At 62.4% G+C, this 57,671-nt stretch carries 50 protein-coding genes and 1 riboswitch (1 of these 51 running past the window's edge); of the genes, 16 read left to right on the top strand and 34 right to left on the bottom strand.

Features of this window, described 5'->3' with window-relative positions:
* Window positions 1-833: 833 nt before the first annotated feature.
* Window positions 834-2,471, bottom strand: a complete 1,638-nt coding sequence (locus tag JMA46_RS07145) for an ABC-F family ATP-binding cassette domain-containing protein (protein WP_207344654.1) — start codon at window positions 2,469-2,471, stop codon at window positions 834-836.
* A 139-nt stretch (window positions 2,472-2,610) separates the two neighbouring features.
* Window positions 2,611-2,728, top strand: a riboswitch (SAM riboswitch).
* A 30-nt stretch (window positions 2,729-2,758) separates the two neighbouring features.
* On the opposite strand from JMA46_RS07145, the gene JMA46_RS07150 reads away from it, so the two are divergent.
* Window positions 2,759-3,319, top strand: a complete 561-nt coding sequence (locus JMA46_RS07150) for an OsmC family protein (protein WP_247647124.1) — start codon at window positions 2,759-2,761, stop codon at window positions 3,317-3,319.
* Between the two features lie 18 nt (window positions 3,320-3,337).
* Here the strand turns inward: JMA46_RS07150 and JMA46_RS07155 are convergent, their stop codons facing one another.
* On the bottom strand, window positions 3,338-4,006 hold the full coding sequence (locus tag JMA46_RS07155) for a GntR family transcriptional regulator (protein WP_207344656.1): 669 nt from the start codon (window positions 4,004-4,006) through the stop codon (window positions 3,338-3,340).
* Window positions 4,007-4,278: 272 nt separating this feature from the next.
* Between JMA46_RS07155 and JMA46_RS07160 the strand changes: the two genes are divergently transcribed.
* The 4 genes from JMA46_RS07160 to JMA46_RS07175 all read left to right on the top strand — a co-directional run bounded on the left by JMA46_RS07160 (window position 4,279) and on the right by JMA46_RS07175 (window position 8,654).
* Window positions 4,279-5,286, top strand: coding sequence for a 1-aminocyclopropane-1-carboxylate deaminase (locus JMA46_RS07160; protein WP_207344657.1), 1,008 nt, complete (start codon window positions 4,279-4,281; stop codon window positions 5,284-5,286).
* A 134-nt stretch (window positions 5,287-5,420) separates the two neighbouring features.
* Window positions 5,421-5,564: a hypothetical protein gene (locus tag JMA46_RS07165; protein WP_207344658.1), complete on the top strand. Its 144-nt coding sequence runs from the start codon at window positions 5,421-5,423 to the stop codon at window positions 5,562-5,564.
* Window positions 5,565-5,672: 108 nt separating this feature from the next.
* Window positions 5,673-6,722: an LLM class flavin-dependent oxidoreductase gene (locus JMA46_RS07170; RefSeq protein WP_207344659.1), complete on the top strand. Its 1,050-nt coding sequence runs from the start codon at window positions 5,673-5,675 to the stop codon at window positions 6,720-6,722.
* 258 nt (window positions 6,723-6,980) lie between these two features.
* Window positions 6,981-8,654: a ribonuclease J gene (locus JMA46_RS07175; RefSeq protein ID WP_247647126.1), complete on the top strand. Its 1,674-nt coding sequence runs from the start codon at window positions 6,981-6,983 to the stop codon at window positions 8,652-8,654.
* Between the two features lie 147 nt (window positions 8,655-8,801).
* On the opposite strand, the gene JMA46_RS07180 is transcribed toward JMA46_RS07175, so the two are convergent.
* The 13 genes from JMA46_RS07180 to JMA46_RS07240 all read right to left on the bottom strand — a co-directional run bounded on the left by JMA46_RS07180 (window position 8,802) and on the right by JMA46_RS07240 (window position 23,847).
* Complete coding sequence (locus tag JMA46_RS07180; RefSeq protein ID WP_207344660.1) at window positions 8,802-9,968, bottom strand: DUF3322 and DUF2220 domain-containing protein; 1,167 nt, start codon at window positions 9,966-9,968, stop codon at window positions 8,802-8,804.
* The gene (locus JMA46_RS07185) at window positions 9,958-13,341 is read right to left on the bottom strand and encodes an SbcC/MukB-like Walker B domain-containing protein (protein ID WP_207344661.1); all 3,384 of its coding nucleotides are present in this window, start codon (window positions 13,339-13,341) and stop codon (window positions 9,958-9,960) included. The genes JMA46_RS07180 and JMA46_RS07185 overlap by 11 nt, the downstream gene beginning before the upstream one ends.
* Entirely contained in the window at window positions 13,338-13,988 is a 651-nt protein-coding gene (locus JMA46_RS07190) for a DUF4194 domain-containing protein (RefSeq protein WP_247647128.1), read from the bottom strand. The genes JMA46_RS07185 and JMA46_RS07190 overlap by 4 nt, the downstream gene beginning before the upstream one ends.
* On the bottom strand, window positions 13,985-15,427 hold the full coding sequence (locus JMA46_RS07195; protein WP_207344662.1) for a DUF3375 domain-containing protein: 1,443 nt from the start codon (window positions 15,425-15,427) through the stop codon (window positions 13,985-13,987). The genes JMA46_RS07190 and JMA46_RS07195 overlap by 4 nt, the downstream gene beginning before the upstream one ends.
* A 131-nt stretch (window positions 15,428-15,558) precedes the next feature.
* On the bottom strand, window positions 15,559-15,849 hold the full coding sequence (locus JMA46_RS07200) for a UPF0158 family protein (RefSeq protein ID WP_207344663.1): 291 nt from the start codon (window positions 15,847-15,849) through the stop codon (window positions 15,559-15,561).
* A gap of 323 nt (window positions 15,850-16,172) precedes the next feature.
* Complete coding sequence (locus tag JMA46_RS07205; RefSeq protein ID WP_207344664.1) at window positions 16,173-17,357, bottom strand: acyl-CoA dehydrogenase family protein; 1,185 nt, start codon at window positions 17,355-17,357, stop codon at window positions 16,173-16,175.
* Window positions 17,354-18,031: a M23 family metallopeptidase gene (locus JMA46_RS07210; RefSeq protein ID WP_247647129.1), complete on the bottom strand. Its 678-nt coding sequence runs from the start codon at window positions 18,029-18,031 to the stop codon at window positions 17,354-17,356. Before JMA46_RS07210 ends, JMA46_RS07205 begins: the two co-directional genes overlap by 4 nt.
* Before the next feature lie 51 nt (window positions 18,032-18,082).
* On the bottom strand, window positions 18,083-19,231 hold the full coding sequence (locus tag JMA46_RS07215) for a hypothetical protein (protein WP_207344666.1): 1,149 nt from the start codon (window positions 19,229-19,231) through the stop codon (window positions 18,083-18,085).
* 96 nt (window positions 19,232-19,327) lie between these two features.
* Entirely contained in the window at window positions 19,328-19,711 is a 384-nt protein-coding gene (locus JMA46_RS07220) for an RNA-binding S4 domain-containing protein (protein ID WP_207344667.1), read from the bottom strand.
* Between the two features lie 58 nt (window positions 19,712-19,769).
* Window positions 19,770-20,771: a sugar phosphate isomerase/epimerase family protein gene (locus JMA46_RS07225; RefSeq protein ID WP_207344668.1), complete on the bottom strand. Its 1,002-nt coding sequence runs from the start codon at window positions 20,769-20,771 to the stop codon at window positions 19,770-19,772.
* A 4-nt stretch (window positions 20,772-20,775) separates the two neighbouring features.
* Complete coding sequence (locus JMA46_RS07230; protein WP_207344669.1) at window positions 20,776-21,990, bottom strand: Gfo/Idh/MocA family oxidoreductase; 1,215 nt, start codon at window positions 21,988-21,990, stop codon at window positions 20,776-20,778.
* A 9-nt stretch (window positions 21,991-21,999) separates the two neighbouring features.
* On the bottom strand, window positions 22,000-23,106 hold the full coding sequence (locus JMA46_RS07235) for a Gfo/Idh/MocA family oxidoreductase (protein WP_207344670.1): 1,107 nt from the start codon (window positions 23,104-23,106) through the stop codon (window positions 22,000-22,002).
* A gap of 6 nt (window positions 23,107-23,112) precedes the next feature.
* Window positions 23,113-23,847 (bottom strand): TIM barrel protein, encoded by a 735-nt coding sequence (locus tag JMA46_RS07240; protein WP_207344671.1) that lies wholly within the window; start codon window positions 23,845-23,847, stop codon window positions 23,113-23,115.
* Window positions 23,848-23,987: 140 nt separating this feature from the next.
* Here JMA46_RS07240 and JMA46_RS07245 point away from each other — a divergent pair, with 140 nt between their 5' ends.
* From JMA46_RS07245 to JMA46_RS07265, 5 genes are all read left to right on the top strand, one after another.
* Complete coding sequence (locus tag JMA46_RS07245) at window positions 23,988-25,229, top strand: ROK family protein (protein WP_207344672.1); 1,242 nt, start codon at window positions 23,988-23,990, stop codon at window positions 25,227-25,229.
* Window positions 25,226-26,284 carry a LacI family DNA-binding transcriptional regulator gene (locus JMA46_RS07250; protein ID WP_207344673.1) on the top strand — a complete coding sequence of 353 codons (1,059 nt, stop codon included), beginning with the start codon at window positions 25,226-25,228 and terminating at the stop codon, window positions 26,282-26,284. Before JMA46_RS07245 ends, JMA46_RS07250 begins: the two co-directional genes overlap by 4 nt.
* 319 nt (window positions 26,285-26,603) lie before the next feature.
* Window positions 26,604-27,914 carry a sugar ABC transporter substrate-binding protein gene (locus tag JMA46_RS07255; protein WP_210768626.1) on the top strand — a complete coding sequence of 437 codons (1,311 nt, stop codon included), beginning with the start codon at window positions 26,604-26,606 and terminating at the stop codon, window positions 27,912-27,914.
* Between the two features lie 100 nt (window positions 27,915-28,014).
* A complete protein-coding gene (locus JMA46_RS17625; protein WP_303386991.1) occupies window positions 28,015-28,992 on the top strand; it encodes a sugar ABC transporter permease in 978 nt (325 codons plus the stop codon).
* Window positions 28,985-29,824, top strand: a complete 840-nt coding sequence (locus tag JMA46_RS07265) for an ABC transporter permease subunit (protein ID WP_207344675.1) — start codon at window positions 28,985-28,987, stop codon at window positions 29,822-29,824. The genes JMA46_RS17625 and JMA46_RS07265 overlap by 8 nt, the downstream gene beginning before the upstream one ends.
* A gap of 103 nt (window positions 29,825-29,927) precedes the next feature.
* Here the strand turns inward: JMA46_RS07265 and JMA46_RS17130 are convergent, their stop codons facing one another.
* The 6 genes from JMA46_RS17130 to aceA form a co-directional block, all read right to left on the bottom strand.
* Complete coding sequence (locus JMA46_RS17130; RefSeq protein ID WP_348770088.1) at window positions 29,928-30,095, bottom strand: PDZ domain-containing protein; 168 nt, start codon at window positions 30,093-30,095, stop codon at window positions 29,928-29,930.
* Window positions 30,074-30,361 (bottom strand): trypsin-like peptidase domain-containing protein, encoded by a 288-nt coding sequence (locus JMA46_RS17135; protein WP_348770085.1) that lies wholly within the window; start codon window positions 30,359-30,361, stop codon window positions 30,074-30,076. The genes JMA46_RS17130 and JMA46_RS17135 overlap by 22 nt, the downstream gene beginning before the upstream one ends.
* 168 nt (window positions 30,362-30,529) lie before the next feature.
* Window positions 30,530-30,808, bottom strand: a complete 279-nt coding sequence (locus JMA46_RS17145) for a hypothetical protein (RefSeq protein ID WP_247647133.1) — start codon at window positions 30,806-30,808, stop codon at window positions 30,530-30,532.
* Between the two features lie 74 nt (window positions 30,809-30,882).
* Complete coding sequence (locus tag JMA46_RS07275; RefSeq protein ID WP_207344676.1) at window positions 30,883-31,590, bottom strand: DsbA family oxidoreductase; 708 nt, start codon at window positions 31,588-31,590, stop codon at window positions 30,883-30,885.
* A gap of 242 nt (window positions 31,591-31,832) precedes the next feature.
* Entirely contained in the window at window positions 31,833-33,497 is a 1,665-nt protein-coding gene (gene aceB, locus JMA46_RS07280; RefSeq protein ID WP_207344677.1) for a malate synthase A, read from the bottom strand.
* 80 nt (window positions 33,498-33,577) lie between these two features.
* Window positions 33,578-34,900, bottom strand: coding sequence for an isocitrate lyase (gene aceA, locus JMA46_RS07285; protein ID WP_207344678.1), 1,323 nt, complete (start codon window positions 34,898-34,900; stop codon window positions 33,578-33,580).
* A gap of 141 nt (window positions 34,901-35,041) precedes the next feature.
* Between aceA and JMA46_RS07290 the strand changes: the two genes are divergently transcribed.
* The 5 genes from JMA46_RS07290 (at window position 35,042) to JMA46_RS07310 (ending at window position 40,463) form a co-directional block, all read left to right on the top strand.
* On the top strand, window positions 35,042-36,565 hold the full coding sequence (locus JMA46_RS07290) for a helix-turn-helix transcriptional regulator (RefSeq protein ID WP_207344679.1): 1,524 nt from the start codon (window positions 35,042-35,044) through the stop codon (window positions 36,563-36,565).
* A 56-nt stretch (window positions 36,566-36,621) separates the two neighbouring features.
* Complete coding sequence (locus tag JMA46_RS07295; protein ID WP_207344680.1) at window positions 36,622-37,140, top strand: GIY-YIG nuclease family protein; 519 nt, start codon at window positions 36,622-36,624, stop codon at window positions 37,138-37,140.
* A 111-nt stretch (window positions 37,141-37,251) separates the two neighbouring features.
* A complete protein-coding gene (locus JMA46_RS07300) occupies window positions 37,252-38,058 on the top strand; it encodes an SDR family oxidoreductase (protein WP_207344681.1) in 807 nt (268 codons plus the stop codon).
* Window positions 38,059-38,100: 42 nt separating this feature from the next.
* Entirely contained in the window at window positions 38,101-39,384 is a 1,284-nt protein-coding gene (locus JMA46_RS07305; protein WP_348770086.1) for an acyl-CoA dehydrogenase family protein, read from the top strand.
* A complete protein-coding gene (locus JMA46_RS07310; RefSeq protein WP_207344682.1) occupies window positions 39,384-40,463 on the top strand; it encodes a phosphotransferase family protein in 1,080 nt (359 codons plus the stop codon). Before JMA46_RS07305 ends, JMA46_RS07310 begins: the two co-directional genes overlap by 1 nt.
* Before the next feature lie 35 nt (window positions 40,464-40,498).
* Here JMA46_RS07310 and JMA46_RS07315 read toward each other — a convergent pair whose 3' ends face one another.
* Window positions 40,499-41,308 carry a hypothetical protein gene (locus JMA46_RS07315; RefSeq protein ID WP_247647134.1) on the bottom strand — a complete coding sequence of 270 codons (810 nt, stop codon included), beginning with the start codon at window positions 41,306-41,308 and terminating at the stop codon, window positions 40,499-40,501.
* A gap of 190 nt (window positions 41,309-41,498) precedes the next feature.
* Between JMA46_RS07315 and JMA46_RS07320 the strand changes: the two genes are divergently transcribed.
* Window positions 41,499-43,406: an FAD-dependent monooxygenase gene (locus JMA46_RS07320; RefSeq protein ID WP_207344723.1), complete on the top strand. Its 1,908-nt coding sequence runs from the start codon at window positions 41,499-41,501 to the stop codon at window positions 43,404-43,406.
* Window positions 43,407-43,487: 81 nt separating this feature from the next.
* On the opposite strand, the gene JMA46_RS07325 is transcribed toward JMA46_RS07320, so the two are convergent.
* The 12 genes from JMA46_RS07325 to JMA46_RS07380 all read right to left on the bottom strand — a co-directional run.
* Window positions 43,488-43,778, bottom strand: coding sequence for an antibiotic biosynthesis monooxygenase (locus tag JMA46_RS07325; protein WP_207344683.1), 291 nt, complete (start codon window positions 43,776-43,778; stop codon window positions 43,488-43,490).
* Window positions 43,779-43,910: 132 nt separating this feature from the next.
* Window positions 43,911-45,389, bottom strand: coding sequence for an NAD-dependent succinate-semialdehyde dehydrogenase (locus tag JMA46_RS07330; RefSeq protein ID WP_207344684.1), 1,479 nt, complete (start codon window positions 45,387-45,389; stop codon window positions 43,911-43,913).
* 72 nt (window positions 45,390-45,461) lie between these two features.
* Entirely contained in the window at window positions 45,462-46,271 is an 810-nt protein-coding gene (locus JMA46_RS07335; RefSeq protein WP_207344685.1) for an HpcH/HpaI aldolase/citrate lyase family protein, read from the bottom strand.
* Window positions 46,256-47,041, bottom strand: a complete 786-nt coding sequence (gene hpaH, locus JMA46_RS07340) for a 2-oxo-hept-4-ene-1,7-dioate hydratase (RefSeq protein WP_207344686.1) — start codon at window positions 47,039-47,041, stop codon at window positions 46,256-46,258. Before hpaH ends, JMA46_RS07335 begins: the two co-directional genes overlap by 16 nt.
* Window positions 47,042-47,174: 133 nt before the next feature.
* Window positions 47,175-48,248 (bottom strand): 3,4-dihydroxyphenylacetate 2,3-dioxygenase, encoded by a 1,074-nt coding sequence (hpaD, locus tag JMA46_RS07345; protein WP_207344687.1) that lies wholly within the window; start codon window positions 48,246-48,248, stop codon window positions 47,175-47,177.
* A 54-nt stretch (window positions 48,249-48,302) separates the two neighbouring features.
* Entirely contained in the window at window positions 48,303-49,808 is a 1,506-nt protein-coding gene (hpaE, locus tag JMA46_RS07350) for a 5-carboxymethyl-2-hydroxymuconate semialdehyde dehydrogenase (RefSeq protein ID WP_207344688.1), read from the bottom strand.
* A 17-nt stretch (window positions 49,809-49,825) separates the two neighbouring features.
* Window positions 49,826-50,506 carry a GntR family transcriptional regulator gene (locus JMA46_RS07355; protein ID WP_207344689.1) on the bottom strand — a complete coding sequence of 227 codons (681 nt, stop codon included), beginning with the start codon at window positions 50,504-50,506 and terminating at the stop codon, window positions 49,826-49,828.
* A gap of 2 nt (window positions 50,507-50,508) precedes the next feature.
* Complete coding sequence (locus JMA46_RS07360) at window positions 50,509-51,975, bottom strand: fumarylacetoacetate hydrolase family protein (protein ID WP_207344690.1); 1,467 nt, start codon at window positions 51,973-51,975, stop codon at window positions 50,509-50,511.
* 729 nt (window positions 51,976-52,704) lie between these two features.
* Window positions 52,705-54,171 (bottom strand): zinc-ribbon domain-containing protein, encoded by a 1,467-nt coding sequence (locus JMA46_RS07365; RefSeq protein WP_207344691.1) that lies wholly within the window; start codon window positions 54,169-54,171, stop codon window positions 52,705-52,707.
* 648 nt (window positions 54,172-54,819) lie between these two features.
* Window positions 54,820-55,734, bottom strand: a complete 915-nt coding sequence (locus JMA46_RS07370; RefSeq protein WP_210768628.1) for a DUF308 domain-containing protein — start codon at window positions 55,732-55,734, stop codon at window positions 54,820-54,822.
* Between the two features lie 380 nt (window positions 55,735-56,114).
* Window positions 56,115-56,843 (bottom strand): helix-turn-helix domain-containing protein, encoded by a 729-nt coding sequence (locus tag JMA46_RS07375; RefSeq protein WP_207344692.1) that lies wholly within the window; start codon window positions 56,841-56,843, stop codon window positions 56,115-56,117.
* Window positions 56,844-57,019: 176 nt separating this feature from the next.
* Window positions 57,020-57,671: the final stretch of an MFS transporter gene (locus tag JMA46_RS07380; RefSeq protein WP_207344693.1), read on the bottom strand. Its footprint extends 740 nt past the window's final position; the window shows 652 of its 1,392 coding nt (coding positions 741-1,392); the start codon falls outside the window, past its right edge; its stop codon occupies window positions 57,020-57,022.

Here is a 57,671-nt window from a genome sequence, read left to right on the forward strand (position 1 = left end):
ACACCCCGAAAGATTCCGCCGGCCACCCACCACACCAGCCCCCGCCAAACACGTCGGCATCAACCTACCCAAACCACAAACACCACAAAAACTAGCCAAGTGACTCAACACAGCTTGACAATTTTCGGCTGATTCAAATGCGCGCAACTGTGCCATGCCACTGGGGCCTGCACCAATGATTCCGACTCGCAATGACATGCTGCTCTCCTCATCACTTGGATAAATTGTGCCGACAAATACCGACGCTTCGAATCCATGTCGGGCTTACGATTCCAGTGAGATGGTCGCTGGAAGTTTTTCTTGGCCGGAGATGGCCTGCAGTCCCAGTTGGACTGCCAACGGCCGGAGCAAGCGACGATAGAAGCTTCGTAGAAAACTATATAACCAGTGTTGCCGACATCGACCACCGTCCCTTTGGATGCCTACGCGCGGGCAACCCGCAACCTCGCCAACCGTGGCAATATCAGCCCACGCTCAGAATTTATACCCGATCCATCTCACTGGAATCGTAAGCCCGATCCATGTCCGCCAAAAAGAATCGGAGCGTGTCAAAAGGCGCATCCTCGGCGGAACATCAAGGCGCGGTGTGCGCGCGGGCAGGCGTTGCTGCAGTAAATAACCGGCGGATGGCCGCCGGCGGTTCCAAGGCTCAATCGCCGCTAGTGACGGGCTGGAACCGGTCGTGGTGCAAGCGTGCACCAGGATTCGATAAGCCGTTTGCCGCAGATCCAAGACGCAGCAAACATGTTACCTATTGCAACATTTTAGCTTTCATAAGTCAAAATGTGTGAATTCGTAAGATCTACTAATGTATGAGTTTTGGGCGCTTGACCCTACAGCTCCTGCAGTTGCCCTGCCTTGACCGACCAGCGGGTGTCGAGGCGAACATTTTCCAACAGCCGCCTGTCGTGGGTCACGAGCAACAGGGTTCCCTCATAGCTGTCCAGCGCCTCCTCCAACTGTTCAATGGCAATCAAGTCAAGGTGGTTGGTGGGTTCGTCCAACACCAGCACATTGACGCCGCGTGCTTGTAGCAGGGCCAGGGATGCGCGGGTGCGTTCGCCGGGGGAGAGTGCCCTCATCGCGCTGGTGAACTGGTCCGCCTTGAGTCCAAACTTGGCCAACAGCGTGCGTACCTCGGCTTGATTCATCTCGGGAACCAATGCTTCAAAGGCTGCGCCCAGAGGATCGTGTTCCGGAAACTGGCTGCGAGCCTGGTCAATCTCACCGATGGCAACATTGGCACCCAAGGAGGCGGTTCCGGCGTCGGGCATGGTCCGGCCGAGCAAAAGCCGCAACAGCGTGGACTTGCCAGCGCCGTTGGGGCCGGTGATGCCAATCCGTTCCCCGGCGTTGACCTGGGCCGAGACCGGGCCGAGGGTGAAGCCGCCCTGGCGCACCACTGCGGCGTTCAAGGTGGACACCACCGCGCTGGAGCGCGGCGCAGCACCGATGCTGAACTGCAGCGCCCACTCCTTGCGCGGTTCCTCCACTTCATCCAAGCGGGCGATCCTGGACTCCATCTGGCGAACCTTTTGGGCCTGCTTCTCACTGGATTCGGCGCTGGCGCGGCGACGGATCTTGTCATTGTCCGGATTCTTCTTCATCGCATTGCGCACGCCCTGGGAACTCCATTCGCGCTGCGTCCGGGCACGCCCCACCAAGTCAGCCTTCTTGTCCGCGAACTCGTCGTACGCTTCTCGGGCGTGGCGCTTGGCGATGGCGCGCTCCTCCAGGAAGGAGTCATAGCCGCCGTCGTACACGGCCACCTTTTTTTGCGCCAGGTCCAGTTCCACCACGGAGGTGATGCAGCGGGCCAGGAACTCCCTATCGTGGGAAACCAGCACGACTCCGCCGCGCAGGCCCGTGACGAACTCCTCCAGGCGCGCCAGCCCGGCCAGATCCAAATCATTGGTGGGCTCATCCAGCAGCACGATGTCGAAGCGGCTCAGCAGCAGGGCCGCCAGCGAAACCCTTGCTGCCTGACCGCCGGACAGCCCGGTCATGGCCGCCTCGGGGCCCACCTCCAGCCCCAGTTCGGCCAGCGTGGCGGGGATCCGCTCGTCAAGATCGGCGGCGCCGCACGCCAGCCAGTGGTCAAGGGCGTCGGCATACTTGTCATCGTCGGCGGAATTGCCGGAGCCCAGCGCATCGGCCGCAGCTTCCATGGTTTCGGTGGCCAGTGTGCAGCCCGTCCGGCGGCCAATGTACGCGGCCACGGTTTCACCCTCAAGACGCTCGTGTTCCTGCGGCAGCCAGCCCACAAACGCATCCTGCGGGGCTGTGCTCACTGTGCCGGCCTGCGGCGTCCCTGCCCCGGCGAGCAAGCCAAGCAGCGTTGACTTCCCGGCACCGTTGGCGCCCACTACGCCGATCACATCGCCCGGTGCCACCGTGAAGGAAAGGTTGTTGAACAAGGTGCGGTGTGCGTGGCCCCCGGAGAGGTCCTTCACGACAAGTGTTGCGCTCATGAATCAATCTTAAGTTGCTTCCGGGGCTGACTCTGACGGCAGCGAGGTGAGCTTGCCGCCGTCGTGCATGGAAGAACTGTTGCCCCGTGTGACGCTGGCATTGAAACTGGGAGCCCTGGGCAGGCAGACTGATGGGCAGAATCAAGAGTTTCGACCACAGGCCCTGGCCGGTCGAGCGGCAACCCTCGCCACCATAGTGGGGTGCCCCAGGTGAGGATTCGACGCCCCGGCACCCGCCGCCGGCGTAAGTATGGCGCAGCATGCGCCTTCCCGAACGAAGGAACACCATGACTGAAACAATCATCCGCAGCGAAATCATTGAGACCAGCGACGCTGCAACGCAGCGCTCGGCCCGCTTAGGCGAAGCAGGGACCGCGTGGGCCAAGCGCATTGGCGCCAAAGCCGAGAACGCGAGGCTGAGCTACAAGGTGACAGGGGTTGGCGTGGGCTCGGTGGCCACGCGCATCAGCGCCGGAAACCACCAGTTCACAGTGGATGAGCCCGCCGCGCTGGCTGGTGACGACGTCGCTGCAAGCCCGGTTGAGTATGCGCTGGGCGCCGTCATTGCGTGCCAGGTAGTGGTGTACCGGCTTTACGCCGAGAAATTGGGCATCCAGATCGATGACATCACCATCGACGCCGAGGGTGACTTGGACGTGCGCGGCTTGTTCGGCCTGGACGAGACGGTGCGCCCCGGGTTCAGTGATATCCGGCTGGCCGTGAGCATTTCCGGCCCCGAATCACAGGAACGCTATGAAGAGCTGGGTCGGACAGTTGAAGCCCGCTGCCCCGTGCAGGACCTTTTCAGCAACACCACGCCGCTGAGCGCCGTAGTCACGAAGGTCTAGCTGCCACAGCCGGAAGGACTAGCTGCCGGGAGCTTTTGAATCTGCACTGCGGCCCAGCGACAGCCAGTTCTCCCGGGTGCGCAGGGCCGCACCGTCCGCGTCCCGTGAAGCGGCCAGCGCAATGATCCCGGCATGTGCCGTCACGGAGTGGCGGGCGGCGTGCGAGCTAAAACGCTGGCGCTCCACCCGCCGCACTACCGGCAGCGCAGAGTCCAGCACCGTGGGGATCATGTCATTGCCGCACGCATCAAGGAAGACGGCATGAAATTCGTCATCGGCGGCCAAGGCGGCGTCGACGTCGTCGTTCTTCAAGGCCGCGGCAAACTTGGCATTGGCCGCCGTCATGGACTCCAGCGCAGCATTTTTCAGATCCGGCACAGCAAGGCGCGCAGCGAGTTCGTGCATGGCGGCCACCACCTGCTGCGCGCTGAGCGTCGATTCAGGGTTGAACGGTGCCACGATGGTGGCCCGTCCCGGCTGGGCAATAATCAGGCCGGCCCGTTCCAGCCGCAGCAATGCCTCACGGATAGGGGTGCGGCTGACGCCAAGCCATGCTTCCAGTTCAGGGTCCCGCAACCTTTCACCCGGGGCAAAAGTGCCGTCCACAATGGCGTCGCGAATGGATTCGTACACGTCGTTGCGCAAGAGTGAACGTTTGTGGATCCCTTGGTGCTGGGGTGTGGGCATGCAACATAGGATATATCGCGCGGCGGCGGGTAGGGTCACTTTTGATGGGGTAACGCGTTCATTCTGCAGCTGATGCGGGTTGCTGACCTCGGGGTTCATTCGTACTGCAGCTCAGGCGGGTGCTGCGCCTCGGCACCCGCCTGAGCTGCAGTATGGACGCCGTCTTCTGCCAGTAAACCCTTGACACGCCCTAGGTTTGCGTATCCAATATATTGCATACGCAAAATTAGTATCGGCAGCACAATGCCGACACAACTTGAAAAGGAAATCCCGTGGCAATCTCTGATTTTGAGCGGTACCCGCTGACCTTCGGCCCCAGCCCCATCCACGACCTGCCGCGGCTCAGTGCGCACCTTGGCGGGGCGAATATCTGGGCCAAGCGCGAGGATGTGAACAGTGGTCTGGCTTTTGGCGGGAACAAGACCCGCAAGCTTGAGTACATCGTCCCGGATGCCATTGCGCAGGGAGCCGACACGCTCGTTTCCATCGGCGGTTACCAGTCCAACCACACCCGTCAGGTTGCCGCCGTGGCTGCGAAGATCGGCATGAAGGCCCGCCTCGTGCAGGAAAACTGGGTTGACTGGCCGGACCCCCTTTCGGACCGTGTGGGCAACATCCAGCTGTCACGCATCATGGGTGCAGATGTCCGCCTTGACGCTGCGGGATTCGATATTGGCATCCGCAGCAGCTGGGAACAGGCCATCAAGGACGTTGAAGACGCCGGCGGCAAGCCATACCCTATCCCCGCCGGGGCCTCAGAACACCATTTGGGTGGTTTGGGCTTTGCGAACTGGGCCTACGAGGTGGAGATGCAGGAGAAGGAACTGGGCATCTTCTTCGACACCATTGTGGTCTGCACCGTCACCGGCTCCACCCATGCCGGGATGATCGCCGGATTTGCCGGCCAGGACCGGCCGCGGCGCATCATTGGCATCGACGCGTCCGCCACCATCGAAAAGACCCGCGCACAAGTGAGTCGGATTGCCCGGCATACCGCGCAACTGATCGGTCTGGATCGGAAACTGCGCGATGATGAGATCACCGTCTTGGAAGGCTGGGCCGGAGACTTCTACGGCATCCCCGTTAAATCCACCCTAGACGCCATCCACCTCACCGGCTCGTTGGAAGGGATGATCATCGACCCCGTGTATGAAGGCAAATCGATGGCCGGGCTCATTGACCTTGTTCGCACCAAGGACATCCCCGAAACCAGCAACGTACTCTACGCCCACCTCGGAGGCCAGCTGGCCCTCAACGCCTACAGTGGGCTGTTCCGCTAAGCGAGTTCTGACGGCTAAGCGAGTTCTGATGGCGCCACTGTTGGGCCTGCAACAATCGGCGTAACGTTGATCGAGGGGGCAGTTTGGGCCGCACGACCTGAACCGGTTCTACTGCTGAAGGAGCGTTGGAGAAGATGCCAGACAAACAGCCGCACCATCACGAACACAAGAAGCTGGACAAGGGTCACGCAATCAAGGCAAAGCGTGCGGAAAAGAAAGCCCGCGGCGCAGTTGACGAATCAGCAGATCCGGTGGCCCACATGACCAAAAAACGCTGACAAGCTGCTTCCCCTGGCCCCGCTGCTGGCAGGCATTTTTACCGCTGTGTGATGGTGGTTCATGCGTCTGCATGGAATAACCGGGGCCGGGCAGGCGTTGCAGCAAGCATGAAACGCATCGGATTTCTTTCCTTTGGGCACTATGGCCCAGACCGTGGATCCCAGAGCAATGCGGCTGCTGACGCGCTGCATCAGGCGATCGACCTTTCCATGGCAGCCGAGGAACTGGGCATCGACGGGGCTTTCTTCCGCGTGCACCACTTTGCCCGCCAGCAGGCTGCGCCCTTCCCGCTGCTGGCCGCCATAGCCGCCCGCACCAGCCGGATTGAAATTGGCACGGGCGTCATTGACATGCGTTATGAAAACCCGCTCTACATGGCCGAGCAGGCGGCTGCCACCGACCTCATCAGCGACGGGCGCCTGCAACTGGGTGTCAGCAGGGGATCCCCCGAGCCGGCCGCCCACGGTGCAGCAGACTTTGGCCACCACCCGCTCGACGGCGAATCACAGGCCGACATGGCCAGGCGGCACACTGCTGAGTTCCGGCACGCCATCAGCGGCGCAGACGTTGCCGAAGCTGCCGAACACACCGCGGTGGACCATGGCTCGCTTCAAGATAAACGGTTGCTGCGCATCGAACCCCAGTCACCTGGCCTTTCCCGGCGCATCTGGTGGGGAGCAGGCTCGCGCGGCACCGCGGTGTGGGCGGCGCGGCAGGGCATGAACTTGATGAGTTCGACGCTGCTCACCGAAGATACCGGCATCCCCTTCGACCAGCTGCAGGCCGAGCAAATACAGCTGTTCCGGGATGAGTGGGCCGCGGCAGGCCATGATTTCACACCGCGCGTTTCCGTCAGCCGCAGTGTGATTCCCATCGTTGATGATGTGGACAACATGTACTTCGGTCTGCGTGCCCAGGCTGACAGCAGCGACCAGGTGGGTGTGATCGACGGCTTTCTCTCACGCTTTGGGAAGAGCTATATCGGGGATCCTGCGGACATTGCCCGCGACCTTGCCGCAGATGCTGCCGTCCAGGCAGCCGACACGCTCATGCTCACTGTGCCAAACCAGCTTGGTGTTGCTTACAACACCAAGATGCTGGCCAACATTGCCGAGTACATCGCCCCGGCCATCGGTTGGGAACCGGCCATCGCATAAGGCTCTGCGGGGGTAATCCCGGTAGCAGCCAACCGCGTCGAAACGTTGAGGCAAGTGCTCAACGGGAGTGCCGCCGTCGTGCTTCCCGGGCGGTCTGTGGCACATGGCAGTTACTGCGCGGCGGCGGTGGTAAAATCGGCTGAGGGAAAACCCGAATTTTTTTGCGATACCGGAGCTACACCTGGCCGAATGCATCGCACCAGAAGGCAGTGCACCATCGCCTGCCCGCCACCCACGACACGACAGAGTCTGGAATCCATGAGAAGAACACCACGCCGGACCCCGCCCACCTTGGAAGACGGCGCAATGCGCATCGTCGCCCTTGGCGGACTGGGGGAGATCGGCCGCAATATGACCGTCTTCGAATTCGCAGGAAAATTGCTGATTGTTGACTGCGGGGTGCTTTTCCCCGAAGAGCACCACCCAGGCGTCGATCTGATCCTTCCCGATTTTTCCTATTTGAAGGACAGATGGCAGGACGTTGTCGGCCTGGTCCTGACCCACGGCCACGAGGACCACATTGGCGGTGTGCCGTACCTGCTCAAGGAGCGCGGCGACATTCCGGTCATCTCCGCCAAACTGACCTTGGCCTTCGTGAAGACCAAGCTCGACGAGCACCGGATCAAGGCCAAGATGATCCAAGTCAAGGAAGGCGACCGTCGCAAGTTCGGCCCGTTCGACGTCGAATTCCTGGCAGTGAACCACTCCATCCCGGACGGTCTGGCTGTTGCCATCCGCACACCGGCCGGCCTGGTGTTGGAAACCGGTGACTTCAAGATGGACCAGTTCCCGCTGGACAAGCGCATCACCGACCTGGCTGGCTTTGCCCGCCTGGGCGAGGAAGGCGTGGACCTGTTCCTGCCTGACTCCACCAATGCCGAGGTTCCGGGCTTCCTAGCCGCCGAAGCCGATCTGATTCCAGCCATTGATGCCGTCATGCGCACCGCGCCGCGCCGCGTGGTGGTCTCCAGCTTCGCCAGCCACGTCCACCGCATCCAGCAGATCATCGACTCTGCCCACAAGTACAACCGCAAGATCGCGTTTGTGGGCCGCTCCATGGTGCGCAACATGACCACGGCGCGCGAGCTGGGCTACTTGAAGATCCCGCGCGGCATGCTCGTCGACGCCAAGGAATTGGAGAAGATGGCCCCGAACAAGGCCGTCCTCATCTGCACCGGTTCACAGGGTGAACCGATGGCAGCACTGGCGCGCATGGCAAACGGTGACCACCAGATCAACCTGACCGAGGGCGACACCGTCCTGCTGGCCAGCTCGCTGGTGCCCGGTAACGAGTCCTCGATCTACCGCTTGATCAACGACCTCACCAAGCAGGGCGCCAATGTGATCCACAAGGGCAATGCAAAGGTCCACGTCTCCGGCCACGCCAGTGCCGGCGAACTTGTTTACTGCTACAACTTGGTCCGTCCGCGCAACGTCATGCCGGTGCACGGTGAATATCGCCACCTCAAGGCCAACGCCGAACTTGCCATCCGCACCGGTGTTGACCCCAAGAACGCGTTCATTGTTGAAGACGGCACCACCATTGATCTCAAGGGTGGCGTGGCGAAGGTGACCGGCAGCGTTCCGGCCGCCTACGTGTATGTGGAGAACATGGTTGCCGGTGCGGCAACTGAGGAATCTCTGCAGGACCGCCTCCGTTTGGGTGCAGACGGTGCCGTTACACTGCTGCTGATTGTCAACCCGGACACCGGCAAGATCGAAGAAGACCCGGAATTCTTCCCGGTGGGCTTTAACTTGACGGCCAAGGACCTGGAAAAGGCCACGGGCATCGTGGAAAAGACCATCTCCGGACTTCGCAGCGAGAAGACAGGACCCGTGGCGGAGAAGGCCATTGCCGATGCGCTGCTGCGCTGGTCCGACAGGGCGCTGCGCCGCAAGCCGGTCTACACCGTCATCATCGTGGACGCGTAAACCGCACCATCTCTAAAGGGCCCGGATGGTGCCCATGTCCCTTGCGGATGTGGGCGCTGCCCGGGCCCATTGCTGTAACCGGCCTCATTGCCGGCAAGGAAGCAATGTGGGAGGTTTTCGGTGACTACCGTCAGAAGCTGATTGATGTCACTGGAGCAGGCGCTCCATCACGTGGTCCCAATGCAGCAGTTCCTGTTCCAAGCGAAGCTGCGGAGCGAACGTGCCGGCCTGCAGTGCCGCATACAAGGCACTTTCTGCTGGGCCCAAGTGCGTCAGTGCGGCATGAGTCGGAGTGTCCTCGCGCCCCCAAAAGTCGCGGTGGGCCAGCAGTGTTTGCTGATCCATCAGGATGCTGCGCACGTGCGGGTGGTGGGCACGCAACTGGTCAAGGATGTGGAAGCCATGCGTGTCAATGTCACCCCAATAAAGCACCTCAACATCCTTTAGCCATGCCGCACCCCCGAGCGCAGCAAAGCCATATCCGCCACCAAAAACGGCCAACGCCCGGGTAGTAGTGGGCAGGGCTAAGAAGTTGACCAGATTCTCGGTGGCGATGACACGGTCCATGTCCAGTTGCAGGGCAGCAAATCCCGCAGCCGTCACTTCCACGTCCGCCATGCCGGGTACAGGTATCTGGGTGGGGTCTAAAAACCGGATCCGGACCCTGTCCGGTGCTGCCAAGAAGCCGTGCCGGCGGGCATAATTCTTTCCGGACAGTACCCGTTCCGGTGCCAGGGTTGAAATCATCTCGTCGATGATCCGACGGTGAGTTTCCACGAATTTGGTGTGCACACCCGGAAGTGTCAATTGCCTCAGGTGGATTCCCGGATGCGGGTTGGCCGCCAGCCAGATGGCCACACGGGCCGCAACCAACGCGTCCTCACCCTGCTTGAGTAGTTCAAGCGGTCGGCGTAATGTCCAAGCCGACAACCCGGCGTCGAGATTCATCACGCGCTCCCGAAGTTCCGCAAATCGCGTTGCCTTATGGCTCAGCCCCAGAAACGTGATCTCGTCGGCCGCACTGCCAAATACGGCGGCCGACGGCACTGTGTTTGCCCCGATGGTGTTCGCTCCAACGGAAACGCGCTCCAATGAACCCCCTCTCAACCCCTGTTCCCAAGAGGAGGCCCATGCCGCGGCCAAGGCGTAGTCAGTCCGCAACTGGGTGGCGCTGGGATGCCTGATGGCACGACGGCGAGGATGCAGTCCTGATGGTGCGCTCATCTCGCGCAGCAGCTCACCATTGTTCCAAGACCGAAGCGAAGCGGCCCGGACATCTGCCGGGGTGCTCCACAGGTGGGGGTCAGCTGCCACGTTTGTCCCGCTCCGCCCGGTATTCGTGAATTGTCATGTTGCGCAGCTGGGAATCTTCTCCTGACCCGTTGGCCACGAAGCCCACATTGGCCACAAACGGCTCAATGACATGGATTTTTTGCAGCGGTGTGACAATGAGCAGCTGAAGCTTGAGCCTCTTGAACAGTTCCAACCCGTACTTGGCAGATTCGTCGGAGCCACGGCCAAATGCCTCGTCAATGACAACGAAACGGAAGGAACGCTGGTTGCCCGGACCGGCCGCGATGCCAAACTGGAACGCCAAGGCAGCCGCCAAGATGGTGTAGGCCAGCTTCTCTTTTTGACCACCGGACTTGCCGCCGGAATCCGTGAAGTGTTCGTGTTCCTCACCCGTTTGGGTCCACTTTTCCGAAGCGGAGAACGTAAACCAGTTACGCACATCAGTGACCTTGGCGGTCCAGCGCTCGTCAAGGTTGGTCAGGCCGACCCTGCCGCGAAAGCGCTCCACCAGGGCCTCAACCTGCAGGAATTTCTGTTCAGAGTACTGCTGCTCCAGAGCGCCGATGGAGCCTTCCGAACAGGCCCGCAGGTCAGCACCGAACTCGCGCACCTCGGCGTCGGAGGTTGGTTGTGGTTCCAGCTGGATGTGCCGGCCCGTGTTGTACTCGATCCGTGCCAGAGACTGGTTGATTTCGTCGATGCGGGAGACGATGTCCTGCCGGCGGGAATCGAGGAACGCGTTGAAGGCCACGATCTCATGGATGGTATTTTGCGTGAGGGATTCCTTGAACCTCTCGGCAAAGCGGGGGAGGTCATTGTCCACCAACTGCTCCAGGATTATGTTGAAATCCCCGGCCGCCTCCAGCGACGCATCCAGCTCGGTGGTCTCTGCCGGATACTTGTTCCGGAAATCCACCATGAAACGGATGGTGGTCTCTGCCGCCCGGATCACTTGTTTGTTTACGGCGTCGATGGTCGCCGTCAGTTTATCCCTGACTTTACTTTCCATCCTTGCCGTGTTCTTGTACGTCAGTACCTCAGCCCCGAGTGCCGTCTCGACCAAGGTGTCCAGCTCAGCAAGCAGGCTGGTTCCGGACGTTAGGGGCGCGCTAGCGAGGGAATCCTTGCAGTCGGCGATCTGCTCTGTAATGGCGTTGATCTCTGCCGTGTGGGAACCGATGCGGCGGTCCAATGCACTGAGTTTGTCATTGGCCTTTGCCAGCCGCAGACCCGTTGCGGATTCGCGTTCCGTGAGCTCGCGCAAGATGTCGCTGGAGGACTCCAACGCTGATTTTTCGTGGGCCAAGTCTTCCATGGTCCTAGCCGTGGTGCGCCAGTCCAAGTTGGAAAAGCCAGCGATGGCAGACACCGTGCCGATGAGTTGCTGCTGGCGTCCTAGATTGCCCAGTTGGGAATCGATGCGGCCTAACCCGTCGGTAGCCGTGCGAACTTGTCCCTCGGCTTTGTCCATAGCGGCGCGGAGCCGGGCAATTTTATCGTGGTTGTCCCAGCCCAGGACATAGTTGGAGCGGTCAGTGAGTTCCTTGCGGTCGTCCTTCTCGTGCCGCCCCCCGCCACTCTTAAGCTGGCCGTTGATGGACAGCGCCTTCGGATAGCGGCGGAAGTCTGCCATGGTTTCGCAGCACTGGTGGTCAAAGCGGCGACCCAGTTCGTTGAGCAGAAAATCCCGGAAGCTGGTACCGGGTTTGATGCTGATCTTCCCCGCCAACGTATCCACAGCGGCGGAGGACGAGGCGGGTTTCTCCCCCACTTTCAGGTAGACCAGCCGAGCCCTCAGATTATGGCTGTCAACCCACTCGCTGACGGCCGGGTAGTGCCCATCGGTCACCAACAATGACAGCGCGAAGCCATGCAGGGTGCGTTCGGCCGCACCTTCCCATGCGGACTCGGATTCACGCACGCGCAGCAGTTCCCCGGCAAACGGCAGCTCCGCTTCCGGGATGCCGGTTCCGTCGCACAGTTTCTTGCGCAGCGCGATGAGCCAAGCCGGAAGTAGATTCTGCCGATTCAGCAGGCTCTTCAACTCGGACTTGTGGTCCCCGGCCAGCTCGGAAGCCTCGGCACGCTGACGATCCAGGACGGTTCGCTGTTTCTGCAACTCCGTGTTGGCTTCGAACAGCCGTTTCTCGACCCCGGGCAGGGCCACCGCGTTGGCGTCGAAGACCACTTGGTCCTCGGGCTCGAACAAGCCGAGGACCGTTGCTGCCTCTGAATAGGATGTGTAGCGCTGGCGCTGAGCTGAAGAATCGATGGCCAAGCGGGCCAGCTCGCCTTCGATGGCGGCGATACGGCCGCCGCCGCTGTTGCGGATGTCATCGCGGAGATCGGCCAGTTCACGGTTGAGGCTGCCGACTGTGGCCGTCAGTGTGTTTCGTTCCGAAGTGACCTTGGCTGCAGCGTGTTGCACCTCTTGCAAATGTGCCTCGCTCAACTCCAACCTCTTTGTGGTGAACCACGGTGAGAGCTGTTCGCGTTGCCCGTGGGCGCGGGCATAGTCGGCCGTGAGAGTTTGGTGGCGCTCGGCATTGTGCCGGACGGGCTCCAACATCCGGATCTGGTCCTTGGCCTGCAGGACGGCGTCGTGGGCCTTCTTTAAGTCGTCGAAGTGGTGCAACAGATTCTTGATGCGTGTATCAACATCGTCTTCTTCAAGCATGTTGGTGCGCACAAAGTGGGTGATGTTCTCCACCTGTTTCATGGAGACCGTGCGGTGGAACAAGTCCATGGCCTGGGCTGAACCGATGCCAAAGTGGCGCTTGAAGGCGGCGGCATACTTTTCAAAAACGTCAAAGACCGACGCTCCGCCATCACGCAGCCTTCGCTTGAGCTTGGCCATGTCGGTGCCAAAGTCGGAGAAATCCGCCTTGATGCTTTGCTCGCCTTCGGCAATGGAGTAGAAGCGGGTGGGCTGCCCCGCCTCCTGCGTTGCCCACAGCGTGATGGCCAGGCTGACGGTCTTGTCCAAGGCCGCATTGTGAAAAATGCCCAGCACGACGGTGAAGGTGCCCGGGCCGCGGAGTGCAACCGGGCGTGAGGTGTCGCCAATGCCGCTGCGGGCGCTCTTGTGAAAGCCGCGCACATAGGACATGAGGCTGCGTTCCTTCTTTTGCGCCCCAGCGGCCTTGTTGTATTCGATCCTGTTTGCTGGAAGCAACAGCGTGGTGATGGCGTCGACAATGGTGGACTTGCCGGAGCCGATGTCACCTGTGAGCAGGCTGTTTTCACCACCGAGCCGGAACGTGCGCACATCCTTGTTAAAGGTGCCCCAGTTCAGTAGTTCCAAACGGTGCAGCCGGAATCCTGGACGCGCGCCGGCGTCGTCCTCGGTCAGGTCATCCAGGCTAAACAGACCTGGCTGGGTCTGGGTGCTCATGCGGTGGCCCTTTCGGAATGGTTGCCGGTGAGTGCAGAACGGTAGTCGGCAAGCCGGGCGTCGAATTCTTCCAGCCACTGGGCGTCCACGTAGGCCTTGAGAATGCGCGCCACTTCGAAGGTCTGTTCCTGGCCACGCAGTTTGCGCAGGAAGCCCAGTTCAGTGATCTTTTTGATATTGGTGGCCAGCTGGTCTTGGATGCGGGCTTCATTGCTCGATTCGGGCAGGAAGACAGAGACCATGTCCCCGATTTGTTCCGCAGTCAGAATGAGGCGGGTATCGCTATTTTGCGTATCAAACTCGGCGAGCCGGGCGCGCAACAACGCCAGCAGCAGGCTGACATTGAACGTTAGCTGGCGGCGGGGGATGAGCCGGGGCAGCTCGGGATCGGCGTCGGGACTGGACCGGAGGAAGGCATACCCCTCGGTATCGTCGATCACCAGTTCCAGGCCCAGCACGGCCACATAGTCACGTGCCTGTGCGGAGATTTCCAAGAGACGCTGCCAGAGTTTCTCATCTGACTCGCGATACACCACGCCCTTAAAAAGCTTGGTGATGGCCAGGGGTAGGCCGTCCGGAGCCTTGGCAGCTTCGGGGGAGTGCCCACCTTCGGGCATGGTCTTGTCGTCGTTCAGGGCTGGGTTCATGATGGCCTTACGAAGATGATCTGGTCCACAGTGGCCTCGCGCAGGCTGCCGTCGGGCAAGGTCCAGGACAGTGTTTGGGAACGGTCGGAGTTGATGGTGGCCCACATGGATTCGGAGGCCAACTGGAAGTAGGTGACGAGTTCGGCCAGGCCCTGGCTGAGCGGGTAGGCATCGGTGATGTCCGCCAACGTTGCCTGCCCCGCTTCGGTCACGACGGCGTCGATGTTGCCTGCCAGCCGCTGAGGATCAACATGGAACTGTGTGAAGAGTGCGTTTGCGTCCACGTCCAAGTCCTCGGCGACGCCGACGCCGTCGTGGATGGCAATTTGCCTGCTCGGCTCATAAAGAGGACGCTCGAAGGGGAGTGCAACGGGGACGTCATGGCCGGATAGATCGGCGAAGGTGCCCGATGGCAGGTTGGTCCGGACTGCAACAGAGCTGGACTCGATACTGCGAATCAGAGCCATGATGCGTTTGTTTTCCAAGTAGACCTTGTCATCGAGCAGTCGCCGGATTTGAGCGGAGAGCTGGCGGACAGTGGCCTGGGTTTGCTCGACGGCGGGCAGCCAGTCCTTCTGCATGGACGTGATTGATTGCAGTCCATCCTGGTTGGTGAGAGCCTCGATCCGGGTGGCCCGATCCAGGAGTTCGTGGAGTTCGGAGCGCAGTGCCGGGGACATGAGGTAGTCCCAGAAGCCTTGGAAGGTGCGTCCCTGCAAGGATCCGCTGATGTCCTGCTGGGAGGAGAAGATCGACTCAAGAAGATCGCCCTGGCTTCCTTCCCACATGGAAATTTGTTCGCGGAGATTCCGGTCCAGCTTCCGGAAGTTCGTTTCGACTTCGCGGAAGTCAGCGAGAAGGTCCTTGGCCTGCGTCGTGAGCTGGTGGAAGTGGTCTATCGCTTCCGGGCTGCTCATGACAGGAATGTCGCCGGAGCGGATCTGCTGCATTTGGGCGTCGATGTCATCGCGTTGGCGCTGCAGTTCCGCCAGCCTCTCCTCGGGGTCTGTTTCCGAGCCATGAACCAGGGTCTTGAGCAGGTTGAAGATGCTGGAAAGGCGCGACTGCGTGGGGACGAAATCGCGGCCCCGCAGGGCCTCCACCCAGCGGATTACGTCCTCGGTGGCTGCCGTGAGGTCGTAGACAGGTTCGTCTCGGTTGTCTGTGTAAAACTTCCGCAGCCACGCTTTCCCTGGTTCCGCCCAGTCGTCCAGATACTCGGCGGCGGTGCGCGGGAACCGGTCCTCACCCAGGGAGTCACGCAGACTGAAGAGGATGTCCTCCAGCACGTCGATCAGGTCCTGCCGACCCAAGTTGCGCTGGTTGGGAACGGTGAAGGCAGACATGAAGAACGTCAGTGCCAAAGATGCATTTTGGGCACGCAGCAGCGACCATCCCGCGTTAGCCTCACGCAGGGAATTGATCGAAAAGTAGTCCACGGCGCCGCTCCCAAGCCTCTAACTGGATCCATGAACAATCGTAGGCGCAAGAGGTGACAAACGTTGATTGTTGCCCAGTTGCTATTCGGTGCGTGGACCGATGTGAGGCGCTCGTGACCTGGTTGGCGGTACTAGTTCTCGGCGTCGAGCTTGAGCAAGGCCGCGTCGGCTTCCAAGAAGTCAACCAGGCCGTTGTCCCGAAGCCATTCGATGGATCGAACAGTCATGACTTTGTCATGGAACGTGTACCACTGGGGCAATAAGTCCGGGATTTGGTGGACTGCGTTCTTGAAATGTCGGAACGGTTTGCTGCGCTCGATTGCGTGGGTGAGCTGGTCCCGGTTGCTGCTCTCCGCAACGGTGGCGATGAACCTCTCCATGTCCCTGAATGCCTCGTAGGAATCGATGGTGTCGATGCGCACACCATCACGGCTACCACATCCCAGCCTTCGGTCTCAGCTTCATCGGCCACTCCTTCGGCCCACAGTTCAATGCTGCCATTGGCAGGATCCACCCAAAAGAATGTTTCATAATCCTCGAAGTGGTTTTCCAGCGCCATGGCCAGCTGTTCAAGATCGAATTTCTCCAAAGGCAACATGGCAGGACTCCTTAGGGCGGTACTTGAAATCTTGGGATGCCTAGGACACCAATGTTTCTCCTCGGCGCGGAATAAGGCAAGGGGCGGTTGGCGCGCGAATCACTGGCACCCGAATCGCCGGCACCCGAATGCTGGCGGTTCCTGGTGCTAGTGGAAGGCCCGAATGCCGGTGATGTGGTTGCCCAGGATCAACGTGTGGACTTCATCCGTGCCTTCGTAAGTGCGCACCGACTCAAGATTGTTCGCGTGGCGCAACGGCGAATGATCCAAGGTGATGCCGTTGCCACCCAAAATTGAACGAGCCTCGCGGCAAATGCCGATGGCTTCACGGCAGTTGTTCAACTTGCCCAGCGAGATGGCCTCCGCAGTCAGCGTCCCGGCGTCCTTCATCCGGCCAGTGTGGATGGCAAGCAGGGTCCCCTTCTGGATCTCCATCAGCATATTGACAAGTTTTTGCTGGGTGATTTGGTAGGAAGCCAGCGGTTTGCCGAACTGCAACCGCTCCAAGGAGTACGCCAAGGCGGCCTCGTAGCTGTCGCGGGCAGCACCCATGACACCCCAAACGATCCCGAACCGTGCCTCGTTCAGGCAGGAAAACGGACCACGAAGCCCCCTGGCGCCTGGAAGCAGGGCCTCGTCAGGCAGACGCACATCCTCCAGATGAACATCGCATTGGATGGAGGCCCGCATGGACAGCTTGGCGTCGATCGGAACTGCTGAAAAGCCTGGCGTGTCCGTCGGCACCAGGAAGCCGCGCACGCCGTCGTCCGTTTGCGCCCAAATCACCGCAACGTGGGCAATGGAGGCCATCCCAATCCACCGCTTGGCCCCGTTGATCACCCAGTCCGTGCCGTCGCGCCGGGCAAAGGTGGCCATGGCTGACGGGTCGGAACCTGCTGTGGGCTCCGTCAATCCGAAGCAGCCGATGATGCGGCCCTGCGCCATGCCCGGCAGGTAACGGTTCTTCTGCCCTTCCGTACCCCATTTGTGGATGGCACTCATGGCCAGGGAACCTTGCACACTGACAAACGTACGCAGGCCAGAGTCGCCGGCTTCCAGCTCCATGGCGGCAATTCCATATTCGACGGCGGAGCGTCCCGGGCAGCCGTATCCGGAAAGGTGCATGCCCAGCAAGCCCAGCGCCCCCAGTTCCGCCGCAATCTCCACAGGAAAGACGGCGTCCTCGTACCAGACTGCGATGTTAGGCCGGATCCGTACGTCGACAAAGTCCCGGACCTTCTCGCGAAGGGCCAGCTCATCGGCGGTGAGCAGGGCGTCCAGGTGGAGCACATCGGAGTGGCTGGCGTTCGGGGCAGGAATTGGGGTGTTCATGGTTTGTCTCCGGGGGTTGGCTGAGGCTTCTGGAAGCTGGAACTGGCGAACGGCTCGACAACTGAGCCTTCTGCCGGCATGCCCACAGTGACGTTGCGGGACTCTTTCGCGCCGCGGGGCCATTCGCGGAAGTGGCGAAACCTCATGGGAATGCCGCGGGCTGTGGTGAGGTCCAGGCTGTCCATGAGCTGGATGTGCACGTGTGGCTGAGTGGAGTTTCCCGAGTTGCCGCACTGACCCAGCCGTTGTCCCGTGGCAACCGCATCCCCTGCCGAGACAATCAGAGAACCCTCACGCAGGTGAACCACGGCAAGGTATCCGGCTCTGTCGGGCAGCTCGATAATGACGTGGTTGCCAGCGATGGCGGCAGTGCCTTGGCGAAGACGCCCCGCCTGGCCTAGGGCATATGGCAGCAGGGCGAGCTGCGAACGCCGGGCAGCGTGGTCGGGTTCGCCGTCGTGCACAGCCACGACGACGCCCGCTGCCGGAGCCAGAATGTTCCGGCCAAAACCTAGAAACAGCTCTGGTGGTTCAGTGGCGAAGAACGTGCGCCAATCCCGACGACGGGCTGTCCGCCGCTGCCGGTCCACGGCGACGAAATCGATGGCGTGGCTGGCGCCGAGCAGCTCAGTGCCATGGCTTGGAATGCGACGGGCAGGGCTGTTTTGCGCCAACCATAGACCCTCGAACGGGAGAGCAAGGAGGACCACATCAGCCAACGGACATCACCACTGGCTCCGAGTGGTTCGAGTCAAAGAATTCAGGATGGCGGCGTGACTGGTGGTGCCATAGGACACGATGTCATCCCGGCCCACGATCCGGCGAAGAACGCTGTCCATGGTGGGCACATCATTGTCGAACGCCGTGTGTGTGGTGGCGGCAGTGCGCGAATCCAATGGACCCGACGCGGTCACGGACCACGCAGCCTCCGCAAGGCCGGTATCTGGGAAGGTCTTGAACAGTGCGTCCAGCTCAGGGTCGTTGAACACGGACTGCTGGAGGCCCACAATGGGTGTTCCTGGAACGGGGTCCAAAGCGTTCTGGATCAAATAGAGCAGTGACTTGCGATACAGCCCAAACGTGGTGTCGGTCAATGCCACCTCCTCCTGCATGCCGAACAACGCAAGGGATTTGATGCCCGTGCCCAGTAAAGGTGCCAAGCTGTTTTTGAAGGAGTCAGTGCTCAGGGAAGGGACCAACAGGCTGCACGTTTTGAATGCGGCACCGCCGTCCTGGACTACGTTCGGCACAAAATATCGGTGGAAGTTGGCACCTGCACTGAACCCGGCTGCATGGATGGTGACTGGTTCAGCCGCGAGGTAGGCCCGGAGTGCCTGCGCCACATAGGTTCCACCGCCTTCGGGCTCCGACGCCCGGCGGGCGTTGTCCTTCATCGCCGTCCATACGGCAGGCCCGCCGATGGACCGCAGCAGGTTTTCAATGAGCCGGTCGGTGAAATCGGCGGCGGAGGCAGGGTCGGCAATGGTCCGCTCCTGCTGTGCCAGTTCCCCGAGATGGTCTGCCAGCAGGTCGCCGAGTGTGGCCAGGAAGCCTGAATGCCACACGAAATGGATGGGGTAGACGCCGTTGGCCAGCCACCAGGGAATGTTGCGTTGGGCGTATTTCAGCGCAGAATCTTCACTGACCAAACCACCGTGGGCCCAAAAGACCACCTGAACCGGCCCTGATCCTTGACTCCGTGCGAACGCCGGAAGGTGTGTGGAGAAGATGGCGTCCACATCCGCCTTGGTGGTGTTGAGTTTTGCTGTGGTGGCAAACTTTCCATTCTGAAGTTCCACCACGTGGGGCCGCAGCGCATCGAGTTCATCCGTGTCCAGCCGCGTGGTGACGGCTTTTTCGTCGTCAGGTCCCATGGCGGCCTCCTTATGGCACGGTGCTCTGTTGTTGCCATGTTTGCCGTGCCGCGGTGTGCTGTCAAGGGGATGACGTTGGATGGCGTAACGCTCCCGTCACTGGTCTCCGCGCAGCTTGTCCATGTCGCGGCGGTCCTTTTTGGTGGGCCTTCCGGTGCCGCGGTCACGCTGGGGCAGGCCCAGGGCGGGCAGCACGGGGCGCGGGGGAGTGTGGTCAGTGAAGCAGTGTGAAGCTGCTTCGGCGCCCACACGCTTGTTGATGAGCTGGCGGACTTCCAGGATGCGGTCGTAGCCGGGCTGGCGGACACGGATGGTGTCGCCGGGAACCACGGTGTGGGAGGCCTTGGCGTTGACGTCGTTGAGCTTTACGTGGCCGGCACGGCAGGCCGCCGTGGCCATGGACCGTGTTTTGTAGGCGCGGATCGACCACAACCACGCGTCTATGCGGACCGAGGCCGGTGCGTTCTTTGGAATACTCATGGTGAGTTCCACTCTAGCTTCGAGCGGGAGCAGACAGGCTCGATCACCGACCGCAGTGTCAGTTCTGGTTGCTGAAGGCGGCGTCGAAGGAGAGCTCCGATGGGGAGAAGTTGAACTTTTTCAGTGCGGCCAAGGCTTCCGGTGCGCCCTGCAGCCTGTCCATGCCGGCGTCCTCCCACTCGATGGAGATCGGGCCGTCGTAGCCGATGGCCGTGAGGGCGCGGAACGCAGATTCCCAAGGCACGTCGCCGCGGCCCGCGGAAACAAAGTCCCAACCGCGGCGCGGGTCGCCCCACGGCAGGTGGGATCCCATGACGGTGTTCCGCCCGGTCAGGCGCATCTTCGTGTCCTTGCAGTCCACGTGGTAGATCCTGTCCTTGAAATCCCAGATGAAGGAGACCGGATCAATGCCCTGCCACATGAAGTGCGACGGATCCCAGTTCAGCCCAAACGCCTTTCGATGCCCAATGGCCTCCAGCGACCGAACGGTGGTCCAGTAGTCGTAGGCGATCTCGGAAGGGTGCACCTCGTGGGCGAAGCGCACGCCGCATTCGTCAAAGACGTCCAGGATGGGGTTCCAGCGGTCGGCAAAGTCCTGATAGCCGGCGTCGATGACGGCTTCCGGCACCGGCGGGAACATGGCCACGTACTGCCAGATCGAGGAGCCGGTGAAACCCACCACGGTCTTCACCCCGAGGGCCTTGGCCAGGCGCGCGGTCAATTTCATCTCCTCGGCGGCACGACGGCGTACGCCTTCCGGTTCGCCGTCGCCCCACACCTGGGTGCCGACGATGGCTTGGTGGCGGAAGTCGATCGGGTTATCGCACACGGCCTGGCCCTTGAGATGGTTGGAAATGGCCCACACCTTCAGGTTGTACTTCTCCAGCACGGCCAGCTTGCCCTCGACGTATCCGGGCTCGTCCCAGCGCCAAGCATCCAAATGGTCACCTGAACAGGCGATTTCCAGCCCGTCGTAGCCCCACCCGGAAGCAAGGCGGGCCACTTCCTCGAAGGGGAGGTCGGCCCATTGGCCGGTGAACAGGGTGTAGGGGCGGGGCATGGCGTCAGTCCTTTGCAACGGGAAAAGTGGATGGGGTCTCGGCGGTCTCGGCCACCGGGGCGGGCTCGGCCACCGTGATGGTGGTTCCGCCGGCTGCGGAGGAGGCTTCGATGCCGGCCAGTACGTGCTGGACGCCAAGCCCCTCCTCGAACGACGGCGATGGGTCGGTGCCAGCGTCAATGGCCAGCAGGAAGTCGCGGATCTGGTGGGTGAAACTGTGCTCCCAGCCAAGCACATGCCCCTGTGGCCACCACCCGGAAATATAGGGGTGCTCCGGCTCGGTGACGAGGATCCGGCGAAAACCCTGCACCTCGATGGGCTCCGTGCCGTTGAGGAAGTACAGCTCGTTGGGGCTCTCCAGATTGAAAGTGAGCGAGCCTTCAGTGCCATACACCTCCAGGCGCAGTGCATTCTTCTGCCCCAGGGCCACGCGGGACACCTCCACGCTGGCCACCGCGCCGCCAGTCATGAACAGGGTGGCCCAGGCGGCGTCGTCGACCGTCACCGGCTCCGGTCCGTCCGGTCCGGGACGCTCGTTGACAAAGGTGTGCAACCGGCCGGAAACCTCCGTCACGGTGTCCCCGAGCAGGTGCTGCACTTGGTCGACGGCGTGGGAAGCGATGTCGCCCAGGGCACCGGAGCCTGCGGTTTCCCTGCGCAGCCGCCACGTCATGGGGGCCTCCCCGTCCGCGAGCCAGTCCTGCAGATACGACGCACGGACCTGCCGGATGGTGCCCAGCCGACCGTCCGCGATGAGCTGGCGGGCCAGGGCCAGCGCGGGCAGTCGCCGGTAGTTGAAGCCCACCATGGAGCGGACTCCGGACAAGCGGGCCGCTTGGGCGGCGGCCACCATGGACTCGGACTCGGCCAGGGTGTTGGCCAGCGGCTTTTCCACCAGCACGTGCTTGCCTGCTGCGAGGGCCGCCGTTGCCATTTCAGCGTGCAGCCAGCCCGGAGCGCAAATATCCACGATGTCTATATCGTCCCGTGCGATGACGTCCCGCCAGTCGGTCGCGGACTCGCTCCAACCGTACTTCCGCGCAGCCGCCGCCACGGCTTCCGCGTGCCGGCCTACAAGAACCTTTTGTTCAAAAGCCGGTACGTCGAAGTGGTTGGCGACGGTGCGCCAGGCGTTGGAGTGCGCTTGGCCCATGAATGCATAGCCGATGGCGGCGACGCCGAGCGGACGCTTCGATTCGGAGGGCTGGGGGGAGGTCATCAAGGGGTCCTAGAGGGTTGCTTCGGTGGGGTCCCAGCTGGCTGGCAGCGGTGCCGAGGCCGGGGCTGTGCTGTTGACGGCCACAAATTTGCCGCTTTCCACTGATTCGGAGATTGACACCATGGCGTCCAGCACGTGGTACGCGAGCTCGCCGGGTGCCCGGTGCGGAACGCCGGCACGGATGGCTCGGGCCATGTCCAGCACGCCCATGCCGCGCCCGTTCTCGGCTCCTTCGCAGGGGATCGTAGTCCAGTCTTCCTCGCCGCGCCTGCACAGCCGGATGTCGCCGTCGAAGTTGTTGGGGTCCGGCAGCGAGATGGTGCCCTCGGTACCGGTGATTTCCACAAAACCCATGCGGGCCCGGGGAGACTCGAAGCTGAACACGCTGTGCGAGGAGGCGCCGGAGGCAAACTGCGCGATGGCGCTCACGTGGGTGGGAACTTCGACGTCGAACACCTCGCCTTCCTTGGGGCCGGAGCCGATGGTGCGGGTGGGGAAGGCGGTGTTGCCGACGGCGGCCACTTTGGTGATGGGGCCAAATGTCTGGACCAGGGCGGTTAGGTAGTACGGGGCCATGTCAAAGAGCGGGCCGGCACCTGCCTGGAATAGGAACGCCGGGTTCGGGTGCCAGGATTCGGGGCCGGGGGACTGGAACATGGTCAGTGCCGTCTGCGGTGTACCGATTTCCCCGGCGTCGATCAGGCGGCGGGCGGTTTGCAGGCCGGCACCCAGGAAAGTGTCCGGGGCGCAGCCGAGACGCACGCCGGTGGCCGCTGCTTCCTGCAGCAGACCGAGGCCGCTTTCACGGTCCAGCGAGAAGGGCTTCTCGGTCCACACGTGCTTGCCAGCGCGCACGGCCGCCAAGGCAACCTCCACGTGTGCTGCCGGGATGGTCAGGTTGACGACGATCTCCGCACCGGGGTGCTCGAGTGCCGCATCAACGCCGCCGGAGGCTTCGATGCCGTATTCCGTGGCACGGGCTGCCGCGGCCTCCTCAAAGAGGTCTCCGATGACAAGCACCTTCACGTCGGGGAACGTGGTCAGGTGGTCCAGGTACTGCTTGCTGATGTTCCCAGCTCCAATGACGGCGACGCCGACGGGTCCCTTCGTGGGCATGGCGGTTCAGGCCTTTCCGTTGTTCAGGTAGGCAAGGCTCTCGGCGATGCCCTCAAAGATGTCCCCGGCGTAGTCGTCAAATTCCACGACGCCGGTCTCCAGCGAGCTTGCGGCGTCCAGAACGTCCCAGATGGCGACCCTGCCATGGCCAGCGGGGAGCTGGTCAAGGTTTTCGGTGGTCAGCGGGCCGTCCTTGATGTGGATGAACTTCACCCGGTCCCCGAGACGCCGCAGTAGGGCGGCGGGATCCTGCCCGCCCACGGCCGCCCAGTAGGTGTCCACCTCGAGCACCAACTCAGGATCGAGGAGGGATTCGAAGTACTCCAGGGCAGTGGTGCCGTTGATTTTGGACTCCAACTCCCACGCGTGGTTGTGGTAGCCAACGCGGATGCCGTACCCGGCGCCCTTCCGTGCCGCGGCGTTCAGCCCTGCGGCCGTCTTTTCAATGTTGGCGGCGTCCTGCCACCGCTCGGCCGGGATGAACGGGTCGATGACAGTGGTGATGCCCAACTTCTTGGCGGCGGCGAAGATCTCATCCTGGTCTTCGGCCAGCAGGGGTGCGTGGCCGGAGGGAGCGCTGATTCCGTGGGCGGCAAAGGCCTCGGCAAGGGCGTCGGCGGTGGCCACGAAGTTGTAGGGCTCCACCTGGGTGAAACCAATCTCCGCGATGCGGGCGATGGTTCCGGGCAGGTCCTCCTCGAGGGGCCTGCGCACGGTGTACAGCTGCAGGGAATACGTCACTGTGAATCTCCTGAAAAAGTTGCGGACGGGGTGTTCCATTTCAACTTAGGGGAACTTATGACGAGCGTCAAGCAAAAGTTGCCGGCGAATCAACATTTTTAGGAATTGTCAGAATAGAAGCCGTGTGTTATTTATTGTGAATGCCGAAGACATCAGCCCCGAACCGTTCCGCGCAGGCCACCCCCAGCAGTTCCGTCGGTTCCAACGGGGTGGGTGTCTCGCGTGCGGGGGACGTGTTCCAGCTGTTGCGCGACGGTCACGCCAGGACCCGCGCGGAACTTGCGGACATCACCGGCCTTGCCCGTTCCACCGTGGCTGCCCGCATCGACGCCCTGGCGGCGGCGGGCTTGATTGGCCCGGCAGGGGAGGCCGTCTCCTCCGGTGGCAGGCCGCCGTCGCGCTTTGCCTTTCAGCCCGCCACGAGGGTGATCCTGGCCGTCGACATCGGCGCCACGCACGTGCTGCTCGGCCTAACCGACCTCAGTGGCAAGCTGCTGTGCGAAATGCGTGAACACATTGACGTCGCCACCGGCCCCGTCCCCGTGCTCGACGCGGTCCTTGACCATTGCGCGCAGCTGCTGGCTCAGGCCGGGCGCCACGCCAGCGAACTGGCGGGGATCGGGATCGGGCTGCCCGGGCCGGTGGAACACTCCACCGGCCGTCCGGCGAGCCCGCCCATCATGCCCGGCTGGGACAGCTTTGACGTGCCCGAGTACGTTCAGCGACGGTTCAGGACGGACGTCCTGGTTGACAATGACGTGAACATCATGGCGCTGGGCGAGCGCGCCGCATTCTGGCCCGACGCCGAGAACCTGCTGTTCATCAAGGTCGCCACGGGTGTCGGCGCCGGCATCATCAGTGGCGGGCTGCTGCAGCGTGGCGCCGACGGCACAGCCGGGGACATTGGCCACATCCGCGTTCCGCGAGGGGCCAACGTACTCTGCCGGTGCGGGAACCACGGCTGCCTGGAGGCCATGGCTTCCGGACCCGCCGTGGCAGCCGCCCTCGCCGCGGGTGGAGTTCCCGCCGTCACCGGCGAGGACGTGCTGGATTTGGCCCGACGTGGCAATTTGGCGGCAATCTCGGCCATGCGCCAAGCAGGACGCGACGTCGGCGAGGTGCTGGCGGCCTGCGTCAACCTGCTCAATCCCTCCATTATCGTCATTGGCGGGGGCCTCTCCTCGGCTGGCGAGTACCTGCTGGCCGGGGTCCGGGAGATCGTCTATCAGCGCTCGCTACCGCTGGCCACCGCACGGCTGCGGATCGTCCAATCCATGGCCACCGACCACGCCGGAGTGCTCGGCGCAGGGCAGATGGTCATAGACCACGTGCTGGCCGCGTCCGGAGTGGAACGACTCCTGGCCGAACAACAGGCGTCATGACGGACACGGCCGGAAAAGTCACTATCAAGGGGCTCGCCGAGCGCCTCGGCATGTCCAAGGCGTCGGTTTCCTACGCACTCAACGGCCAGCCCGGGGTCAGTGATGCGACTCGTGCCCGTGTCCTGGCGCTGGCCGCGGAACTTGGCTGGTATGCCAGTTCCAGCGCCCGTGCGCTGTCCCAATCCCGCAGCGACGCCGTCGGGATCGTGCTGGCCCGCTCGCCCGAGGAAGTCGGCTCGGAGTCGTTTTACATGAACGTGCTGGCAGGTATCGAGGCCGTGCTCAGCGACCATGACATGAACCTGATGCTGCGCATGGTGGCACCCGGGCCCGAGCCGCGCCGCGACTTGGGCGTTTACCGGCGCTGGGCCGGGGAGCGGCGCGTGGACGGCGTCATTGTCTTTGACCACACCGTCGACGATCCGCGCCCGTCCATGCTGGCCGCCCTGGGAATGCCGCATGTGCTTGTGGGTGCGGCCGTGGATGCAGAACCAAGCGCCTTCGGGGCCAACACCACGGTGGATCAGGGGCGCGACGCCGGCACCGTGATGGAGGCTCTGCACCGGCTCGGCCACCGACACGTCGCCTATGTTTCCGGCCCGCAGCGGTTGACTCACGAGGCGGCCCGAGCGGCCGGGGTCCACGCCCACGCGGCACGATTGGGTATGACGGCCGCCGTCAGCCACTCGAACTACACCGCGGACGACGGCGCGAAGGCCACCATCGCCGTCGTCGCAGGCGTGGTGCCGGGGTCCGCATTGTTTCCCACCGCACTGGTCTATGGCAACGACCTCATGGCGATGGGCGGATTGCGTGCACTGAAGCAGCTTGGCCTCGCCGTGCCTGGGCAGGTGTCGGTGCTCAGCTGGGATGATTCCATCCTGTGCCAGCTTGGCTCTCCGTCCGTGGCTGCGCTTGCCCGCAACACCATGGACCTAGGGCGGAGGTCGGCCCAACTGCTGCTGGAGGCAGTTGCCGGGCATCACTGTGCCAACGCCGCCATGCCGGCAGGCGTGCTGCAGGTCAGGGAAACCCTGGCCGGAGTGCTCCCGTAACACCAAAAAATCATAACGAAGCGGTAACGATACCTCACTGCTGAACCGGTTCAGTTACGCCCGTCACAGTCTTTTGTACCTATTTTTGTTCCATCAATCCGCATGATATCAGTCATTTTGGGCATTATTGACGGGGCGGACTTCACTTTCCTGCATTCTATTCGACGGTATTCGGACGATAGTGGAGAAAATGAACCTTAACTTTTGATTGACGCTCGGCATAAGTTCATCTAGGTTTGGTTTCACGAAGGGAAATGGGCCCGCTCGAAGTGCCCCAAGAAGGATTCTGCGGGTATCCCACGACTAGGACAAGGAAGTCATGACAGTGAAAATTCGTACTTTTGCCGCAGCGGCGGCAATTGCGGCACTCGCAATCACAGCCACCGGCTGCAGCGGCGGCAACAACAACAGCCCAGCGGACGGCGGCGGCAAAACCCTCACCTACTGGGCCAGCAACCAGGGCACCAGCCTGGACAACGACAAGGAAGTGCTCACCCCGGTACTGCAAAAGTTCCAGGATGAGACAGGCGTCAAGGTGAACCTCGAGGTTATCGGGTGGAACGACCTGCAGACCCGCATCCAGACAGCTGTCACCTCCGGACAGGCCCCCGATGTGCTGAACATCGGCAATACGTGGGCGGCTTCGCTGCAGTCCACCGGCGCGTTCCTGCCGTTTGATTCGGCCGCCTTTGACGCGATCGGCGGCAAGGACAAGTTCGTGAAAACAGCCATGGACACCGGTGGTGTACCCGGACAGGATCCCACCTCGGTGCCGCTCTACGGGCTGGCCTACGGCCTGTACTACAACAAGGCCATGTTCAAGGACGCCGGTCTTACCCCGCCCACCACCTGGGAGGAAATGGCTGCCGACGCCAAGGCCCTCACCAAGGACGGCAAGTACGGATTCTCCCTGGCAGCAGGTAGTTACACGGAAAACTCACACTTCGCCTTCATCAACGCAGCCCAGAACGGTGCTGACTTCTTTGATGCCGACGGCAAGCCCACTTTCACTTCCGATGGCATTGTTGACGGTATTGCCCGGTACCTGGATCTGATGCAGACGGATAAGGCAGTCAACCCCTCCAACGCACAGTATGACAACGGCACCCAGGCCATCAATGACTTCGCCAACGGCAAGGCCGCCATGATCCTCAGCCAGAACAACGCCGACAGCTCCATCGCCTCCCAAGGAATGAAGAACGACGAGTACGGTGTGGTTGCCTTCCCCGCACCCGAAGGCGGAAAGCCGATTGCCACCATGGTGGCCGGCATCAACATGTCCATCTTCAAGAACACGAAGAACAAGGACGCCGCGCTGGAATTCGTGAAGTTCATGACCAGTGAAGCCACCCAGGCCACCCTGGACAAGTCCTTCGCTGCACTGCCCGTACTCGACGGGGTGACCCCCAGCTTCACTGACAATGCAGAGGAAGCCAAGACCTTCTCCGACATCTACTCCAACAAGTCCAAGCCCCTGCCGCTCGTGGCAGCTGAGGACCAGTTTGAGAGCACCGTCGGCAAGGCCATGAACCAGATGTTCGCCACCATCGCCTCCGGCGGCACCGTCAGCAAGGCAGACATCAAGTCCGCACTGACCACCGCGCAGCAGGCAGTGGAAGCCGCCAGCTGACACCCTTCCGCTTCAAACAGCCATGAAGGGGCGGGGCCCGCACTCCGCGGCCCCGCCCCTTCCCCTTTTCCAGTCCTCCGAAGAAAGGTGGGTGTTCGCAGTGTCTGCTTCCACCACCACCAGCAAGTCCGCCGGGGCGTCCGCCAAGGCGCCGCGGGGCGGGACCCGCAAAAACCGCCGTCCAGGCTGGTGGCTGCCGTATGCGCTGCTTGCCCCCGCAGTGGTCTTCGAGCTCGTCATCCACGTCATTCCGATGGTCACCGGCATCTGGATGAGCTTCCTCAAGCTCACCAAAATGTTTATCTCCAACTGGGGCAACGCGCCCTTCATCGGCTTCAAGAACTACGCCGTCGCACTCGACTTCAACGCGGCCGTGGGGTCGGGGCTGCTCAAATCCTTCCTCATCACCTGCGCCTTCACCATCCTGGTTGTCGCCATTTCCTGGGGACTGGGCATGGCGGCCGCCGTCGCATTGCAAAGGAAGTTCTTTGGCCGCGGCTTCTTCCGCACCCTGTTCCTTGTTCCCTACGCACTGCCCATGTATGCCGGCATCATCGCCTGGAAGTTCATGCTGCAAAAGGACAACGGCGCACTGAACCACATCTTGTATGACAACCTCGGGCTGCCGGGGGACAAGCCATTCTGGCTGATCGGCGACAACGCCTTCGCCGCCGTCGTCATTGTGGCCATCTGGCGGCTGTGGCCGTTCGCCTTCCTCATGCTCATGGCAGGGCTGCAGTCCATCCCCAACGACGTCTACGAGGCCTCCGCTGTGGATGGTGCACGGCCGCTGCGGCAGTGGTCGGCCATTACGCTGCCCATGCTCCGCCCCGTCAACATGGTCCTGCTGCTGGTCATGTTCCTGTGGACCTTCAACGATTTCAACACGCCGTTTGTACTCTTTGGCGGTTCCCAGCCACCGGCCGGCGACCTGATCTCCTTCCACATTTACAACGCCTCCTTCCTGACCTGGAACTTTGGCTCCGGCGCCGCCATGTCGGTGCTCCTGCTGCTGTTCCTGCTGGTGGTCAGCGGCATCTACCTGATCATCATGAACCGGAGGTCGCATCGTGCGTGAAACCAATCCAGCCAAGGTCTTTCGGATCGTCGTCGTCACATTCCTGACCATCTTCACCGTCATCCCCGTCTACGTCATGGTGATTTCCGGGCTGAAGCCGCTCAAGGACGTGCAGGGCGCATTTTCGTGGTGGCCAAGCACCCTGACAGTTCAGCCCTACATCGACATGTGGCAGACGGTCCCCTTGGCCAGCTACTTCGTCAACTCAGCGATTGTTGCCACCGTCGCCACGGTGCTCTCCCTGATCATTGCGATCTTCGCCTCCTACGCGATCTCCCGCTACCAGTTCCGCGGCCGCTCGCTGTTCTCCACCACGGTGCTCTCCACCCAGATGCTCCCCGGCGTGCTGTTCCTCCTGCCGCTGTTCTTGATCTTCGTGAACATCAACACGAACTTCGGCATCCAGCTGGTGGGAACGCGCACGGGCCTGATCATCACCTATCTGACGTTTTCGCTGCCGTTCTCGATCTGGATGCTTGCCGGCTACTTCGACGGCATCCCGAGAGAGCTTGATGAGGCTGCCAAGGTGGATGGGTGCGGCCCCATGCGTGCACTGCTGACGGTCATCCTTCCAGCGGCCCGCCCCGGACTGGTGGCCGTGGCCATCTACAGCTTCATGACCAGCTGGGGCGAGGTGCTGTTCGCCTCGGTCATGACAACAGATGCGAACCGAACGCTGGCTGTCGGCTTGCAGCTCTACTCGACGCAGACCAACGTGTACTGGAACCAGATCATGGCAGCCTCCGTGGTGGTCTCCATCCCGATCGTCATCGGGTTCCTTCTTCTACAGAAGAACTTTGTAGCGGGGCTGACAGCTGGGGCCGTCAAGTAGCGTGGGCCTTGGAATCGAGGGCGTGCGATGCTGGCGGCGGGCCGTGAAATTTCATGGCCCGTCGCCAGCATGGCACGCCCTCGCGTTGAACGAGGGACCGCAGCTAGGGAATAGTCCCCAACGTGACCGTGGTGGTCGCCGTCTTGCCGTTCCGGTCGTAGGTTGCCACGACCTTGTCGCCCGCCTTCCTGGCAAGTGTCACTTCGGTCAAGACGGCAATGCTGGTGGCAGGGCGGTCATCCAGCAGGGTTACGACGTCGCTGGCCTGCAGACCGGCTTGGGCGGCAGGGGGGCTGCGCTGACCCCAAAGTAGGGGTAGGCCACGGTTCCCGTGTCGATCAGCTGGTCGGTGATGCGTGCGGCCAGGCCGATGGGAACGGCAAAACCAATTCCAACGCTGCCGCCCCCTGGAGTGCCGTCCGGCCCTGGCACCGTGGAGATGGCCGTGTTGATGCCGATCAGCTTCCCCGCACAGTCAACCAGCGCGCCGCCGGAGTTTCCCGGGTTGATGGACGCATCGGTCTGGATGGCGCCCACCAAGGTGGCGGTGGTGGTCTCGTCACCGGGAACGGTTTCTCGGCGGTTGCCCTGAGCGCGGCAAGATCCGACTTCGGATCGCGTCCCACCAACTCCACCACGGAACTGTGGCCGTCGCTGAAGAGGACATCAATGGTGCCAGCCGTTGCCGCAGCGGCAATAACGTGGTTATTGGTCAGGATGCATACTTCCTTCCTGACCATCACGGCACTGCCGACGCCGGGCAGCGTCGCCACTGCGGATGGAAACGGTGACGACGCCGGGCAGCACACCTTGGGCGACTTCCGTGGCATCACAGCTGCCCGCGGCAAAGGAAGCCGGGCACACCAAAAGAGAGGTGATCCACCCGCCAGCCAGTCCTGCCACCAGGGCCAGGACCGCTACACCGGAAATGATGGACGAGAGCGACAAGCGCCGGAGCCAGGGGGTGCTTTGAGCAGAGCGCACGGAATACTCCGATTAGGACAAGTGCCAAGGCGATGGAAACCTCATGCTGCGGCACCCTGCAACAAAAAAATCGTCTAGATGGCGCAGCCGTCCGGGCCGCAGGCCTCGGCGGAATCTGCTCCATTGGCGTTGACCATGGTGAGCGGGTTGGCTTCCAGCCACGCCTGCTCCAGTGCCTGCGTGAATACATCGGCTGGCTGGGCTCCGGAGATGCCGTACTTCCTGTCGATGACGAAGAACGGAACACCGGTAACACCGAGGGCGCGGGCTTCGGCAAAGTCGTGCCGGACATCGTCTGCGTACTTGTCGGTATCCAGGGCCTCGATAATATCGACGGCGGACAAACCAGCTGCGGTGCCGATGCGCACCAGCTCATCGCGGTTGCCAATGTCAGCCCCGTGCTCAAAGTGAGCCGAGAGCAGGGCTTCCTTGACGGCGTCGGACGTGCCGTGTGCCGCAGCCAGATGGATCAGCTGGTGGGCGTTGAAGCTGTTGGCGACCACCACGCCGTCGAACTTGTAGTGCAGGCCTTCACCCTCGGCGGCCTCCTTGACATGGCCCAGCATGCCCATGAGCTGTGCGCGGTCCATGCCCTTGCGCTCAACGAGGTAGTCGAGCTCGGTGCCGTCGTAGTGCTCGGGGAGGGTGGGATCCAACTGGTAGCTACGCCACTTCACCTCTACGGAATCCTTGTGCGGAAAAGCGTTCAATGCGGTTTCAAAGCGGCGCTTGCCAATGAAGCACCAGGGGCAGGCCACGTCGGACCAGATTTCAATCTTCATACTGGCGGAAACAGGTGTGGTGCCGCCGATATTCCGCCCAGCATTACAGGACGCAAAAAACCGAGACGGGAGCAGTCTGCAATGTTTTTATAAACATTGCAGACTGCTCCCGTCTCGATGTGGGGGTGGAGCTGAAATCACGTGGTGCTGAAGCAAAAACGGTAGTAGTGGCTGGCTGCCGGGGCCCGACGGTCGGGCCGGTAGTGGCGGCGTGTCCGGCAAGCCAGCCAAAATTGTGGAGGCTAAGCCGCTGCCAGGGCAAGCTCCCGGACCCGTGCGGGTTCCGGGGTCGGATGCAGATAGTCGGCGTAGGCCGAGAGGGTCAAAAAGGCCGGAAACTCTTCGCCAAGGGCGACGTCGCTGAAGATGTCCAACGCGTCGTCAAACCTGTCCCCATCAAAACGAGGCAGCCTGTCGAACTCCTCGCCCAGCAGCTCCAGAACCCAGTCGAAGCTGATCAGCTCGCCGGTGTCAGTGATGGCTTGGCTGTGGATCCACTGCCAGATCTGCGAGCGGGAGATTTCCGCGGTGGCGGCATCCTCCATGAGGTTGTTCAGGGCGACGGCGCCGTGGCCGCGCAGCCAGGACTCGATGTACTGGATGCCCACCCAGAGGTTGTCCCGGATGCCCTGCTCGGTAATGGTGCCCTTGGTTCCGGCAACGTCCAGCAGTGCCCGCCCGTCCAACTCCACATCCTCGCGGAGACGGTCGAGTTGGTTCGTATTCCAGCCGAGAGCCTCGTCAAAGACGTCCATGGCCACCGGAACCAGATCAGGGTGCGCAACCCAGGAACCGTCGAAGCCATCGTCAGCCTCGCGGGACTTGTCAACGCGGACCGCCTCCAAGGCGATGGCGTTGGCCTCCGGATCGCGACGGTTGGGCACGAAGTTGGACATGCCGCCAATGGCCATTGCGCCGCGGCGGTGGCAGGCACGGACCAACTGCTCGGTGTAGGCGCGCATGAACGGAGCCGTCATGGTGATCTGGTTCCGGTCAGGAAGCACGAATCGCGGGCCGCGGGTGCGGAAGTTCTTGATGACGGAGAACAGGTAGTCCCAGCGGCCAGCGTTCAGGCCAGCGGCGTGGTCACGCAGTTCGTAGAGGATCTCCTCCATTTCAAACGCTGCCGTGATGGTCTCAATCAGCACCGTGGCCCGGATGGTGCCCTGCGGGATTCCCAACAGGTCCTGGGCCTGGATGAAGATGTCATTCCACAGCCGTGCTTCCAAGTGGTTCTCAATCTTCGGCAGGTAAAAGTAAGGACCCTTGCCCTGGGCGATCAGCCGGTGGGCGTTGTGGAAGAAGAACAAACCGAAGTCCACGATGCCGCCGGCCATCGGCTTGCCGTTGATGAGCAGGTGCTTTTCCGGCAGGTGCCAGCCGCGTGGGCGGACAACGATGGTGGGCATGTGTTCGGGAGCGCCGAGACGGTATTCCTTGCCCTCGGGCGAAACGAAGTCGATGCGGCGTTCCAGTGCATCAATGAGGTTCAGCTGGCCACGGATCACGTTGCCCCACGTCGGTGTGGAGGAGTCCTCCATGTCCGCCAACCACACCTTCGCCCCGGAATTCAAGGCGTTGATGGTCATTTTTCGATCCACCGGACCGGTGATTTCCACGCGGCGGTCCTCCATCCCCGGAGCCGGGGGAGCGACGCGCCAGTGCGGGTCATCCCGGATGTGGGCGGTTTCGCGCAGGTAGTGCGGATCGATGCCGCTGGAGATCCGGCTGCGGCGGGTGCTGCGCGCTGCCAGCAGTTCCTTGCGTCGCGCCGTCGTGCTGCGGTTCAAGGCTGCAATGAAATCCAGTGCCTCAGGGGTCAGGATTTCGCCTTGGCGGTGGATGGGCGGAGCTGTCAGGGTGATGCCGTTGAACGTGATTCCGTTCAGGCTGTTCGTTGAATTCATGGGAGGGTCTCCTGTGCAAAAGTGCCGGCGGCCGGGGATCTCAACGTGCGTGATCACCCGATGCGGCCGCCGGCAAAGATTTAGTGGAACTGCTCGGCTTCTGTGGAGCCTGCCAATGCGAGGGTGCCGCTGTTGGGGTTCAGCGCTGTCGCCACCGCGTCGAAGTAGCCTGTGCCCACTTCGCGTTGGTGTTTGGTTGCGGTGTATCCGCGGTCTTCGGAGGCAAATTCGCGCTCCTGCAGTTCGACGTAGGAGCTCATGCCGTTGCGGGCGTAACCATGGGCAAGATCAAACATCGAGTGGTTCAGGGAGTGGAAGCCTGCCAGCGTGATGAACTGGAAGGTGTATCCCATCGCGCCAAGCTCACGTTGGAACTTGGCGATCGTTGCGTCGTCCAGGTGCTTTTTCCAGTTGAACGACGGCGAGCAGTTGTAGGCGAGCATCTGGTCGGGGAACTCGGCCTTGACTGCTTCGGCAAACTTTTTTGCGTGCTCCAGGTTGGGAGTGCCGGTCTCCATCCAGATCAGGTCCGAGCACGGCGCGTAGGCCAGTGCCCGGGCGATGGAGGGCTCAATGCCGTTGCGGACCTTGTAGAAACCGTCCTCGGTGCGCTCTCCCGTCAGGAACTGCTGATCGCGTTCGTCGACGTCGGAGGTGATCAAGGTGGCTGCCTCGGCGTCCGTGCGGGCAATGATGACGGAAGGGACACCGGCGACGTCGGCCGCAAGCCTTGCCGCGTTCAGCGTGCGGACATGTGACTTGGTGGGGATCAGGACCTTCCCGCCCAGGTGGCCGCACTTCTTTTCGCTGGCCAGCTGGTCTTCCCAGTGGACGCCGGATGCGCCGGAAATGATCATGGACTTCATCAGCTCGTACGCGTTCAGCGGGCCACCAAAGCCGGCCTCGGCGTCGGCCACGATCGGCACCAGCCAGTCCTCAACGCTCTGGATCCCTTCGGAGGATTCGATCTGGTCTGCCCGCAGGAGTGCGTTGTTGATACGGCGGACCACCTTGGGAACCGAGTCCACGGGGTACAGGGACTGGTCCGGGTACGTGTTGCCGTTGGAGTTGGCATCGGCGGCAACCTGCCAGCCGGAGAGGTAGATGGCCTTCAAGCCGGCCTTGACCTGCTGGACCGCTTGGTTTCCGGTCAATGCGCCCAGTGCGTTGGTGTAGCCGCCCGGCTGGGCATTGCGGAGCTGGTCCCAGAGCTTTTCCGAACCACGGCGGGCCAGGGTGTGTTCCTCGTGGACCCTGCCCTGGAGCTTCACCACATCTTCGCCCGAGTAGCTGCGCTCGATGCCGTTCCAACGAGGGTTGGCGGCCCATTCGAGTTCGAGAGCGGCGGCAGCCTGTGCGTTGTTCTGCTCCGGCGTCGTTGCGGGTTCAAATGCTGCAGTCATGGTCTCGCTCCTTGTTGTAGGCGATCTCCACACTTCTTCGTTGAAGCCTCATCGTTGAGAGTGGAGATCTAAAGTCCTTCTTTGTGATTTCTACTATTCAGGGGTTTTCAAGAGTCTTCTAGGGGTAAACACTGGAAAGATTTGCACTTCTTCGCGTATTGTCAAGAAATGACTAATACAGGTTGGAATGTGAACGACGCGAAGGCTTCGGGCGGCAAAGTGGCCGGGACACCCGATGAACTGGACATCATTTCTTTGGGCCGGCGTGTGCGCCACCTGCGCAAAGGCCTGGGCATGACCCTTGACGATCTCAGCGAGAAGGTGGGTGCAGCCCCCTCCCAACTTTCGCTGATTGAAAACGGCAAACGTGAGCCCAAACTGACGCTCCTGCAGCACCTGTCGGGGGCACTCGGCGTCGGGCTTGAGCAACTGCTGGGAGCAGAGCCGCCCAGCAGACGGGCTGCGCTGGAAATTGAACTGGAAAGGGCTCAGCGAGGGCCCCTTTATCAATCGCTGGGACTGCCCACCGTGCGCGTCAGCTCGCGGCTTTCCATGGAAATTCTGGAGTCGCTGGTGGGGCTGCAGCACGAGCTGGAGCGTCGCCTCGATGAGCAGTCGGCCACGCCCGAGGAGGCCCGCCGGGCCAACAATGAACTGCGCCAGGAAATGCGTGAGCGCAACAACTACTACCCGGAAATTGAGCGGCAAGCTCAGGACCTGCTCAAGGCCGTGGGTCATGACCGCGGACCGCTGTCCCACCACGTGGCGGCAGATGTGGCCGAACACCTCGGTTTTGACCTGCATTACGTGGGAGATTTGCCGCATTCAACGCGGTCGGTGACGGATTTGAAGAATCGCCGAATTTATCTCACTCATGGGCAGCGCTCGGACCACGACCCCCGTTCGGTGCTGTTGCAGGCGTTGGGGCACTACGTTTTGGGGCATAAGACACCCAGGAACTACGCTGACTTTTTGCGCCAGCGTGTTTACACCAACTACTTTGCCGCTTCGCTGCTGATGCCTGAGCGGGCCACCGTGGACTTCCTCAAGGAGGCCAAGGCGGCCAAAGAGCTGGCCATCGAGGACATCCGCGATGCGTTCGCCGTCTCCTACGAAACGGCAGCCCACCGCTTCACAAACCTGGCCACCGAGCATTTGGGCATCACCACGCACTTCCAAAAGGTGCACGAGTCCGGGATCTTCCACAAGGCCTACGAGAACGACGGCGTGAACTTCCCCGCTGACCACACCGGCGCCATCGAAGGGCAGTCCGCCTGCCGGTACTGGACCTCACGTGCCGTTTTTGATGTGCCGGACAAGTTCCGGGCGTTCAACCAATACACGGACACAGTGGTGGGAACGTTCTGGTGCACGGCCCGGACGGAGCGTCATTCCTCGGGCGAGTATTCATTGAGCATCGGCGTGCCCTACGCCCACGTGAAGTGGTTCCGTGGGCGCGAAACCACCGAGCGCTCGCAGTCCAATTGCCCGGATCCAAGCTGCTGCCGCAGGCCGCCGGCTGAGCTTTCCGCGCAGTGGGCCGGGAATGCGTGGCCGTCCACACGGGCCAACTCGCATCTACTGGCAGCCATGCCGCAGGGGGCATTTCCCGGTGTGGATGAGACTGAGGTGTACAAGTTCCTCGCCGCGCACGAAGGACGTTGAGCTGAAGCGGGAAACCGGAGAAAAGGATTCCAGGGGCGATGTCGTAAAGTCAACGCATGGAAGATCTCAAATGGACCGCCACCGCCCCTGCCAAAGTCGCATGGGCGGCGATGCCTTTCGCCCCGGGCCTGTACAAGTGCTACCTGACCGGTGCCATGCCCAAAAACGTGAATTGGCCGGCAGAATTGACGCCGCTGAAACGCGGGGACTTGATCTACGTGGGAAAAGCCACGAACTTGAAAAGCCGGGCCAAGCACCACGGCGTGCAAACATCCAAGTCCACGTTTCGCCGTTCCCTGGCCGCAATCCTGGGGCTTCAGGCTCAGTGGCATGGCAGGTCCGCTCACCCGCGGCTGACAGACACTGACGAAGAACTGCTCAGCGCCTGGATGGTGAAGAACATTGGTATGTCGTTTTGCCTCGTGCAGGACGCGGAACTCCTCGAGGGCCTCGAGGACGCCATGCGCTCCGAACTCTGCCCGCCGCTGAATCGCGACGGCCGCACTCCCGAGCAGTTGCACGTATCGGCGGTTGCCGCCGCCGCACACGGCAACGCCCTGCGTGACAAGGGCTGAGCCAACAGGGTGTAGTTGGCGCCTGCCAACCCTTGACCGTCACCGATTTCCGCAGCATGCTGACAGCAAGCATGTACCGCCGGGCAGTCGGGACAAACGGAAGAGGCCTCCATGGTTAAGGACAGCACGCCCCCAACAGCGCATCCAGCGCAGAGCCCAGCCCAGCGGTTCCTCGGCAAGACCGCCATCATTACCGGTGCCAGCAGGGGGATCGGGCTGGCCATCGCACAACGCTTGACTGCCGAGGGGGCCCGCGTGCTGATCACGGCCCGGCATCAGGACCAGCTGGACGAGGCGCTCGCCTCCCTGGGCGGGAATGCCCTTGCCATGGCGGGCCGGGCGGATGACCCGGACCACCGCGCGGAGGTGATGGCCGCCGTCGAACATCAATTTGGCGGTCTGGACGTGCTGGTCAACAACGCCGGGATCAACCCCGTGTACGGGCCGCTGGAAACTGCGGGTTTGGACGCAGCCCGCAAGATCTTTGAAGTCAACATTCTGGGCACCCTCGCCTGGACGCAGGCCGTGCTGGCGCATCCCGGGCTGGGGTTCCGGGCAAGGCGTGGGAATGTGGTGAACGTGTCATCGATCAGCGGCGACGTCCCCGCCCCCGGCTTGGGCCTGTACGGGATCAGCAAGGCCGCCGTCTCCCACCTCACCCGCTCGTTCTCCGTGGAACTGGCTCCGGACATCCGGGTCAACGCGGTGGCGCCGGCCGTGGTCAAGACTGTTTTTGCTGGCGCGTTGTATGAAGGACGCGAGGAACAAGTGGCCGCGCAGTATCCACTGGGGCGCCTGGGAATGCCCGACGACGTGGCCTCCGCCGTAGCCTTCCTCGCCTCCTCCGACGCCTCCTGGGTGACGGGGCAGGTCCTCACGCTCGACGGAGGGTTGCTCAACGCCGGCTTTCCGGCCTGAGCGGGCAATCGGAAACCTTCACTTTAGAGCAAGGAGAAGCACGTGACCACCACCCCACTTCCCGCAGAGGGTCAACCACCCGCCAGCACCCCGGACGGCCTGTTCCCGGCCGCAGTGGAGGACCTCCGCCACCGCACTCGGGACTTCATCCGGAGCACAGTGATCCCTGCAGAACCGCGGCCCGGCCAAGCCCTGAACATGGACGTCCGGCGCGAGCTGGCGGTTGCGGCACGGGAGGCGGGCGTGTTTGCCCCGCACGTTCCGGTGGAATTTGGTGGGCAGGGGCTGGCGGTTGAACACTGGTCGCCGGTGTTTCAGGAGGCCGGCTATTCCCCGATCGGCCCGGCGGTACTTAACGCCATGGCACCGGATGAAGGCAACATGCACATGCTGAACCTGATAGGCACGTCGGACCAAAAGCAGCACTTCCTGGCCCCGCTCGCCGCTGGGGACATCAGCTCTTGCTTTGCCATGTCGGAGCCGCACCCCGGGGCGGGCTCTGACCCGTCAGCGCTGGCCACCACGGCCGTACGTGACGGCACGGGCTGGCGCATCACTGGGCACAAGCGGTTCACCAGCGGTGCCACGCTTGCCAGCTTTGCCATTGTCATGGCCCGCACCGGACCGTCCGGTCCGGGCAGAGCGGACGCCGCCACCATGTTCCTCGTGCCGCTGAACACCCCGGGTGTGAGGATCGGCGCACCCATTCACACCATGGACAAGTACCTCCCAGGCGGGCACCCGCATGTGCACTTCGAGGACGTTCACGTTCCGGATTCCGCCGTGCTGGGAGAAGTGGGGCTGGCCTTCAAATACGCGCAAGTGCGGCTGGGTCCGGCCCGGCTGACCCACTGCATGCGCTGGCTGGGGCTGGCCCGGCGCTCCATGGATATTATGCTGGATCGCGCCAACACCCGGGAGATGTTTGGTGCGCACCTCTCGCAGCTGGGCATCGCGCAGGAGATGATCGCCCAGTCAGTCATTGACGTGGAAACTTCAGACGCCGTCATCGCCAAGTGTGCTGCGCTGCTGGCCGTTGACCCGAAGGCCGGGGCCGCGCTGTCCTCCGTGGCCAAGGTGCACTGCTCCGAGGCCGTGTATCGGGTGATCGACAGGGCCGTGCAGCTGTGCGGCGGGGACGGCGTCTCCGACGGACTGCCACTGATCCAATACCTAAACGAGGTGCGCCCCTTCCGGATCTACGACGGCTCCACCGAAACCCACAAATGGGCCATTGCGCGCCGGGCCGCATCGGGGCGCCGCCGCGCCGTGGACTCCGGTGAACCGTTCCTGGGCACGGCCCGCATCCACGAAGGAGAAACCTGATGGGCAGAATGCAGGATGTGGCCATGACGCAGGCCGAGGCGGAACGAATGGACACGCCGCCGCTGCTGGTGGTGGAGCGCGTGGAGGAATTCCTGGACGCCGCGGGCATCGGGACCGGTCCGCTGCGCTGGAACCGCATTGGCGAGGGAGCCTCCAACGTGACCTTTCGGATCGAAAGGAGCGGGGCCGACGTCGTGCTTCGCCGCGGTCCGCGACCGCCGCTGCCCAAATCCACCCATGACATGGTGCGCGAGGCCCACATCCAGCAGGTGCTGTCGCCGCTGGGCATCCCGGTGCCGAAGATCCTGGCTGTGTGCGCCGACACCAAGGTGCTGGGCGTGCCGTTTTATGTCATGACGTTTCTGGATGGAGACGTCATCACGGACACTGTTCCCGCACACCTGGACACTCCCGGGCAGCGTCGCGCGACCAGCGAAGCCGTGGTGGACATGCTGGTGCGGCTGCATCAGGTGGACCCCGGCCACAGCGATATTGCGGTGATCGGGCACGCAGAGGGGTACCTGCAGCGGCAAGTAGCGCGCTTTGCCGGCCTGTGGGACATGGGCGCCACCAGGGACCTGCCGCAGGTGCTGGAACTGGCGCGGTGGCTGGAGGCGAACCGGCCGGACACCCAGCAGGCGGCATTGATCCACGGTGATTACCGGCTGGGCAACCTGATGTTCCATCGCGAGGGCCCGGCGCAGGTGCAGGCGGTGCTGGATTGGGAAATGGCCACGCTGGGCGACCCGCTCGCGGACCTGGGCTACCTCACGGCCACCTACGCCCAAGCGGGAACGCCCGGCACCATCATGGAGCTGACCGGCGTGACGGCGCTTCCGGGCTACCTCACGCGGGAGGAACTGGCGCGGCGGTACAACGAGTCATTCGGGCTGGATCTGTCCGCACTGCCCTGGTATCAGGGGCTGGCGTTGTGGAAGGCGGCAATCTTCACCGAGGCCATTTACTCCCGCTGGAAGCAGGGGGAAAAAGGCGACGGCGATCCTGGGCTGGGTGCCTTGCTGGAGCAGGGCGTGCCGCGGCTTCTGGAGGCTGCGGCGGGATTCGCGGCCCTGTTGTAGCACCCCAGCCCTCATTCCTGACCGGATGGTGAGACTTAGGCGGCGGTGGCTGACTCCTTGGCACGGTGCTGACTGGTGGCCAGAACCCCCACGAGGACGATGATCGCCGCGGCCCAGCCGATGCTTACCCAAGCTGTTCCCCAGCCAAGGCCGCCGCGCTCATGGGAGACACCCATCCAGTCGGCAAAGGATGCCCCGAGCGGGCGGGTCACAATGTAGGCAGCCCAAAATGCGGGGATGGCGCCAAGGCCGAACTTGATGTGCATCAACGCCGGGATGGCCATGACGACGGCAAACAGCATGCCCGAACCCAGGTATCCCAAACGCAGCGAAACGGCGGTGAGGTCGCCCGCAGCAGTCCCCAGGGCAAAGGTCGCCAGCACGGCCGCCCAGTAGAATATCTCGCGCCGACGGGTGTGGATGCTGTGGATGGAGAGCGTCTTTTCCGTGCGGTGCCACAGAATGAAGACGGCACTCAGAACCGCGCCGTAAAAGATGGTAGAGACCAGATAGGGCACGCCGAGCCCCACGTGCAGCACGTCGGCCACCATGGTTCCGAAGATGCTGACCATGGCCACGGCAAGCCAATACACCCAGGCAATGTACCGCTTGGCGGAGAATTGCAGCACCAGGGCCGCGGCGAAGCACACTGCTCCAATGCCCACGGCAACCACCGGGTCAATGGTGTGGGCCAGATAGTCGCTGGTGGTTTCACCCATTCCGGTGGTCAACACCTTGATCACCCAAAATAAGGCCGTCACTTCCGGCACCTTGGAGACGAGGCTGCGGGTTCGCGTGTTAGTGACGGCGGCCATATTCCCAGGCAGCGAGAGATTCTTGGACATTCTTGGATTTTCCAACCCGATGCTGGGAGGTTGCCGGGAGCGCGCCACAGTGGCACATTCAAGAGGTGGGGTTGCGTGATCTGCCACACACAATTATGCTTAGTGTGCGCTATTAGAACGCAGTGTTCAAATAGCGAACACTTTGAGGTTGGTGGTGAATGAGCCGCCCCCGTGCAACGAGGAGAACCCTGTGCAATTCCACCACCACGGATACGTTTCCGGTGACCCACGCATTCACGAGGCAGCAGGGACCGGCATCGACCGTCCTGAAGAGCTGCCCGAGGAAGTTGACGTTCTGATCGTCGGCTCCGGTCCGGCTGGGATGCTCACCGCAGCCCAGCTGTCCCAATTCCCCGACATCACCACGCGGATCGTGGAGCGCCGGGGAGGCCGGCTGGAAATTGGCCAGGCAGATGGCATCCAAGCCCGCAGTGTGGAAACCTTCCAGGCCTTCGGCTTCGCCGAGAGGATCATCGCCGAGGCATACCACATCACTGAGATGGCGTTCTGGCGGCCCGACACGAAGGATGCCACGCGCATTGTGCGAGGCGGCCGTGCCGTCGACGATGCAACCGGGATCAGCGAATTCCCGCACCTGATCGTGAACCAGGCCCGCGTGCTTGACTACTTTGCCGAAGTTGCGGAAAACTCACCCACCCGCCTGACGCCCGACTACGGCTGGGACTTCCAAACGCTTGAGGTCGCCGATGAGGGCGAGTACCCCGTCAAAGTCACACTTTTCCGCAGTGCCGGCCCGAACGAAGGCGCCGTTCGAGTGGTGCATGCCAAGTACGTCGTCGGCTGCGACGGGGCACGCAGCAAGGTCCGCGCGTCGATCGGCGCCACCATGGCGGGGGACAAGTCCAACCACGCATGGGGCGTCATGGACATCCTCGCCACCACGGACTTCCCTGATATCCGGACCAAGTGCGCCATCCAGTCTCACACCGGCGGTAGCATCCTGCTGATCCCGCGCGAAGGAGGCTACCTGTTCCGCATGTACGTGGACCTCGGGGTTGTTCCAGAGGATGACAACGGTGCAGTCCGCAATACCAGCATGGATGAGATCATCGGCAAGGCGAATGAAATCCTCCACCCGTACACACTGGACGTGCGCCATGTTGCGTGGAACAGCGTGTACGAGGTGGGACACCGCCTAACAGACCGCTTTGACGACGTCCGCCTCGAAGACCTCGGGACGCGCACCCCACGTGTCTTCATCACCGGAGACGGCTGCCACACCCACAGTGCCAAAGCCGGCCAGGGCATGAACGTCTCCATGCAGGACGGCTTCAACCTCGGCTGGAAACTTGCCCACGTCCTCGAAGGACGCAGCCCTGAGACCCTGCTGTCCACGTACTCGGCTGAGCGCCAGGTGGTGGCCAAGAACCTCATCGACTTCGACAAGGAATGGTCAACGCTGATGGCCAAGAAGCCTGAGGAGTTTGAGAACCCGGAGGAGTTGGAGGACTACTACGTGCGCACTGCCGAATTCCCGGCAGGGTTCATGACCGAATATGCGCCGTCGCTGATTACCGGCGAAGCCGCACACCAGGAACTGGCCGCCGGTTTCCCGGTGGGTAAGCGCTTCAAATCCGCATTGGCCTCACGGATCTGTGACGCGAACCCGATCCACCTTGGCCACCATGCCACGGCGGACGGCCGTTGGCGGATCTACGTCTTTGCCGATCCGGCCCTGCCCGGAACCGGCTCACCGACCGACGCCCTCGCAGAATGGCTCTCCACCGCGCCGGATTCACCCCTTGCAGCAACACCGGCGGGGCTCGACGTCGATGCCTGGTTCGATGTGAAGGTCATCTACCAGCACAAGCACGAAGACCTCGACATCAATGCTGTTCCCGCCGCGTTTAAGCCGCTCGTGGGTCCGTTCAAGCTGACCGACTACGAGAAGGCCTACGGGATCATCCCCGGCAACGACATCTTTGATGTACGCGGGATCGAGCGCACCGGTGCCGTCGTCGTCGTGCGTCCGGACCAGTACGTGGCCAACATCCTGCCGCTGACGGCCACCGACGAGCTGGGCAAGTTCTTTGCACAGATCCACTCGGGTGAGCGCGTCGAGCAGGGCAGTGTCTAGCTAGGACAAGAGACAGCAAAGGGGAGGTCCCGCAGTGAGATCACTGCGGGACCTCCCCTTTTTGATGGGGACGTGACCGGCTCAGCCCAGGTCCACAACCTCAAATTCGAGCAGGTCCATGCCGCTGGCAACGGGTGCTTGGGCGGCGTGGTCGTGACCGGCCCGTTTGGCGCGCCAGTTCTCGAAGTCTTCGCGGGTGGCCCACTGCGTGTAGACGAAGTAGCGCTCCTCCCCGGCGACGGGACGCAGCAGCTTGAAACCCTCGAAGCCCGGGGAGCCGTCCACCGAGTGCTTGCGCGCCGCGAAGCGCGTTTCCAGTTCGGATCCTGCCTCGACGGGAACCTTGAGGGCGTTAATGACAACGATGGACACTTTTGCTCCTTCCGGGCCCGGATTCACCGGGCCGCTTGTTCTTCCACGCTACCGCAAGCAGGCCCCCGGCATACATGCCGGGGGCCTGCTTTAAAAGACTCTTACATCACTGTTTTTGAACCGGGGGCCGGCTTACGCGTAGGGGTCTGCGATCCCGATGTATTGCGTGGTGGTGTATTCCGCGATGCCCTCTGTGCCGCCCTCGCGGCCCAGTCCGGACTGCTTGACACCGCCAAAGGGTGCGGCCGCGTTGGAGATCATGCCGGAGTTGAAGCCCACCATGCCGAATTCCAGCTGTTCGCTGACGCGCAGCAGACGGGAGAAGTCCTTCGTGTACAGGTAGGACGCCAAACCGTATTGGGTGGAGTTGGCGAGCTGGATGGCGTCGTCCTCATCGGTGAACGTGGTGACAGGTGCCACCGGGCCAAAGATCTCCTGCTGCAGGATCGCGGCGTCGTTGGCGACGTTGCCCAGCACTGTCGGCTGGTAGAAGTAGCCGTCGCCCTCAACTGGGTTCCCCCCGGCCAGGACGGTGGCACCTTCGGCAACGGCGGCGGTGACCAGTGCGTGGATGTTGGCGCGAGCCTTTTCCTCAACGAGGGGTCCGACGTCGGTCCCGGCCTCGGTGCCGCGTCCCACCGTCAGCGCTCCGATGCGGGCGGCGAGCTTGGCGGTGAATTCGGTGGCCACTGATTCGTGGACCAGGAAGCGGTTGGCGGCCGTGCAGGCTTCACCCATGTTGCGCATCTTCGCTGCCAGGGCACCCTCGACGGCGGCATCCAGATCGGCGTCCTCGAACACCAGGAACGGGGCGTTGCCGCCCAACTCCATGGATGTGCGCAGCACGTTCTCGGTGGCTGCGGCCATGAGCTGCTTGCCCACGCTGGTGGACCCGGTGAAGGAGAGTTTGCGCAGGCGTGGGTCTGCCAGTAGCGGCCCGGAGATGGAGGAGGCGCTGGAACCTGCGACGACGTTCAGCACGCCGGCGGGCAGGCCTGCCTCCTGCATCACGGCGGCAAAAAGCTGGGACGTCAGCGGCGTCAGCTTGGCCGGCTTGAGTACCATGGTGCAGCCTGCGGCCAGTGCCGGGCCCACCTTGCGGGTGGCCATGGCCAGGGGGAAGTTCCACGGTGTGATCAGCAGGCATGGGCCCACTGGCTTCTTCGCCACGAGGATCTTGTTCTTGCCCTCGGGCGTGGTGACGAAGCGGCCGTAGTCGCGCACCGCCTCCTCGGAGTTCCAGCGCAGGAACTCTGCGCCGTAGGCGACTTCCCCGCGGGCTTCGGCCAGCGGCTTGCCCATTTCCAAGGTCATCAGCAGTGCAAAGTCCTCGGCGCGCTCTGTGATCAGTTCAAAGGCCTTGCGCAGGATCTCGCCCCGCACACGCGGCGCGGTCCGGGCCCAGGAGGCCTGGGCGGCGCAGGCGGCGTCAAGGGCGGCCATCGCATCCTCGCCGCTGGCGTCCGCTATGGACGCCAGGACCGTGCCGGTGGCGGGATCGTGGACGTCAAGCGTCTTCCCACTGGCGGCGTTGCGCCATTCGCCGTTGATGAGCAACCCGGTGGGGACGGAGGCGAGCAGTTCCGCTTCGCGTTCATTTGCTGTTTTCATGAAAAACTCCTTTTGGGCCCACGCGCCCGAGGGACCCGCCGCGAGCTTGCGAGCGGGGAGAGGGCGTGGGGATTAATAACTGCTGGTGGGACCGGCGTCGGCGGCGGGGACGTATTTGCCAGCGAGGGCTTCGCTGCCGCGGGCGAGCAGTGCGACGTCGGCGCCGGTGAGGATGAAATCCACCCCGGCGTCCAAATAACGGCGCGCGGTGGCTTCGGCAAAGGCGTTCACGCCAACCGGCTTGCCAGCTGCCTTGGCCAGTGTGATGCAGTGCTCGACGGCGGCCACCACGTCGGGGTGTTCCTGCTGTCCCAGCACCCCCATCGAAGCTGCGAGGTCGGACGGACCGATGAACACGGCGTCGATCCCGTCCACGGCCATGATCGACTCGATGTTCTCCACGGCCTGGGTGGACTCGATCTGGACGATGACGGTGATGGTGTCCGTTGCCTGGGCCAGATAGTCCGGGACGCGGTTCCACCGTGCCGAACGGGCCAGCGCCGATCCCACCCCGCGCACACCTTGCGGCGGGTAGCGGGTGGCGGCGACCGCAGCCTGCGCGTCGTCGGCCGTGTGGACCATGGGGATCAACAGGGACTGTGCGCCCAGGTCCAGATATTGCTTGATGATCACGGTGTCATTGACGGGTGGGCGCACCACGGCTGTGACCGGATAACTGCTGACCGCCTGCAGCTGGGCCAGGATGCCCTCTAGCCCGTTGGGGCTGTGTTCGGCGTCCACCAACAGCCAGTCAAGCCCGGCGCCGGCGCAGATTTCCGCCACGAGCGGGCTGCCGGAGCACACCCACATGCCCGCCAGCGGCCGGCCAGCTGCTGCCAGGGCGTCCTTGAAGGACGGTGTGAGGCTCACTCGAAGCGGCATGTGATGGTCCCCAGCTTTCCGTAGTCGGCAAAAACGGTGTCCCCGGCATTGACCCACATGGGCCGCGTGAAGGAACCGGCGAGGATGAGCTCCCCGGCCTTGAGTCCGTCCCCGTGCGGGGCGATCTTGTTGGCCAGCCACGACACACCCTGGGCGGGGTGGTTTAGCACGCCCGCCGCGACGCCCGTCTCCTCGACAGCCTGGTTCTTGTACAGGATGGCGGCCACCCAGCGCAGGTCCACGTCGTCGGGCCGCACCGGGATGCCGCCCACCACCATGGCGCCCATGGCGGCGTTGTCGCTGATGGTGTCCACGATGGTCCGGCCCTCCATCTCGATCCGGGAATCCAGGATCTCCAGGGCTGGCACCACGTATTCGGTGGCACGCAGGACGTCAAAGATGGTGGCGTTGGGCCCTTCTACGTCCTCCTTGAGCAGGAACGCCAGCTCCACCTCGATGCGCGGGTGTGAATACTGTGACCATTCCACGGTGGAGCCGTTCTCCAGGATCATGTCCTTGAAGATGACCCCGTAGTCCGGTTCGGTGATGCCGGTGGCGTACTGCATGGCCTTGGACGTCAGGCCGATCTTGTGTCCGCCCAGCACCCGCCCGGCAGCCTCGCCGCGTTCACGCCACAACCGCTGGACGCGGTAGGAATCCTCCACCGTCATGTCCGGGTAGCGCTGCGTCAGCCGGGGCACCGGGACCCGGCTTTTACCGGCCTCCACAAGTTCGTCGGCAATGCCGGCAATAGTTGCGTCATCGAGCATGGTGTATCTCCTAAAGTCGAAAGCCTAGAGCCAAATGCCGAGAGCCGGGTCAGGCGATGGCCCCCGGGAGCGGCTTCGGGCGTCCGCGAAGCGGGCGGGGGGCCATCGCCTGACCGGCGAAGGTATTTGTTTGCTAGAGCTGGGTGCCCAACTTGAACCCGCGATCCTCGCCCGGTTCGCGGGTGTAGGAGAAGCCGTCGGCGCCGACCGTGACGGCCATTTCGGAGGTGTCGGTGCGCTTGATGACCGGCTGCGGGTTGCCGTCGAGGTCCAGGACCAGGGAGGCTTCGGTGTACCAGGACGGGACCACGGCGTTGCCCCACCAGTCGCGGCGCTGGTTGTCGTGGACGTCCCACGTGATGGTGGGGTTGTCCGGGTCGCCGGTGTAGTAGTCCTGGGTGTAGATTTCCACGCGGTGGTCGTCCGGGTCCAGGATGTACAGGTAGAACGCGTTGGAGACGCCGTGGCGGCCGGGGCCGCGTTCGATCCGGTCGGAGATGCGCAGCGCGCCCATCTTGTCGCAGATCTGGATGATGTTGTGCTTCTCATGCGTGGCGAAGGCAACGTGGTGCATGCGGGGTCCGTCGCCGCCGGTCAGGGCCGTGTCGTGGACGGTCTGCTTGCGGTGCATCCAAGCGGCGTAGGTAACGCCGTCGGAGTCCTTGATGTCCTCGGAGACGCGGAAGCCCAGGTCTTCGAGGTACTTGCGGCCGCGGGGCACATCGGGGGTGACCTGGTTGAAGTGGTCCAGGCGGACCAGCTCGCCGGCGGAGTAGAGGTCATAGCGCTGTGTGAGACGCTCCACGTGTTCGGTCTCGTAGAAGAACTCGTAGGGGAAGCCCAGCGGATCCTCGACACGGACGGAGTCGCCAATGCCCTTCGTGAAGCCTTCCTTGCGGCGCTCCGTGCGGCAGCCCATCTCCTTGTAGTAGGTTTCTGCGGCGTCCACCTCGGCGGGGGACTTCACCCGGTAGGCGAAGGCGGCGACGGCGGCAATGGGGCCCTTGCGCAACACCAGGTTGTGGTGGATGAACTCCTCCAGGGAGCGCAGGTAGATGGTGTTCTCGTCTTCTTCAGTCACGTGCAGACCCAGCACGTCCACGTAGAACTCACGGGACTTGGACAGGTCGGTGACAACGATCTCCATGTAGGCACAGCGAACAATATCCGGTGCCGGCGCAGTGGGGGTGGGAACAAAGTTGGTCATGATGTACTCCTCGTTGAGTGGTGTGCTTGGTGGGAGATGCTTGGTGGCGGATGCCTAGTTGCTGGCGGATGCACCGAATTTTGGTGTGTGGACGGCTCCGAGCGTGATGTGCACGGCCTGCTGATCGGTGTAGAAGTCGATCGAGCGGAAGCCGCCCTCGTGGCCCAGGCCGGACGCCTTGACGCCACCGAACGGGGTACGCAGGTCACGCACGTTGTGGCTGTTCAACCACACCATGCCAGCCTCGACGTTCTGGGCGAAGTTGTGGGCGCGGGTCAGGTTCTGCGTCCAGATGTAGGCGGCGAGACCGTACTTGACGCCATTGGCCAACTCCAAGGCCTCTTCGTCGGTGTCGAAGGGGGTGATGGCGACGACCGGGCCGAAGATCTCCTCCTGGAAGATGCGCGCTTCGGGCTTTACATCGGCGAAGACGGTGGGGGCCACGTAGTTGCCATGGTCCAGTCCCTCGGGGCGACCGCCGCCAGCCAGCAGGCGGCCCTCGGACTTGCCAATGTCAACGAAGGACATGACCTTGTTGTAGTGCTCGGGGTGGACCAGGGCGCCCACCTCGGTCTTGGGGTCGTGCGGGTCCCCGACCACGATGTTCTTGGCGCGTGCCGCGTACTTTTCACAGAATTCGTCGTAGATGGGGCGCTCAACCAGGATGCGTGAGCCAGCCGTGCAGCGCTCGCCGTTGAGGGAGAAGACGCCGAAGAGTGCGGAGTCGATCGCGGCGTCGAAGTCGGCATCGGCAAACACCACGCAAGGGCTCTTGCCGCCCAATTCCATGGACAGGCCCTTCAAGTTCGTGGCGGCGTTGCGGAAGATCGTCTGGCCGGTGGTGGTTTCGCCGGTGAAGGAGATCAGCGGGACGTCGGGGTGCTTGACGAGTGCGTCTCCTGCTTCCTCACCGAGTCCGTTGACCAGGTTGAAAACGCCTTGGGGAAGGCCAGCTTCCTCGAAGATTCCGGCCCACAGTGAGGCGGAGAGCGGGGTGAACTCGGCCGGCTTGAGCACCACGGTGCAACCGGAAGCCAGTGAAGGCGCCAGCTTCCAGGATTCGAGCATGAACGGCGTGTTCCAGGGGGTGATGAGCCCGGCGACGCCTATGGGCTTGCGGTTCACATAGTTGATTTGGGAGCCGGGGACCTTCATGGCGTCGTCGAACTGGGCCACGATCAAGTCGGCAAAGAAGCGGAAGTTCTCCGCGGCGCGCATCGCCTGGCCACGAGCCTGGGTGATGGGCAGGCCGGAGTCAAAGCTCTCCAGCTCGGCCAAGCGCGCTTCCTGGGCTTCGACGGCGTCGGCGATCTTGTTCAGGATGCGTGAGCGCTCGCGCGGCTTCATGCGCGGCCACGGTCCGTCGTTGAAGGCCCTGGTTGCGGCGGCCACGGCCAGCTCAATGTCTTCCTTCTGGCCAGCGGCGGCGGTGGCGTAGTTGGTGTTTGAGACAGGGTTCAGGACGTCAAACGTTGCACCGTTGACGGAGTCGACGAACTTTCCGTCAATGTAGTGCTGGATGCGGGTGGGGAGGTTTTCCGGGACGTAGTGATCAGCCATTGAGTTGGTCCTTTTCTTCAGTGCTGTGTTGGGTGGGAGGTTCGCGCCAGGTAGGCGTCAAGAGTGGCGGTGCGGTGGGCTCGGGCGGCGTGTTCGACGTCGTCGGGCCCGGCACCGCTTTCGATCAGGGCAAGCAGTGCCTCATGTTCGGCTACCGACTGCTGCGCACGGCCGGGGACGTAGGTGAACGTGGAGGAACGCAACGCCTGGAGCCGGTTCCAACCGCGGTGGACAAGGTCCAGGATGTGCGGGTTGGGGCAGTTCTCAAACAGGATGCTGTGGAAATCTAGGTTCAGCGACGTGAACAGAACCGGGTCGAAGTCGTCCAGGCATTCGCGCATTTTTGTGTTGACTGCGCGGGCTCGGGCGATGTCGGTTTCCGTGATCATGGGAGCGGACAGTGCCGTGGCGGCGCCTTCCACAATGCTCAGGGTCTGCATGGTGTACAGGTATTCCGTAGGGTCTATCCCGGCCACCGTGGCACCGATGTTGCGTTCAAACGTGATGTAGCTTTCTGCTTCCAGGCGGCGGATGGCTTCGCGGACCGGGACCACGGAGAATCCCAGATCGCTGGCGATCTTTGCGAGCACCAGTCGGTAGCCGGGGGTGTATTTCCCCGCCAGGATCTTGTCCTTGATGGCCGCGTAGGCCTGCTCGGATTTGCTGCCGGCAGGGGTGCCGGCTGACTGGGTGATCATGGCTACACGGCCGGGTTGGGATGGGTGAGTGCCCACTCGGTGAATTTTGCCCGCCAGGCGGCATTCATTGGGTACAGGCCCTCCACGCTGTTGCCTTCGGCGACCATTTGCGCGATGAAGGTTTCCTCGTGTTCTTGGGCGATGGAGTCGTCCGCCACTTCCTCCGCCAACGACGGCGGGATCACCAGCACGCCGTCCGAGTCACCGACAATGATGTCGCCGGGCTGGACGGTGGCGCCGCCGCAGGAGATGGTCAGGTCGGTGTCCCACGGGATGTGCTTGCGGCCCAAAACGGCGGGGTGTGCACCGGTGAAGAACGTGGGCATGTCCAGTGCTGCCACGGCGTCAACGTCGCGGACGCCGCCGTCGGTCACGATGGCCACGGCTCCGTTGATCTGTGCACGCAGGGCCAGGATGTCCCCGACGGTGCCCGTGCCGGGCTCGCCGCGGGCTTCCATGACGAGCACGTCGCCGTCGTTCAAGTTGTTGATGATACGTTTCTGGGCGTTGTAGCCGCCGCCGTGTGACTTGAACAAGTCCTCACGGTTGGGTACGTAGCGCAAGGTGCGGGCGGTTCCGGCTATGCGCATTTCGGGGCGGGTCGACTTCAACCCGTCGATGCTGACGTTGTTCAGCCCGCGCTTGCGCAGTTGGGCGCTGAGTGTTGCGGTGCCGACGCTTGTCAGCTTGCGCTTGAGCTCGGCGCTGAGACCCTTCGGTGCCAGGCCAGCTGCCTCATGGGAGCCCCAGGCGTCCACGCGATCGGCATCGGTGGTCTTGGGGCTGTTGCCAAAGTCTGCCATCTCGGCGGTGCCCTGGGTGACGGTGGTGCTCAAGCGTCCTGTGGAAAGCCCGACATCCGGGGCATCCACCTCCACCTCAATCACGTCGCCGGGGCCGGCAACGGAGGATCCCGCGGGGGTGCCGGTGAGAATCACATCGCCGGGCTCCAGCGTCATGAGCTGGGACAGGTCCGCCACGATCTGGCTAAAGGAGAAGATCAATCCTGCGGTGGTGTCATCCTGGACAGGTTCGCCATTGACCCAAGTGCGTACGCGCAGGGCGGCCGGATTGACGTCTGCTGCAGGGATGAGTGCCGGGCCGAACGGGGTGAACCCGTCACCGGACTTGGAACGTACGTTGGAGCCCTTGTCGGCATATTTGAGGTCGTAAACGCCAAGATCGTTGCTGGCGGTGATGTGGCTGACGTGGGACCAGGCGTCTTCGAGGCTGACACGGCGTGCCGCGGCGCCGATGACGAGGGCGATTTCACCCTCGTAGGCGAGTAGTTCGCATCCTGCCGGGCGCTCGATGAGCGAACCGCTGAGGCTCAATGATGAGGACGCCTTCAGGAAGTAGGACGGTTTGGCGGGGGTGCGCCCGCGCTGGTCGGCCCGCGACTGGTAGGCGAGGTGGACGGCGATGACCTTGCCGGCCTGCTTGAGCGTGTCTGCGGTGACTTGTTCCACGAAACTCTCCTGGGATCGGTTGCGGGCCGATCTCTCCGGCCCTCATATCAAGTACGATATCGTATACGATTACCATAGTCGTGTTATCCCCGTCACGTCAAGGGGTAGAGGGAAGGATATTTGGCGGAGGCGCTGTTGGTGGGTTTTGCCAGCCATTGCCTGCAAAGGCCGGGACTTCTAAAGCGAAGAGTCTTGAACTACCCATCTACGGTGAAAAGCACCGATCGTCCGTGGCACACGGGCTCAGGTCAGCGAAATTCTCAATCTAGTGTCGACTTCCTGACAGGTGCCAGCGTGACCAGATGGAACGGACCCGAAAGGAGTGGGACCCAAGGATTCTGGGGATTGCGAAGACGCCAACTGAGACGTGTCGACTCCTGGAAACACCGAGGCGACCCCTTTCGCGTGGTTGAAGGGAGTGGGGTTCCTTGGGGCTTGAGAAGTTGTCCCGTATAGGACTGTGGCATTTTTTACGGTGAGTGTTGCAGGAATCTGGTGATTTGGGAGATTGACTGGCGATCAGCCGGAGAAGCGTCCAAATTGCGAAACTCCAACATCGCGCTCTCTGCAATCTATGGGCTGCTGGAGCGCGAACTTGTCAAGCGGCCGCGGTCAGCAGGTCGTGCCAATGGATCCTTTGACTCGGGTGGTCCACCTCTCCGAGTGGAAAGAAGTTTCACGGCATTGTCCGAGAAGCGGTGCGCTATTCATCATGGGATTTAGCAGGTGTCAAAGGCTGTTTTCGTTCTCTGCGCGCGTAACGGATACCCATTCGGCTATCGCCTCCATTATTGTTTCGGGGCGGGGTGCGACCGAGTAGACCTGCAACTCGAGGTATCCGGGGTCCAGGATATCTAGGCTCGGAAGGTCATTCTCCCGCAAGCGCACCACCAGATAGCCGGCGGCCAGCAGGTCACGACTTTTGGCCAGATCGACCATCTGTTTCGCCTCGGAGGAGTGCCAGTAGGAGCCGTCGTACTCGATGGCCACCTCCACACCCTGGGTTTCGACCAAGATGTCGACGGTCCACTGTTCCCGCAGAGTGAAGGCCCTGTCAATGAGCTTCGGGCCGGACCGGGCGGAACCAAACTGCTTTCGTGCGGCGTCAAAGTGTTCCAATTCGACCTTCGACTTTCCTACCAGACGGCACTCGGGGCAATCAGACCCGGCATAGCGCGAGGCCAACGATGCTTGCCACTGGTGACGTGAATCCACGGCACACACCCAGTACGGCACGAATCCGGTCGTGTCCCCTGTCGGGCGTACCTGCCATGCCGTGGTCGGATTCTCCGGGCTCCACTCAGCGGCCATACCGGGATCGAACCAGGCCAGCGAGTCCAAGATCGTGTTACATTCCGGACACAGATACCGAGGCCGCTTATTGCGCTGGTGGACCTCCTCCTGCCATTCATGACCGCAGCACGCAGCTTGCCACCACACCAACCGCGTGGAGTCCGGTCCAACGTTATCCGGCGTCCATTTACCGTTCAGGGTCGGATGCCATTGACCAGCGATCTCGGGCAGTTCCTTGACGAGTCTCGGCCGGTTCCCGTTGGTACGTGTACGTGCGGAACGGCAACTGGGGCAACCTGATTTCAAGTAGCGGCTGGGAGCGACCCGTGGGTGGTGCCCCTCGGGGCATTTGAATCTTCTGGACCTGTGATCTCCCACCATGACCAGTTGCGGGTCGGCATCATCGTCCCATGCCTCGACGAGTTCCGGCTCCGACGCAACGGCGGTCACCTTTTCGACCACCCATCTGAGTGCATATTCCGCAGACTTTCGCGCATTGCATTCGGGGCACTTCAGCCATTGCGTGATGGAACGGACGCTGGAGTTGAAATGGTGCCCGCAGTTCGGGCATACCCAAGCGCATACCCGGTTGGCCAGCACGGTCACGGTTTTCAGATCATGAGGATTATTCGCATCCGCATCCCACCACGCAAGCGCTGGGGAGGTCGAGTCAATAAACAGATTCTTTTTCTTTGTAGTATCTGCTGATTTCTTCGCCCGGGAGCCCGGATTGGATGAGCAGGTGCAACCCCATCCGATGTCGCCCATGCGATGGGCTTCTTGACGTCCGCACAAACGGCATCTGGTGATGATGGGGTACCCGCTGCGGGGTAGGACGAAGAACGGCTCGACGGGCTCATAGTTATTCTGCTCTAGGTGTTCAGCCTGCACCTGGATGTCCACTGTCCTGCTCGTTCCGGACATGAGGGCGGCGTGCATGGACCAGTCAATCCAGAAACATCTCCGGCACGCCGGCTCGTCATTCCGTGTCCGGAGATCCAAAAGGTAGTTCAGCAGGTAGTGGCATTCAGCTTTGCACAACTGGCACCGAGTCAGCCAGCGGGCGTTCCTTCCCGGGAACGGTTCTGCCGCGTCTAAGCCCATCTTCCGCAGGATAGCTTCCAGACACTGGGTGCACCAAGCTGGTTTTGTGCGGGTATTGAAGGACGCCCGGTTTGTGCAGCCGTCCGTAGTACATTCCTGCCATTTTTCCACGTAAACCCACTCTCCGCCGCCCAGGATGACCAAAGCCTTGAATATGGGCGCTGTGTTGGTTCTAGCAACTAGTGCCTACTTACTCATGTAACCGATAGGTACAGCCACAGACGTTGTTTGTCCTGGCTGAAACTCTGACGCTATCAGAAATTCACCGTGGTGAATTCAGGACTTTTGCCGGGGTGGGCAACTTGACTGGCTCGGTGATTCTTAGTGAATTTGTCGATTGGGAGAGATTGTTGCCCCCATCGTCATGGAACCTGCCACTGCACCCTTAACGAAGCAAAGCCCCCGGTCAACTGCCGGGGGCTTTGCTTGGTGGTCATCCTACGAAAGTTACTTAACAGCGACGAATACCTTGTCGGCGAGCATGCCTGGCCTGACAGCGAGGACGCCTTGGCCAGCTGTGGATGTCGGTACTGCAAACACCGTGTTGCCTGTTGCGGTGCCATCTTTGTAGAGCGTACTCGTGGTATCGATGGGGTTCGGCGCGGTGGCGATATTATCGAATCCATTTACAGTGGTGCCGCTTGCAGTGACGTACTCGATAGACACGAAGGCAGGCATTTGCCCCTCAGCGTCATCACCAAGGTATGTAGCCGAGTAGTCCACCAGGATGTACTCTGACCCCTCAGCCGGGGGGTCATTGAATTCGTTGGCCCCGAGAACAGCATCTGTAGCGGCGAAGGTGACCGAGTTGATCACGACGCGCCAGTCATCTGACTCGATGACTGATCCGATCGGGGATGGGTTCTCGCGGGTTCTGCCGTTGACGTCAGGCTTTTTCTCCACTGCTGCATCATTGGCAGCTGCGCCGTTGGACGGTTCAGCGACCGTCGTATCACCGCTGCTGAAAGCATTGTCGAACGAAGTCGCGACAACTGCAAAGAAAACGCTAACGCCGACGATCGTTCCGATGATCGAGGCGATCAGGGCTGTGATGCCCATCCACTTGGCCTTGTCCTTAAGGAAAAGGGAAACAAGTGCCAAGACGAATGCGATCGGCAGCAAGATCCATCCAACAATTAATGCACCAGGTATACAGGCGAAGATGAACCCGAGGACCGCTGTGATGAGGGCAATTAGTCCGAGTATGTTGAACGGTTTTTTCGCCCTAATTGGCGGAGCCGTCGGCGGGGGCGTGAGTGTCTGGGTGGGAGAACCAAGCCCTTGCTGCGCGATAGGTGATTGTTCTGATTGATGGGGCGAGGTCTGCTGTGAGCCTGCCCCCGGAAGCTCTGGTGTCGTCATGCTACAACTATGTCAGTGGTAGGAGGCTTCCCATATTTCGCGACAAGACGTTACGGGTGGGGAGGACGCTAGCGATGGGAACGTCGACCGTGCTCTGTAGGGTTTCCGTCAGGTGCGCCCCCCCGAACTTACGCTGGGTATTCCCTCGCGACCGTGAGAGTGAAGTTCACTTCGCCATCTGTCGACACACGTGACCGTAGATTCTGATCGTTAACCTGACAATTTCAATCGCGGACGTACCGGGCGCATTCAACGGCTGCACGATATTCTGATCTGCAGTCCGGAATGGGCTACACGGCCGTAGGAATCTTAATGCGTCATGTCAGATCATCTTTGTAGATCGCTCGAAACACCTCCGCCAGCGACCTCAACCGGCCCGTCTACTGCAGTTGCGCTTCGATGGCCCGTGCGCTGGAGGCCAATCGAGCACCGATGGTGGCCGGCTGGCTTTCGGCGCCTAGAAAGACCACGCAGATCGAAGCGGGCATGCCGCCGGGGATATGGATGGGCGCGGCGATCGCCGAGACCCCTGGGAGGACTTCATCATGGCTCGTGGCATACCCGGCCGTGCGGGCGGCGCGCGCTTCCGGCCGGTACGGAAGCCCGGGCGCAAGGCGCGCCCACGCATCCTCGCTGATGGCGGACTGAATGGCGATGCCCGGCGCACCTGAGCTGAAGGAATGACGGGTGCCGGGGCGCTGCGCCAACGTGGCGCCGGAGCGTCGGGGCTCCACTGTCAGCAGCGTGACGGAATCGCGATGATCCCACACTGCGATGAACGCCGTCATGGACAGTTCATTGGCCAGTTCCGTCAGCTCCGGAAGGGCGGCGGTTTGCAGGTCACGGGAAACGCCGCGAGCCAGAGCTGCCAGTCCGGGGCCGGCCTGGACGCGGCCGGCGTCGTCCCGTGTGAGCAGTGCGTGATCCTCAAGCGTGCGCAGGATGCGGTAGGCGACGGAGCGGTGCACGCCCAGCGCCGCGGACAGCTCGGCGATGGTCATCGGTGCGGGGGCCGCGGCCAGGATTTCCAAGGCACGGATACCGCGGGACAGGGTTTGTGAATGGGCAGGTGACTTCTCCGTGGAACCCTCAACTGCGTCTGTGCTCACGTCATCATCCTCTTCAGTCACCGCCGAAAAAACCGTTCCTTATTTGGGACGGAAGTTCAATTATAGAACTCTCACAGGCTTCTTGAATCAACGAAACGGACGACGGCGGCACCCGCCCAAGGTGGGTACCGCCGTCGTTCGCGATTCAGTGGAGAGTGTCTCGCTCTCGAAGCGAGTCAGGACTCCGTGGTGGTTGAGCTCAGAACGGGCTCGCGCTTGTCGAAGATGGTGGCGCCAACCTCCTGCTCCGCCTGGTTCGTGATGCTGAGGCTGATCCCAGGGCGGTCCTTGAGCATGATCACCGCTGCCATTCCGAGCAGTGTCATGACCAGCAAGTAGGCGGAGATGGCCAGGCTGGTGCCGGTGGCTTGCAGGAGCGCTTGGGCGATCATCGGGGCAAAGGCGCCACCAATAATGGCGCCGATGGCGTAGGAGATTGAAACGCCGGAGAAGCGCACGGATGCCGGGAAGATCTCGCTGTACCACGCTGCTTGCGGTCCGTAGGTCAGGCCAAGGCCGAACGTGAACAGGAACAGAGCCAGGAACAGTGCCCAGAGTTCACCGGTGTTGATGAGCAGGAACAGTGGGAAGACGGTCAGTGCCTGGGCTGTGAAGCCGATCAGGTACGTGTTTTTGCGCCCAATCTTGTCGGCCATGCCGCCGGCCAGTGCCGTGAAGATGAGCCACGTAGCCGCCGCGAACGTCATGGCAAGCAGTACTGGAGTCTTCTCCAGCCCCACGTTGCCGTCCGGGTTGGTGGCGTAGCTGGGGATGAAGCCGCCTGTGGCCATGTAGCCGGAGGCGTTGTTGCCGGCGAAGATCAGCGCT

Origin of the sequence: Arthrobacter sp. E3, from assembly GCF_017353415.1 — a bacterium.
Taxonomy (GTDB): domain Bacteria; phylum Actinomycetota; class Actinomycetes; order Actinomycetales; family Micrococcaceae; genus Specibacter.

Bases quoted from the DNA above. Each gene is read 5' to 3' on its own strand.
- JMA46_RS07220 (WP_207344667.1), bottom strand. From the start codon at position 19,711: ATGAGTATTCCAAAGAACGCACCGGCCTCGGTCCGCATAGACGCGTGG.
- JMA46_RS07230 (WP_207344669.1), bottom strand. From the start codon at position 21,990: ATGACCTCCCCCCAGCCCTCCGAATCGAAGCGTCCGCTCGGCGTCGCC.
- JMA46_RS07255 (WP_210768626.1), top strand. From the start codon at position 26,604: ATGACAGTGAAAATTCGTACTTTTGCCGCAGCGGCGGCAATTGCGGCA.
- JMA46_RS07335 (WP_207344685.1), bottom strand. From the start codon at position 46,271: ATGCCGCTTCGAGTGAGCCTCACACCGTCCTTCAAGGACGCCCTGGCA.
- JMA46_RS07245 (WP_207344672.1), top strand. From the start codon at position 23,988: ATGCCGAAGACATCAGCCCCGAACCGTTCCGCGCAGGCCACCCCCAGC.
- JMA46_RS07155 (WP_207344656.1), bottom strand. From the start codon at position 4,006: ATGCCCACACCCCAGCACCAAGGGATCCACAAACGTTCACTCTTGCGC.
- JMA46_RS07250 (WP_207344673.1), top strand. From the start codon at position 25,226: ATGACGGACACGGCCGGAAAAGTCACTATCAAGGGGCTCGCCGAGCGC.
- JMA46_RS07145 (WP_207344654.1), bottom strand. From the start codon at position 2,471: ATGAGCGCAACACTTGTCGTGAAGGACCTCTCCGGGGGCCACGCACAC.
- JMA46_RS07315 (WP_247647134.1), bottom strand. From the start codon at position 41,308: ATGTCCAAGAATCTCTCGCTGCCTGGGAATATGGCCGCCGTCACTAAC.
- JMA46_RS07150 (WP_247647124.1), top strand. From the start codon at position 2,759: ATGACTGAAACAATCATCCGCAGCGAAATCATTGAGACCAGCGACGCT.
- JMA46_RS07300 (WP_207344681.1), top strand. From the start codon at position 37,252: ATGGTTAAGGACAGCACGCCCCCAACAGCGCATCCAGCGCAGAGCCCA.
- hpaE (WP_207344688.1), bottom strand. From the start codon at position 49,808: ATGGCTGATCACTACGTCCCGGAAAACCTCCCCACCCGCATCCAGCAC.
- hpaD (WP_207344687.1), bottom strand. From the start codon at position 48,248: ATGACCAACTTTGTTCCCACCCCCACTGCGCCGGCACCGGATATTGTT.
- JMA46_RS07355 (WP_207344689.1), bottom strand. From the start codon at position 50,506: ATGATCACCCAGTCAGCCGGCACCCCTGCCGGCAGCAAATCCGAGCAG.
- JMA46_RS07235 (WP_207344670.1), bottom strand. From the start codon at position 23,106: ATGCCCACGAAGGGACCCGTCGGCGTCGCCGTCATTGGAGCTGGGAAC.
- JMA46_RS07275 (WP_207344676.1), bottom strand. From the start codon at position 31,590: ATGAAGATTGAAATCTGGTCCGACGTGGCCTGCCCCTGGTGCTTCATT.
- aceB (WP_207344677.1), bottom strand. From the start codon at position 33,497: ATGAATTCAACGAACAGCCTGAACGGAATCACGTTCAACGGCATCACC.
- JMA46_RS07330 (WP_207344684.1), bottom strand. From the start codon at position 45,389: ATGAAAACAGCAAATGAACGCGAAGCGGAACTGCTCGCCTCCGTCCCC.
- JMA46_RS07295 (WP_207344680.1), top strand. From the start codon at position 36,622: ATGGAAGATCTCAAATGGACCGCCACCGCCCCTGCCAAAGTCGCATGG.
- JMA46_RS07165 (WP_207344658.1), top strand. From the start codon at position 5,421: ATGCCAGACAAACAGCCGCACCATCACGAACACAAGAAGCTGGACAAG.
- JMA46_RS07175 (WP_247647126.1), top strand. From the start codon at position 6,981: ATGAGAAGAACACCACGCCGGACCCCGCCCACCTTGGAAGACGGCGCA.
- aceA (WP_207344678.1), bottom strand. From the start codon at position 34,900: ATGACTGCAGCATTTGAACCCGCAACGACGCCGGAGCAGAACAACGCA.
- hpaH (WP_207344686.1), bottom strand. From the start codon at position 47,041: ATGCTCGATGACGCAACTATTGCCGGCATTGCCGACGAACTTGTGGAG.
- JMA46_RS07225 (WP_207344668.1), bottom strand. From the start codon at position 20,771: ATGCCCCGCCCCTACACCCTGTTCACCGGCCAATGGGCCGACCTCCCC.
- JMA46_RS07190 (WP_247647128.1), bottom strand. From the start codon at position 13,988: ATGAACCCAGCCCTGAACGACGACAAGACCATGCCCGAAGGTGGGCAC.
- JMA46_RS07215 (WP_207344666.1), bottom strand. From the start codon at position 19,231: ATGGGACCTGACGACGAAAAAGCCGTCACCACGCGGCTGGACACGGAT.
- JMA46_RS07370 (WP_210768628.1), bottom strand. From the start codon at position 55,734: ATGACGACACCAGAGCTTCCGGGGGCAGGCTCACAGCAGACCTCGCCC.
- JMA46_RS07185 (WP_207344661.1), bottom strand. From the start codon at position 13,341: ATGAGCACCCAGACCCAGCCAGGTCTGTTTAGCCTGGATGACCTGACC.
- JMA46_RS07310 (WP_207344682.1), top strand. From the start codon at position 39,384: ATGGGCAGAATGCAGGATGTGGCCATGACGCAGGCCGAGGCGGAACGA.
- JMA46_RS07205 (WP_207344664.1), bottom strand. From the start codon at position 17,357: ATGAACACCCCAATTCCTGCCCCGAACGCCAGCCACTCCGATGTGCTC.
- JMA46_RS07170 (WP_207344659.1), top strand. From the start codon at position 5,673: ATGAAACGCATCGGATTTCTTTCCTTTGGGCACTATGGCCCAGACCGT.